Consider the following 44,873-nt stretch of genomic DNA (forward strand, 5'->3'; position numbering starts at 1 on the left):
TCACCCGGAATATGGCTATACGCCAGGCGTGGAAACCACAACCGGCCCGCTGGGTCAGGGCATCGCTAACGCCGTGGGCTTTGCGATCGCCGAGCGCACGCTGGCTGCTCAGTTCAACCGTCCGGGTCATGATATCGTAGACCACCATACCTATGTTTTCATGGGCGACGGCTGCATGATGGAAGGGATTTCGCACGAAGTCTGCTCTATCGCCGGTACGCTGAAGCTGGGCAAACTGGTTGCGTTCTATGACGACAACGGTATCTCCATTGATGGTCACGTTGATGGCTGGTTCTCCGACGACACCGCAGCGCGTTTTGAAGCCTACGGCTGGCATGTTGTGCGCGGTGTGGATGGTCACGATGCAGAAGCGATCAAACAGGCGGTGGAAGAGGCGAAGCGCGTCTCTGACAAGCCGTCACTGCTGATGTGTAAAACCGTTATCGGTTTTGGCTCACCTAACAAAGCGGGCACGCACGATTCACACGGCGCGCCGCTGGGCGACGATGAAATTGCGCTGACGCGCAAGCAGCTGGGCTGGAGCCACGCGCCGTTTGAGATCCCGGCCGATATCTATGCGCAGTGGGATGCCAGAGAGGCGGGCCAGGCGAAAGAGTCAGCATGGAATGAGAAGTTTGCAGCCTATGCGGCAGCTTTCCCGGCGCTGGCTGAAGAGTTTACGCGTCGCGTTAACAATGAGCTGCCGGCTAACTGGCAGGCGGAGTCGCAGCAGTTTATTGAGCAGCTGCAGGCGAACCCGGCTAAAATCGCCAGCCGTAAAGCGTCGCAGAATGCGATTGAAGCCTTTGGCAAGCTGCTGCCGGAATTTCTCGGTGGTTCTGCCGATCTGGCACCCAGCAACCTGACCATGTGGTCCGGTTCTAAACCGATCAACGAAGACGCAGCGGGTAACTACATCCATTATGGCGTGCGTGAGTTTGGTATGACCGCCATTGCCAACGGCCTTGCGCTGCACGGCGGTTTCCTGCCTTATACCGCGACCTTCCTGATGTTTGTTGAATATGCGCGTAACGCAGCACGTATGGCGGCGCTGATGAAGATCCGTCAGATCATGGTTTATACCCACGACTCTATCGGTCTGGGTGAAGATGGCCCGACGCATCAGCCGGTTGAGCAGATGGCCAGCCTGCGTACGACGCCAAACATGAGCCTGTGGCGTCCCTGTGACCAGGTTGAGTCTGCTGTTGCGTGGAAATATGCCATTGAGCGTGTGGATGGCCCGTCAGCGCTGATCTTCTCCCGCCAGAACCTGGCGCAGCAGGATCGTACCGCTGAGCAGCTGGCAAACGTGGTACGCGGTGGCTATGTGCTGAAAGATTGCAACGGCACGCCGGAACTGATCCTGATCGCTACCGGCTCTGAAGTTGAGCTGGCGGTAGCTGCCGCTGACAAACTCAGCAGCGAAGGTCGTAATGTACGTGTGGTTTCTATGCCATCAACGGATGCGTTTGATAAGCAGGATGCCGCCTACCGTGAAGCGGTGCTGCCGAAAGCGGTTAGCGCGCGCGTTGCCATTGAAGCGGGTATTGCCGATTACTGGTTCAAATACACCGGCCTGCACGGTGCGGTCGTTGGCATGACCACCTTTGGTGAATCTGCGCCGGCAGAGCTGCTGTTTAAAGAGTTCGGCTTTACCGTTGAGAATGTGGTAGAAACCGCAAAATCTATTCTGTAATCCGGGGTCGCCTTTAGCGGCGGCTTACCAGACCGGATATCGTGAACCACAGGGTGCGCATTGATGCGCGCCCTGTTTTATTTTCTCCTCCTTCTCCACCTGAAACGTTTCAATTATTCCTGCAGTAATCGATTAATCGCCTCATTTTTGTGACGCAGATCCAATAATCATCACCATCCTTGATCGCAATCATTCCGGTTATTCCTCGCATGCATTATTCTGGCTGAACCGTTTCAGTTGGCAGGTTATCTCGCAGCAGTGCCCCAGGCGCTGCGCAAGAATTTCCTGTACAAAATGGCGTGAAACGCTCAAGGTATCTGGCACATTTCAGAGGTGCAGTTGCAGGAAAAGCGATGACCATTCGTATTGCTATCAATGGCTTTGGTCGTATCGGACGCAATGTGTTGCGTGCGCTCTATGAAACGGGACGCCGGGCGGAAATTACGGTTGTGGCGATTAACGAGCTGGCAGATGCCGCCGGCATGGCGCATCTGCTGAAGTACGATACCAGCCACGGTCGCTTCGCCTTCGACGTGCGGCAGGAGCGCGATCTGCTGTGGGTAGGGGAGGACACTATCCGCATCCTGCATCAGGCTGAGATCGGCACGCTGCCGTGGCAGCAGCTGGACGTTGATGTGGTGCTGGATTGCACCGGCGTTTACGGCAGTCGCGCTGACGGCGAGGCGCATCTGCAGGCGGGCGCCAGAAAAGTCCTGTTTTCGCATCCGGGCGGCAACGATCTGGATGCAACCGTGGTGTTCGGCGTAAATGAACAGGCTCTTAAACAAACTGACCGCATTGTGTCCAACGCATCCTGTACCACCAACTGCATCATTCCGGTGATCAAGCTGCTGGATGATGCCTTTGGGATCGAGTCCGGCACCGTGACCACGATCCACTCCGCGATGCACGATCAGCAGGTGATCGACGCCTATCACAGCGATCTGCGCCGCACCCGTGCAGCGAGCCAGTCGATCATTCCGGTCGATACGCGGCTGGCTGCCGGCATCACCCGCATTTTTCCGAAATTCAACGATCGCTTCGAAGCGATAGCGGTGCGCGTACCCACTATCAACGTGACGGCAATTGATCTGAGCGTCTCGGTACGGGCGGCGGTAAAGGCGTGTGAGGTCAATGCGCTGCTGCAAAACGCATCAGCAGGGGCATTTCGTGGTATAGTTGACTATACGGAATTACCGTTAGTCTCAGTAGATTTTAACCACGATCCGCACAGTGCCATCGTTGATGGTACGCAGACGCGGGTCAGCGGTCATCACCTGATCAAGACGCTGGTCTGGTGTGACAACGAATGGGGCTTTGCTAACCGGATGATCGATACTACGTTAGCAATGGCCGCAAGCGGTTTCAGGTAAGACGCGGATGGCGTCTGGCAAAACTTACGAGAATCAACGAGAGGATTCACCATGTCTGTAATTAAGATGACCGATCTGGACCTTGCTGGTAAGCGTGTTCTGATCCGTGCCGATCTGAACGTGCCAGTGAAAGAAGGAAAAGTGACATCTGACGCACGTATCCGTGCTTCCCTGCCTACCATCGAAGCGGCACTGAAACAGGGCGCGAAAGTGATGGTTACCTCTCACCTTGGTCGCCCGACTGAAGGTGAATATAACGAAGAGTTCTCGCTGCTGCCGGTTGTTAACTACCTGAAAGAAAAACTGAACGGTACCCAGGTTACGCTGGCGAAAGAGTATCTTGACGGCGTGGAAGTGGGTGCTGGCGAGCTGGTCGTGCTGGAAAACGTACGTTTTAACAAAGGCGAAAAGAAAGATGACGAGACGCTGGCGAAGAAGTATGCCGCGCTGTGTGACGTCTTTGTAATGGATGCATTTGGTACCGCGCACCGCGCGCAGGCTTCGACTCACGGCGTGGGCAAGTTTGCGCCAGTCGCCTGCGCAGGCCCGCTGCTTTCTGCTGAGCTGGAAGCGCTGGGTAAAGTCATGAGCAACCCGGAGCGTCCGCTGGTTGCCGTAGTCGGCGGTTCAAAAGTATCGACTAAATTTGATGTGCTGCAGTCGCTGGTCAAAATTGCGGATACCGTGATTGTGGGCGGCGGCATCGCCAACACCTTTGTGGCTATCGACAACAAGGTCGGTAAATCACTCTATGAGCCGGACTTCGTTGAAGCAGCCAAAGGCCTGCGTGACCAGTATGGTATTCCGGTGCCGACCGATTCCCGCGTAGGCACGGAATTCTCTGAAACTGCACCTTCTACCGTGAAAAAGGTTTCAGAAGTGCAGGATAACGAAGAGATTATGGACTTCGGTGATGAAACCGCACAGAACATGGCGAAGATCCTGAAAGAGGCCAAAACCATCCTGTGGAACGGCCCGGTAGGCGTTTTTGAGTTCCCTAACTTCCGTAAAGGCACCGAAATTGTGGCCAATGCGATTGCTGACAGCGATGCGTTCTCTGTAGCAGGCGGCGGCGACACTCTGGCGGCTATCGATCTGTTCGGTATTGAAGAGAAGATCTCTTATATCTCAACCGGTGGCGGCGCATTCCTGGAGTTCGTGGAAGGCAAAAAGTTGCCTGCGGTGGCGATGCTGGAAGAGCGCGCTAAGCAGTAATTCTGGGGGCAGCGCTCTGGCGCTGCCTTAAAACTGGCCCCGACCGGGGCAAATAAATCCCATTCCCTTCGGGAATGAACGGTAACGAAACGGGACACAACCATGTCTAAAATTTTTGATTTCGTAAAACCCGGCGTTGTCACTGGTGATGACGTTCAGAAAGTCTTCAAGGTAGCGAAGGAGCACAAGTTCGCTCTGCCTGCAGTTAACTGCGTCGGCACGGACTCCATCAACGCGGTACTGGAAGCTGCTGCCAAAGTTAAAGCGCCGGTCATCGTTCAGTTCTCTAACGGCGGTGCTGCATTTATCGCCGGTAAAGGTTTCAAAACCGACAAACCACAGGGCGCGGCAATTTTCGGCGCTATCGCCGGTGCACACCATGTGCATCTGATGGCTGAGCAGTATGGTGTGCCGGTCATTCTGCACACTGACCACTGTGCGAAAAAACTGCTGCCGTGGATCGACGGTCTGCTGGATGCCGGTGAAGAGCACTTCAAAAAAACCGGTAAGCCGCTGTTCTCTTCACACATGATCGACCTCTCTGAAGAGTCGCTGGAAGAGAACATCGAAATCTCCAGCAAATATCTGGCGCGCATGGCGAAAATCGATATGACGCTGGAAATCGAACTTGGCTGCACCGGTGGTGAAGAAGATGGCGTGGACAACAGCCATATGGACGCTTCAGCCCTCTACACCCAGCCTGAAGATGTGGATTACGCTTACACCGAGCTGAGCAAAATCAGCCCGCGTTTCACTATCGCCGCCTCTTTCGGCAACGTGCACGGCGTCTACAAGCCAGGCAACGTGAAGCTGACCCCAACCATCCTGCGCGACTCACAGAAATATGTGTGCGAGAAGCATGGTCTGGAACATAACGCGCTGGACTTCGTTTTCCACGGCGGTTCCGGCTCTTCTGCAGCAGAGATTGAAGAGTCAATCAGCTACGGTGTGATCAAAATGAACATCGATACCGATACCCAGTGGGCAACCTGGGACGGTATTCTGCAGTACTACAAATCTAACGAAGCGTACCTGCAGTCGCAGCTGGGCAACCCGAACGGCCCGGACAGCCCGAACAAGAAATATTACGATCCACGCGTCTGGCTGCGTGCGGCACAATCCTCAATGGTTGTGCGCTTAGAGCAGGCGTTTAAAGAGCTGAACGCAGTCGACGTACTGTAAGTTCGCTGCAGTAAAAAGGCCCCATTGGGGCCTTTTTTTATGCGTTTTTCACGGTGTTATAGTGCGCTTCCTGCCCGACAAAACCACATACCAGCCCGCCATACGTTGCCGCTGACGTACCAGCAGCCTGCAGGTCTGTGCTGCGCTAATCTGCATCAATTCCGGTACGTTTTTCCCTCAATACAATGTTAAATCAGCTTAATTTTGGCGCTTCATGCTGTTTTTGTTTAACCTTGAAGCCTGGAGTGCCGGAGTCAATCTGGCCGTTTTTGTAATTTCCTGCGGGAAACTCAACAACAGGGCTGACAAATGGAAGATTTAAATGTCGTAAATGGCATTAACAGTGCAGGTGGATGGCTGGTGCGTAATCAGGCACTGATCCTGAGCTATGCGGTCAATATCGTGGCAGCAATCGCGATTATTATCGTGGGTATGATTATCGCGCGTATTGTTTCAAACGGCGTAAATCGTCTGCTGGTGGCACGCCATATCGATGCGACCGTGGCAGATTTTCTTTCAGCCTTAGTCCGCTATGGCGTTATCGCATTTACTATCATCGCAGCGCTGGGGCGAGTGGGTGTACAGACCGCATCAGTCATCGCCGTACTGGGTGCGGCGGGTCTGGCCGTAGGTCTGGCACTGCAGGGTTCGCTCTCTAACCTTGCCGCAGGGGTACTGCTGGTGACTTTCCGTCCATTCCGCACCGGCGAATTTGTTGACCTCGGTGGCGTGATGGGAACCGTACAGAATGTGCAGATTTTCTCAACCACGCTGAAAAGCGCGGACGGCAAAATGGTGGTAGTGCCTAACGGTAAAATTATCGCCAGCAATATCATTAACTTCTCTCGTGAGCCGATCCGCCGCAACGAATTTATTATCGGCGTGGCCTACGACGCGGATGTCGATCAGGTAATCGATCTGCTGCGTGAGGTGGTGGAAGCGGATGAGCGCGTGCTGAAAGATATGGGTATTCAGATTGGCCTCAACGAGCTGGCGGCTTCGTCGCTGAACTTTGTCGTGCGCTGCTGGAGTAAAAGCGGCGATCTGCAGAACGTTTACTGGGATCTGATGAAAAACTTTAAGCGTACTCTGGATGCGCACGGCATCGGCATCCCTTATCCGCAGATGGATGTGCATCTGCACCAGGTTAAAGGCGAGGCGCAGGAGCAGCCGGTCAACCTGACCAAATAACGTTAGCGTAAGGCACCTGCGGGTGCCTTTCTTATTAACAGCGCTAATGACCGATTAAATCTTTCAATTTCCGCTAATACCCTCCGGCCGATATACTGCGCCCATCCTCTTCTCTTTTCAGGGTATTCAACGTGTTATCAATTTATTTGCAGGGGCTGGCGCTGGGCGCTGCACTGATTCTGCCGCTGGGCCCGCAAAACGCCTTTGTTATGAATCAGGGCATCAAGCGCCACTATCATCTGATGACCGCCACGCTCTGTACCCTGAGCGACATTGCGCTGATCTGCGGCGGCATATTTGGCGGCAGCGCGCTGCTGCATCAGTCACCGCTGCTGCTGACGCTGATCACCTGGGCAGGCGTTGCGTTTCTGCTCTGGTATGGCTGGGGAGCGTTACGCAGCGCATGGCGCGGCGGTATTGCGCTGGAGCAGGACAGCACGCTGAAACAGGGACGCTGGCGCATTATCGCCACGATGCTGGCGGTGACCTGGCTCAATCCGCATGTTTATCTGGATACGTTTGTGGTGCTCGGCAGCCTCGGCGGTCAGCTGCCCTCAGCCGATGCCCGCCGATGGTTCGCGCTGGGCACCGTCAGCGCCTCTGTAATCTGGTTTTATGGTCTGGCGCTGCTGGCGGCCTGGCTGTCGCCCCGGCTGCGCACCGCGCGCGCGCAGCGTATCATCAACCTGCTGGTCGGCAGCGTCATGTGGCTTATCGCTTTCCAGCTGGCGCATCAGGCGCTGACGGATTAAAAAGTAAAACGCGCAGGGGGCATTATTGACGCGACTAGGCTGCTAAGATTGAGTTTTTAGCGCCCGGAGGTGACCGATGTCTTCTCAACCTAACCAGAGCCTGATTGACGGTATCCGCTGCCTGCAGTATCTGGTCTCCAGCGACAGAGCCATTGGCGGGCGTGAGCTGGCGCGTCAGATGGGAATGAACAGCACGCGCGTTAACCGTCTGCTGATGACCATGGCGTCGATCGGCCTCACCGTTCAGGATGAGCAGCGTCGCTACCTGCCAGGGCCGGGGGTTCACGCGCTGGCGGCGCAGGCGATTCGGGGTTCCTCGCTGTTTGCGCAGGCGCTGCCGCAGCTGGAGCTCTATGCACCGCCCGATATCGTGGTGGCGCTGGGCGTGCTGTGGGAAGATCAGGTCATCTATATCTGGCACTCAGAGCCCGATGAACGCACCCGTACCAGTCAGGCGCTGGCCGGATTTCGCATGCTGCCGGCGTGGCAGTCGGTGATTGGCATAGCGCTGCTGGCCGCAGAGCCTGATGTGCAGCTGCAGCCGCGTTTTGCCGCAGCGCAGTGGACGCAGATGGCGCCTCTGCTGGCGCGCAAACGCCAGAGCGATCATCTCATCTGGCAGCGTGATGATGGTGAGATTGGTATGGCACTGCCGATCAATCATAATCGCGCGGCGCTGGCGTTCGCTAAAATCTGGCAGCGGGATGATGAACATCTGGCGCAGCGGGTGGCGCAGCTGAAAGCGCTGGCGCAGAAGATCACCGGGGAACAGTAATCTCGTCGGGGCGGCCAACGATAAACAGATAACTGCCGATCCCCACCAGCGCCAAGGCGGCGATAAACACCAGCGCCGGAGCAAAATCACTGCCGTCGATCAGCGCGCCAATCGCAATCGGCACCACGATTGCGGAGAGGGCACCAGTAAAGTTAAACATGCCGCCTGCCAGCCCGACCAGATGACGCGGTGCCAGCGTGGTGACAAAAACCCAGGTAATGGTTGCCAGCCCGTTGCCAAAAAAAGCCAGCGACATAAATAACACGATCAGCGTGGTGTTATCCGTATAGTTGGCTCCGAGGATAAACAGGGTCATCGTCAGCCCGAGCAGTATCGGCAGCTTGCGCGCTACGCTGGCTGAAACGCCGCGCCGCAGCAGATAATCGGAGATAAATCCCGCCAGCAGTACGCCACAAAATGCCGCCAGATAAGGCAGCGAGGCGACATAGCCGCTTTTAATGAAATCCATATGCCGGTACCGGACCAGATAGGTCGGAAACCACGTCAGAAAGAACCAGAACGTGGCGGAAATAGAAAACTGGCCCAGACAGATGCCCAGCAGTCTGCGGTTGCACAGCATCTGCTGCACGTCACTCAGGCGTAGCGGTGTGCGCCCGGCCGATGCGCTGTCGGGCAGCGCGCCGTTCTCCAGCAGCCAGGCGCGCTCTGCGGCTGATACCCGTTTATGTTCGCCAGGCTCGCGATAGAGCGCAAACCAGACGCCCGCCCACAGAATGCCGGTCAGCCCGGTGATAGCGAACAGCCCGCGCCAGCCAAATGCCGCTTCAATATGAAACAGCAGCGGCGTAACGCAGGCGAGACCTGCGAACTGCGCCGAGGAGTAAATGCCAATGGCGCTGGCGCGCTCATGCAGAGGAAACCAGCCCGAAATAATACGGTTATTCGCCGGCATTACCGGCGCTTCAAATGCGCCGACGCCAAGCCGCAGCCCGACCAGCGCCGCCACGCTGCTGGCGCAGACGTGCAGCAGGGTGATTAGCGACCAGCCGATCATCGCCACGCCATACACCATACGCGCACCGAGTCGATCAATCAGCCAGCCCCCCGGGATCTGCAGTGCGGCGTAGATCCAGCCAAACGCAGAAAAAATCAGCCCCATCTGCAGCGGAGTGAGCTGTAACTCAGCGCTCAGCGCGGGCGCTGCCACGGCCAGATTAGCGCGATCCATATAGTTGATAATGATGTTCACAAACACCAGCGCCAGCATCAGAAAACGCGTGCGCCCGACGCGCACGCCAGCAGCAGGCGCGCCAGGGCTTGAGGGATCGTGCGCCATGGGCAGGACTCCTGGAAACAGAGAGTATCCATCAAGCGAAACGCACAATGCTGTTTTTAGCAACCCTGTAGTGATAAGTTTGCAGCCGGCAGCAGGTTAAAACGCAGCGCGAACGAACTTTTCTGTCTGCGTAAACTCAGAGCATCACGCATAGTAAAGCGGTAGCGGTTTCGCCATAGTGGCAGCCGGTAACCCGATTTCCAAGGAGGAGTTTGTGAAACTGAAAGCACTGGCGCTGGTCGCCGCAATGAGCACTGGCGCACTGTCGGGCATGGTACAGGCCGGAGAAGTGCCTGAGGGACCGCACGTGGTCACTTCCGGCCAGGCGAGCGTTGATGCGCGTCCGGATATGGCGACGCTCTCAATTATGGTCAGCGTCGCCTCCAAAGAAGCTGCCGATGCTAAAAAACAGGCTGACGCGCGCGTGGCGCAATATTTTGATTTTCTGCAAAAGAGCGGTATCGAAAAGAAAGATATCGATGCGGCTAACCTGAGCACCCAGCCAGAATATGACTACACCAAAGAGGGTAAGTCGGTACTGAAAGGCTACCGCGCGGTACGCCAGGTGGAAGTGACGCTGCGTCAGCTGGACAAGCTGAACGATCTGCTGGATGGCGCACTGAAGTCGGGCCTGAACGAAATCCGCACCGTTGAGCTGGGTGTGGCAGACGCAGAAAGCTATAAAGAGCAGGCGCGTAAAGCCGCGATTGCTAACGCGACGCAGCAGGCCAGCGCGCTGGCAGAAGGCTTTAACGCGAAGCTGGGCCCGGTCTACAGCGTTCGCTATCACGTAGCCAACTATCAGCCGATGCCGATGGCGCGCATGTATAAAGCTGCTGCCGCGCCAGCGGATACCACCGCGCAGCAGACGTATGAACAGCAGAGTATTCACTTTGACGATCAGGTCGATGTGGTGTTTGAAATCAAACCGAACGCCACGACGCCCTGATAGCTGACAGCCGCAGCGGCATCTGCCGCTGCGCTATGCTCAGACCGTGACCTCATCCTGACGCAGCACCCGATGCCCGTGAGCAATCAGCGCGTCGGTGACGCTGCGCATCAGGCGACTCTCGGGCGCAAAGCGGTGCCAGTAGAGCATCCGGCGCTGATAGAGTCCCGGCGTCAGATCCACCAGCTCACCCTGCGCCAGTTCGCGCTCAATCTGCAGATGCGGGATCATACAGCAGACCGATCCCTGCCGCGCCAGCTGCACAAACGCCTCTGACGAGTTAACGATATGGCAGGGTACGCTGCCCGGTGACAGATCGAAATTCTGCTGCAAAAACGCCTGATGCATATCATCCAGATGGTCAAAGGCCACCGCCGGCGCCTTCAGCAAAGCTGATCGCGTCACGCCGTTGGGAAAATAGCGGGCGGCAAAATCGGGTGAGGCGCAGAACAGATAGTCGAGCGCTCCCAGCTGATCGACCAGGCAGCTCGGCAGCGGCTGCGGCTGGATACTCACGGCGCCCACCACTTCGCCGCGGCGCAGACGTTCCTGCGTACGCGTTTCATCTTCTACCTGCAGATTCAGCCGCACCGGGGAGTCCGCCAGCACATCTTTCAGCGCCGGCAGCAGCCAGGTAGCAAGACTGTCGGCGTTCACCGCCAGCGAGAGCAGCAGCGGCGTGGTTCCGCTCTGATCGTCACCCAGCCACTCCTCTTCCAGCAGCTCAACCTGGTGCAGTAGCGCCAGCAGCTTCTGCCCCTGCTCAGTCGGGCGGGGCGGAACGGTGCGCACCAGCAGCGGCTGACCAAACAGGTTTTCCAGCTGTTTGATACGCTGCGATACGGCTGACTGGGTAATACAAAGCTTCTGTGCGGCGCGTTCAAAGCCGCGCTCGCGAATCACTGCATCCAGCGCCTGAAGCGTACGGTAATCCGGGCGTTTCATTATTGTTCTCTCTCGTTCAGGGTGGAAAGTACTATGCCACAAAATGGCCGCGCTGTGCGGCGGGTGCATTTTTGCGGACTGGCTTCCAAAGGTAAAAATCGGTGGTGCGTGAGTCGCGCACTTTTACAGCGCGTTGTTTTATACTACGCGCACTTTGATGTCGCACAGGTTTTAAACATACCATGACCCAGGATGAACTGAAAAAAGCGGTAGGGTGGGCGGCGCTGCAGTATGTGCAGCCAGGCACCATTGTTGGCGTAGGCACCGGCTCAACGGCCGCGCATTTTATCGACGCGCTGGCCACCATGAAGCACCAGATTGAGGGGGCGGTCTCCAGCTCTGAAGCCTCCACCCTGAAGCTGAAATCGCTGGGTATACCGGTTTTCGATCTTAACGACGTGGACGATATCGCGGTCTATGTCGATGGTGCCGATGAGATCAACCCGCATATGCAGATGATCAAGGGCGGTGGCGCGGCGCTGACGCGCGAGAAAATTGTGGCGGCGGTCGCACGGAAGTTTATCTGTATCGCGGATGCGTCTAAAGAAGTTGATATCCTTGGCCGTTTCCCGCTTCCGGTTGAGGTGATCCCGATGGCGCGTGCTTATGTCGCGCGCGAGCTGGTTAAGCTTGGTGGCCAGCCGGAGTATCGGCAGCAGGTGGTGACCGATAATGGCAATATCATCCTCGACGTGCACAATCTGCAGATCCTCGATCCTGTCGCGATGGAAAAAAACATCAACGCGCTGGCGGGCGTGGTCACGGTCGGCCTGTTTGCCACGCGCGGCGCTGATGTCGCGCTGATTGGCACACCGGATGGCGTCAAAACCATTCTCAAATGATCTCTCCGGCGCGCCTGACGCGCCGTTTTTCCCCCGGCTAATTCTGCTTTTCTTTATCAGCCTGAATTTGGTGACTTATGTCACAAACAGAGCATGGAGAGCCGATTCCTGCTCTCTGCTCCTGGCTTCCTGCGATTTTGTATGGATTTGTGCTGCCTGAAAGCCGGGGCGTGCTGCCGTGGTCGCAATCGTTTGTATTGCCGCATTGCCAGAATTTGTTATTTTGGCAGAAGGTAATCTTATGGCACTCCACGTTGAATTCTGAATAGGGTCGGGAAATGGCAAAGGTATCACTGGATAAAGACAAAATTAAATTTCTGCTGGTGGAGGGCGTGCATCAGAGCGCGCTGGAGAATCTGCGCGCGGCAGGCTATACCAACATTGAGTTTCACAAAGGGGCGCTGGATGCGGAGTCGCTGAAAGCCTCTGTCCGTGATGCGCACTTTATCGGTATCCGCTCCCGCACCCAGCTCACGGAAGAGATCTTCGCCGCCGCAGAAAAACTGGTCGCGGTAGGCTGCTTCTGTATCGGCACTAATCAGGTCGATCTCAACGCCGCTGCCCGGCGCGGTATTCCGGTCTTTAACGCCCCTTTCTCTAACACCCGCTCCGTTGCTGAGCTGGTGATTGGCGAGATGCTGCTGATGCTGCGCGGCATTCCGGAAGCGAACGCCAAAGCGCATCGCGGTATCTGGAACAAAGTAGCAACCGGCTCCTATGAAGCGCGCGGCAAAAAGCTGGGTATCATTGGTTATGGTCATATCGGCATGCAGCTCGGCGTGCTGGCTGAAGGCCTGGGAATGCACGTTTTCTTTTACGATATTGAAAACAAGCTGCCGCTGGGGAATGCCACGCAGGTGCGCCACCTGTCGGATCTGCTCAATATGAGTGATGTGGTCAGCCTGCATGTGCCGGAGACCGCTTCAACCCAGAACATGATTGGCGCAGAAGAGCTGGCGCTGATGAAGCCAGGTGCGCTGCTGATTAACGCCGCGCGCGGCACCGTTATCGATATTCCGGCGCTGTGCCATGCGCTCTCCAGCAAACATCTGTCGGGTGCGGCTATTGACGTCTTTCCGACCGAACCGGCAACCAACAGCGATCCGTTTAATTCACCGCTGTGCGAGTTTGATAACGTTATTCTGACGCCGCACATTGGCGGTTCAACGCAGGAAGCGCAGGAAAATATTGGTCTGGAAGTTTCGGGCAAGCTGGCAAAATACTCCGACAACGGCTCGACGCTCTCTGCGGTTAATTTTCCGGAAGTGTCACTGCCGATGCACGGTGCCAGCGCCAGCCGTCTGCTGCACATTCACGAAAACCGTCCGGGCATTCTTACTGCCATCAACCAGATTTTCGCTGAGCAGAATATCAATATCGCGGCGCAGTTCCTGCAGACCTCGCCACAGCTTGGTTACGTGGTAATTGATATCGATGCGGAAAAAGATGTGGCGGATAAAGCGCTGCAGCTCATGCGCGCCATCCCGGGCACCATGCGCGCCCGCCTGCTTTACTGACTAGTGACGGGCATATGCCCGTCAGAACGAAGCATCCCACTGCCACAGCTTTGCCGGCGTCAGCACGGCGGGTAGCGGGATGTCCCATGCGGCTGCCGGCAGCGCCTCAACGCGCTGGCAGTCGTGGGCAATGCCAATCGGCAGGCAGCCGTGGCGCTGCCAGTTCTGCAGCGTGCGATCGTAAAAGCCGCCGCCCATCCCCAGCCGTTGTCCACTCTCATCAAACGCCACCAGCGGAACCAGCATGACATCCAGCCGATCCAGCGTCGCTATCTGCGTAATATCCAGCGGCGGCTCCGGAATGCGCAGCTTATTCATGACCAGCTGTGTCTCAGGGGTATAACGCAAAAACAGCAGGTTGCCTGGCGCAAACGGATGCAGTACCGGCAGATAAACCGCTTTTTTTTGCTGCCAAAGACGGGCGATCAGCGGGCGGGTATTGATTTCACCGTCGGTGGAGAGAAACAGCGCAATGTTTTGTGCGGCTGAGACAGGCGCCAGGTTAATCGCGTGCTCAGCCAGCTGTTCGGCCGCTTCACTCTGCTGTTCAGGCGTCAGATGCCGGCGCAGATGGCGGATATGCTGACGCAGCAGCTGGCGTTCGGAATAATCGATAGCTGACACAGGATCTCCCCGACGAGTGGATTAGCTTGCGCTGACTATAACATGCAAAAGAGGGGGAGGGGGACTGGCTTCAGGCAGTATCCGCCGTCGCAGCTGACGCTACTACCTGAAATGATGCCGGGTAAAACAGAAAAGAGATCTCCGAGATGCCGCCGCAGGCTGTAACCCTTGAACCCTTGGTTCAAGGTGAGTATGCCGTCGCAACCATCAGGCTTCTCGGACGAACCGAGCATGCTCACAGGCTACAGAGCGTCACACTCTGTTGGTATGAAATATCGGCTCAGGGGACTGGCCCGCTTGCAAACATCTCAGAGAAACAGGACTTCATCGTTGCTCTGGCATGAGAACCATGAAGTATTATTCGAATTTAGGGCCCTGGCGGTCGGTAATGCGACCCTGCTCAACTAAAGCCTGTTCAATCGTCTGCTGCAGCATGCGGATACGTTGTTCCATGTTTGCTGCATAGTCACGCGTTTTACCTTTCTCTTGCGCCAGCTCGTGACAGATATTTAACGCGGCGATGAACACCAGTTGCTCTGTATTTGTGACTCTAGTGCGAACTTTTAAATCTTGCAACCGTTGATTGAGGTCCTCTGCGGCAAGATTTAGCGCATCCTGCTGTTCAGGCGGACAATTTACTCTCAAAGAACGACCAAAAATTTGTATATCTACCGGTTGTGCAGACATGCCACCATCCTGACTGATTACTTCGTTCGCTCCACCCGGCTCGCCACTGGCCCGGAAGGTGCGCAACTATATAGACGCGGGTAAGAAGATACAACCCCTTTTCTGGAAACCCTGAGGCACCTGGTGGTAGCATATCACGAACTTATTCTGCCAACGACGACCAAAGCTTATGTCTTTACAGAACGCAACACCCACTTACAACGCGCTGGCCGCAGCCCTCTCTCAGCAGGGTGTGGGCATGACGCCTGCCGAAATGCACGGACTGCTGTGTGGCATCCTGTGTGGCGGTAATCAGGACGCCAGCTGGAAGACGCTGGTGCACGATCTGGCCAACGAAGGCATGGCTTTCTCGCAGAGCCTGGCACAGCCGCTGCAGGCGCTGCATGACAGCCTGACCACGACCCTGGAAGAAGATGGTTTTCTGTTTCAGCTGATGCTGCCGGATGAAGAGGATATTACCGTGTTTGATCGGGCTGATGCGCTGGCGGGCTGGGTCAATCATTTCCTGCTTGGCCTGGGCGTTACGCAGCCTAAACTGGATAAAGTCACCGGTGAAACCGGCGAGGCGATTGACGATCTGCGTACGATTGCTCAGCTTGGCTACGAAGAAGATGAAGATCAGGAAGAGCTGGAGCAGTCGCTGGAAGAGGTGATTGAGTATGTGCGCGTCGCAGCGCTGCTGTGTCACGACACCTTCACACGCCCGCATACGCCAACCGCACCGGAAGTGCAGAAACCTACGCTACACTAAGCGCGTCATTGCGGGCAGCGCTGCTGCCCGTTATCAACAGGGAGTGCAACTATGATCACACTGGAACAGTTCCGGCAGCGTCGTCAGGCGCTGATTACGCAGATGGCCCCCGGCAGCGCGGCGCTGATTTTTGCAGCACCTGAAGTCACGCGCAGCAACGACACCGAATATAGCTACCGGCAAAACAGTGACTTCTGGTATTTCACCGGGTTTAACGAGCCGCAGGCGCTGCTGGTGCTGATCAAAAGCGATGAACATCATAATCACAGCGTGCTGTTTAACCGCATACGCGATCTCACTGCCGAGGTGTGGTCTGGCCGTCGCCTCGGGCAGGAGGCTGCGCCAGCGAAGCTGGGGGTTGATCGTGCACTGCCGTGGGATGATATTGGCGAACAGCTGCACTTGCTGCTGAACGGCCTTGACGTGGTGTATCACGCGCAGGGCGAATATGGTTACGCTGATCAGCTGCTGTTTAGCGCACTGGAAAAATTACGTCGCGGTTTCCGGCAGAATCTCAGCGCACCCGCCAGCGTGACCGACTGGCGTCCCTGGGTGCATGAGATGCGGCTGTTTAAAAGCGCAGAAGAGATTGAGATCCTGCGTCAGGCGGGAAAAATCAGCGCGCTGGCGCATACCCGCGCCATGCAGCAGTGCCGCCCCGGCATGTATGAGTATCAGCTTGAAGGGGAGATCCACCACGAATTCTCCCGCCACGGCGCGCGCTTTCCCTCCTATAACACCATTGTCGGAAGTGGCGAAAACGGCTGCATTTTGCACTACACCGAAAATGAAAGCGCAATGCGCGACGGCGATCTGGTGCTAATTGACGCCGGCTGTGAGTTTCACGGTTATGCGGGTGATATTACCCGTACCTTTCCGGTAAACGGCAGGTTCACGCCGCCGCAGCGGGAAATCTACGACATTGTGCTGGCTTCGCTGCATAAAGCGCTGTCGATGTTCCGGCCCGGCGTCAGCATTCATGAAGTGAATGATGAAGTTGTGCACATCATGATCACCGGCCTCGTTGATCTCGGTATTCTTGACGGCAATATCGACGAACTATTTGAAGCGCAGGCGCATCGTCCTTTCTTTATGCATGGCCTCGGCCACTGGCTGGGCCTGGATGTGCATGACGTCGGCGATTACGGTACGCCGAGCCGCGACCGCGTGCTGGAGCCAGGCATGGTGCTTACGGTAGAGCCGGGCCTCTATATTGCACCTGATGCCAGCGTGCCGCCGCAGTACCGCGGCATCGGCGTGCGCATTGAGGATGATATTGTGATCACGGCGACAGGCCATGAGAATCTTACCGATAGCGTGGTGAAAGATCCGGATGCGATTGAAGCCCTGATGGCAGCGGCGCGCGGCGTATGACCATTCTGATTGCAGGCGGGGGCATGACCGGCGCCACGCTGGCGCTGGCGATATCGCATCTGACGCAGGGCAGGTTACCGGTCACGCTTATTGAGCGCAGTGAGCCGGCCAGCCGTGCGCACCCCGGTTTTGATGGCCGGGCGATTGCGCTGGCCGCCGGCACCTGCCAGCAGCTGGCGGCGATCAACCTCTGGCGTTCGCTGGCGGAGTGCGCCACGCCGATCACCCGCATTCACGTCTCCGATCGCGGCCACAGTGGCTTTGTGCAGCTCAGCGCAGAGGCGTATCAGCTGGCTGCGCTGGGGCAGGTGGTGGAACTGTTCGATGTCGGACAGCGCCTGTTTGAGCGTCTCCGGCAGGCGCCCGGCGTTACGCTGCGCTGCCCCGATTACGTCACGCAGGTCACGCGTGATAAAGCGCATGCGCAGGTGACGCTTAACAGCGGCGAAACGCTGGAGGGTACGCTGCTGGTGGCTGCAGATGGGTCGCGCTCATCGCTGGCGGCGTCATGCGGTATTCAGTGGCAGCGCGAGGATTATCAGCAGCTGGCGGTGATTGCCAACGTGTCCACTCAGCTGCCGCATCAGGGGCAGGCGTTTGAGCGTTTTACGCCGCACGGGCCGCTGGCGCTGCTACCGATGTCCGGCAATCGTATGTCGCTGGTGTGGTGCCATCCGGCAGCCGCAGAATCCCGGGTGCGGGCGTGGGATGAAGAGACATTCCGGCGCGAACTGCAGCGCGCATTTGGCTGGCGGCTGGGTCGCTTTACCCATGCCGGTCAGCGTGAAATTTACCCGCTGGCGCTGCAAACCGCCGAGCGTCAGGTGACGCACCGGCTGGCGCTGGTCGGCAATGCTGCCCAGACGCTGCATCCGATCGCCGGACAGGGCTTTAATCTTGGCCTGCGCGATGTCATGTCGCTGGCGGAAACGCTGGCCGGCGCCTGGCGTCAGCAGCAGGATCCCGGCAGTTATGCGGTGCTGCAGCACTTTGCCGCCCGGCGTCAGGCTGACCGCGCGGCGACAATCGGCGTGACTGACGGCCTGGTGCGCCTGTTCGCTAACCGTTATGCACCGCTGGTTGCAGGACGAAATCTCGGGCTGGTGGCTATGGATCACCTTCCCTGGCTGCAACATCCGCTGGCCGCGCGTACGCTCGGCTGGGTAAAGCGTTAATAAAGAGGCAGCAATGCAAACATTTGATGTGGTGATTGCCGGTGGCGGCATGGTCGGTCTGGCAGTGGCCTGCGGTTTGCAGGGAAGTGGTCTGCGCGTTGCAGTACTGGAGAAAGCGGCGGAACCGCAGTTTGATCCGGCAGCAGCAGCGTCGATTCGGGTATCAGCAATTAATGCAGCCAGCGAACGGCTGCTACAGAAACTTGACGTCTGGTCATCTATTCTCGCCCTGCGCGCCAGCGCGTATCACGGTATGGAAGTGTGGGATCAGGATAGCTTTGGCTCTGTCAGCTTCGATGATGAGCAGCAGGGGCTATCGCATCTTGGTTATATTGTTGAAAATGAAGTGATTCACAGTGCGCTGTGGCAGCGTGCCAGCCAGTGCAAAGATGTTACGCTGTTTGCACCGGCCCGTCTGCAGCAGGTCGCGTTTGGTGATAACGAAGCGTTTATCACGCTGGAAGATGGCACCATGATGAGCGCCCGGCTGATGATAGCTGCCGACGGCGCCAGCTCCTGGCTGCGTGAAAAAGCGGATATCCCGCTGACGTTCTGGGATTATGAGCATCATGCGCTGGTCGCGAACGTGCGTACTGACATGCCGCATGATGCCATCGCGCGTCAGGTATTTCACGGCGATGGCATTCTCGCTTTTCTGCCGATGCAGGATCCGCACCTGTGCTCAATCGTCTGGTCGCTGGCTCCACAGGAAGCAGCGCGCATGCAGTCGATGCCCGCAGCGCTGTTTAATCAGCAGCTCTCTGTAGCCTTTGATATGCGGCTGGGATTATGCAGCGTTGAGAGCGAGCGCAAAACGTTCCCGCTGACGGCACGCTATGCGCGCAATTTTGCAGCTCATCGTCTGGCGCTGGTCGGCGATGCGGCGCACACCATTCATCCGCTGGCCGGGCAGGGCGTGAACTTAGGCTTTATGGATGCGGCTGAGTTGATTGGTGAGATCCGCCGCCTGCATCAGGCGGGCCGTGATATCGGCGAGCACCTCTCACTGCGCCGCTATGAACGCAGCCGCAAGCACAGCGCAGCGCTGATGCTGGCCGGCATGCAGGGATTCCGTGAGCTGTTCGCCGGCACGCATCCGGCGAAAAAGCTGCTGCGCGATGTCGGGCTAAAGCTGGCCGATACGCTGCCAGGCGTAAAGCCGCGTCTGCTGAAGCAGGCGATGGGGCTGAACGACCTGCCAGAGTGGATCCGCTAGCTAACCAGGACGCTGTCGTTTCGCACCCGCCTTACCCCGGGCGCCATCATTTCGCTCCCGCCTCACCGTAGGGGGCGCATTAATGCGCCCCGGTTCAAATCCATCCCCGGACGTCACATTTCGCACCCGCCTTACCCCGGGCGCCATCATTTCGCCCCCGCCTTACCGTAGGGAGCGCATTAATGCGCCCCGGTTCAAATCCATCCCCGGACGTCACATTTCGCACCCGCGTTAACCCGGGCGCCATAAATGGCGCCCCTGCGGTGGCCCAACACAGGGCGCCATCATTTCGCTCCCGCCTCACCACAGGGGGCGCATTAATGCGCCCCGGTTCAAATCCATTCCCGGACGTCACATTTCGTACCCGCGTTAACCCGGGCGCCATAAATGGCGCCCCTGCGGTGGCCCAACACAGGGCGTTATCATTTCACCCCCCGCCTTACCGCAGGGGGCGCATTAATGCGCCCCGGTTCAAATCCATCCCCGGACGTCACATTTCGCACCCGCGTTAACCCGGGCGCCATTTATGGCGCCCCTGCGGTGACTCAATACCGGGCGTCATGGTTTCGCCCCCGCCTTACCGTAGGGGGCGCATGAATGCGCCCCGGTTCAAATCCATCCCCGGACGTCACATTTCGNATGGCGCCCCTGCGGTGACTCAATACCGGGCGTCATGGTTTCGCCCCCGCCTTACCGTAGGGGGCGCATGAATGCGCCCCGGTTCAAATCCATCCCCGGACGTCACATTTCGTACCCGCCTTACCCCGGGCGCCATAAATGACGCCCCTGCGGTGGCTCAATACCGGGCGTCATGGTTTCGCCCCCGCCTTACCGTAGGGGGCGCATTAATGCGCCCCGGTTCGAATCTATCCCCGGACGTCACATTTCGCACCCGCCTCACCGCAGGGGGCGCATTAATGCGCCCCGGTTCGAATCCATCCCCGGACGTCACATTTCATACCCGCGTTAACCCGGGCGCCATCATTTCGCTCCCGCCTTACCGTAGGGGGCGCATTAATGCGCCCCGGTTCAAATCTATCCCCGGACGTCACATTTCGCACCCGCGTTAACCCGGGCGCCATAAATGGCGCCCCTGCGGTGACTCAATACCGGGCGTCATGGTTTCGCCCCCGCCTTACCGTAGGGGGCGCATGAATGCGCCCCGGTTCAAATNATGGCGCCCCTGCGGTGACTCAATACCGGGCGTCATGGTTTCGCCCCCGCCTTACCGTAGGGGGCGCATGAATGCGCCCCGGTTCAAATCCATCCCCGGACGTCACATTTCGTACCCGCCTTACCCCGGGCGCCATAAATGGCGCCCCTACGAACACCCAATACCGGGCGTTATTGTTTCGCACCCACCTTACCGTAGGGGGCGCATTAATGCGCCCCGGTTCGAATCCATCCCCGGACGTCACATTTCGTACCCGCGTTAACCCGGGCGCCATAAATGACGCCCCTACGGTGGCCCAACACAGACATTATCATTTCCCCCCGCCTTACCGTAGGGGGCGCATTAATGCGCCCCGGTTCAAATCTATCCCCGGACGTCACATTTCGTACCCGCCTTACCCCGGGCGCCATAAATGACGCCCCTGCGGTGACTCAATACCGGGCGTCATGGTTTCNATCCCCGGACGTCACATTTCGTACCCGCCTTACCCCGGGCGCCATAAATGACGCCCCTGCGGTGACTCAATACCGGGCGTCATGGTTTCGCCCCCGCCTTACCGTAGGGGGCGCATTAATGCGCCCCGGTTTAAACCCGTCCCCGGGTGTTATCGTTTCGTATCCGTATGCACCCCGGCATAAACCTCCCCTTAATCACCGCTCGCACTAAAACAGAGCGCTCTGCATCATAATGATGCCTCGTTTGATTTATTCTAATTTCACTGCCAGATTCGCATTAGTTATTTTCATGCAGGATTAATCGCACAGCTATGCCATTTCTTACGTTACCCGCGGTAGCGTGTTTTATTTACTGAGATATCGCCCCGTAGTTGCATAATCTGCGCGTTTAATCACACAAAGGCAGCGGATTATGCTGCATGCTATGGGAGGCACCGCAAAGATGAGGCCTGACTTCGACCTCGTTTTTCTTATGGTTAAATCTGTTTTTCAGTGGTAACGTCAGCTGAAAGAGAACGTTTGCGTGGACGATTTATCATCGCGCAGACGAGCCCCGCTTATTGGTTTTCACAGGATGGTTATGACTCAGCAAACGCCTCTGTTTAAGCAGCACCAGCAGGATGGTGCACGTATGGTGGACTTCCATGGCTGGATGATGCCGCTGCACTACGGCTCGCAAATCGATGAGCACCACGCAGTGCGTAGCGACGCCGGCATGTTTGATGTATCGCACATGACCATCGTTGATCTGCACGGCGCACGGACTCGCGAGTTTTTGCGCTATCTGCTGGCAAATGATGTCGCAAAACTGACGCAGCCTGGCAAAGCGCTCTACAGCGGCATGCTTAACGCATCGGGCGGCGTGATAGACGATCTGATCGTCTACTTCATGCAGGAGGATTTTTTCCGCCTGGTGGTCAACTCCGCCACGCGAGAGAAAGATCTCGCCTGGATCACGCAGCACGCCGCACCGTTTGGCGTGGCGCTGACCGAACGTCATGATCTGGCGCTGATTGCCGTGCAGGGCCCGAATGCGCAGCAGAAAGCACAGACGCTGTTTGATGAGAGCCAGCGCGCTGCCGTTGCCGGCATGAAACCTTTTTATGGCGTGCAGTCAGGCGACCTGTTCATTGCCACCACCGGCTACACCGGCGAGGCGGGCTATGAAATTGCGCTGCCCGCTGAGCAGGCGGAAACGTTCTGGCAGCAGCTGCTGGCCGCCGGCGTCAAACCCGCAGGCTTAGGCGCCCGCGACACGCTGCGTCTGGAAGCCGGTATGAATCTTTATGGCCAGGAGATGGATGAAGGCGTTTCGCCGCTGGCCGCGAATATGGGCTGGACTATCAGCCTGGAACCAGCCGATCGCGATTTTATCGGACGTGAAGCGCTGGAAGCGCAGCGCGAACAGGGCAGTGAGAAACTGGTGGGGCTGGTCATGACGGAAAAAGGCGTACTGCGCAGTGGCCAGACGGTGCGCTTCACCGATGAGCAGGGCGTACCGCAGCAGGGTATGATTACCAGTGGTTCCTTCTCGCCGACGCTGGGCTGCAGCATCGCCCTGGCGCGCGTGCCTGCCGGTATTGGCGAGCAGGCTTTTGTGGAGATCCGCAATCGCGAAATGCCGGTAAAAGTGACTAAACCCGTTTTTGTACGCGCCGGTAAGCCGGTCGCTCAGTAAATTTTTCAGGAGAAATGGCGATGAGCAATGTGCCAAATACGTTGAAATACCGTGACAGCCACGAGTGGGTGCGTAAAGAAGAAGATGGCTCCTGGACCGTGGGGATCACCGAACATGCCCAGGAGCTGCTCGGTGATATGGTGTTTGTCGATCTGCCAGAGGTCGGCGCTACGTTTAGCGCGGGCGACGACTGCGCCGTCGCGGAGTCGGTTAAAGCGGCTTCCGATATCTATGCACCGCTGAGCGGTGAAATTGTTGCGGTAAATGAAGCGCTGACCGACTCCCCTGAGCTGGTGAACAGCGCGCCTTATGGCGAGGGCTGGTTGTTCCGCCTGAAAGCCAGCGATGAAGCTGAACTCGACAGCATGCTTGATGCTGACGCCTATAAAGCCAGTATCGACGAGTAACCGGTAGCCTCTGACGGTGTCGCAGTGCGGCACCTCTTCTTTATCTGCCTGTTGTAAGTCCTTTGTGTAACCCAGCCCGATGCAGGATTGACTGTAATGACCCAGACTCTCAGCCAGCTTGAACATAACGGTGCATTTATCGAGCGCCATATTGGTCCCACCGCCGCCCAGCAGGCCAGCATGCTGGAAGCGATTGGTGCCGGTTCGCTAAACGAACTCATCAGCACCATCGTACCGGCGGATATTCAGCTGCCCGGGCCGCCGGCCACGGGTGACGCCGCGACCGAGCAGCAGGCGCTGGCAGAGCTGAAAGCGATGGCCAGTCAGAATCAGCGCTACAAATCCTGGATCGGCATGGGCTACAGTGCAGCGATCACTCCGCCGGTGATCCTGCGTAATATGCTGGAAAATCCTGGCTGGTACACCGCCTATACGCCGTATCAGCCCGAGGTGTCGCAGGGGCGTCTGGAGGCGCTGCTGAATTTCCAGACGCTGACGCTGGATCTGACCGGTATGGATATCGCCTCCGCGTCGCTGCTGGATGAAGCCACCGCGGCAGCTGAAGCGATGGCGATGGCGAAACGCGTCAGCAAGCTGAAGAGCGCCACGCGCTTCTTTATCGCCGATGATATTCATCCGCAGACGCTGGATGTCGTACGCACCCGCGCCGAAACGTTTGGCTTTGATCTGATTATCGATCGGGCAGAGAAAGCGCGCGATCATCAGGATCTGTTTGGTGTTCTTCTGCAGCAGGTGGGCACCAGTGGTGAAGTACATGATTATCGCGACCTGATAGCAGAGCTGAACAGCCGCAAAGTTGTCGTGAGCGTGGCCGCTGATTTCATGGCGCTGCTGCTGCTGGAGGCGCCCGGCAAACAGGGCGCTGACATTGTGTTTGGCTCCGCTCAGCGCTTTGGCGTGCCAATGGGCTATGGCGGACCGCACGCGGCCTTTTTTGCCAGCCGCGATGAGCACAAACGCTCAATGCCGGGCCGGATTATCGGCGTCTCACGCGATGCGGCGGGCAACACCGCGCTGCGCATGGCGATGCAGACGCGCGAGCAGCATATCCGTCGTGAAAAGGCGAACTCCAATATCTGTACCTCGCAGGTCCTGCTGGCCAATATCGCCGGCCTCTATGCGGTCTGGCACGGTCCGCAGGGTTTGCAGCGCATCGCCTCGCGCATTCATCGCCTGACCAGCATTCTGGCAACCGGCCTGCAGAAAGGCGGATTGACACTGCGCCACGCCAGCTGGTTTGACACGCTGACCGTTGAGGTTGCTGACAAGGCCGCCGTGCTTAATCGCGCGCTGAGTTTTGGCGTAAACCTGCGCAGCGATATGCCTGACGCCGTGGGTATCACGCTGGATGAAACCACCAGCCGTGAAGATGTACAGGCGCTGTTTGCTATTTTTCTGGGCGACGCGCACGGGCTGGATATCGATACGCTTGATGCCGCCGTATCGGCGGAGAGTGCGGCTATTCCGGCAGGCCAGCAGCGCCGCAGTGATTATCTGACGCATCCGGTATTTAACCGCTACCACAGCGAAACAGAAATGATGCGCTACATGCACAGCCTGGAGAAAAAAGATCTGGCGCTGAATCAGGCAATGATCCCCCTCGGCTCCTGCACCATGAAACTGAATGCCGCCGCAGAGATGATCCCGATCACCTGGCCGGAGTTCTCTGAACTGCACCCATTCTGCCCCGCTGAACAGGCTACCGGCTATCTGCAGATGATTGGGCAGCTGTCGCAGTGGCTGGTACAGCTCACCGGCTATGACGCGCTCTGCATGCAGCCTAACTCCGGGGCGCAGGGAGAGTATGCCGGCCTGCTGGCGATCCGCCGCTATCACGAAAGCCGCAATGAAGGCCGGCGCAACATCTGCCTCATCCCGGGTTCGGCACACGGCACCAATCCAGCCTCGGCGCAAATGGCGGGCATGTCGGTTGTTGTGGTTGCCTGCGATAAACAGGGCAACATCGATCTCGGCGATCTGCGTGAGAAAGCGGCTCAGGCGGGCGATGCGCTCTCCTGTATCATGGTGACCTATCCCTCCACTCACGGCGTCTATGAAGAAACCATCCGCGAGGTGTGCCAGATTGTGCATCAGTATGGCGGTCAGGTGTATCTGGATGGCGCCAACATGAACGCCCAGGTGGGCATTACTACGCCTGGCTATATCGGTGCCGACGTCTCACATCTCAATCTGCATAAAACCTTCTGCATTCCGCACGGCGGCGGCGGACCGGGCATGGGGCCGATTGGCGTAAAAGCGCATCTGTCCCCGTTTGTGCCGGGGCACAGCGTGGTGCAGATTGATGGCGTACTGACGCAGCAGGGCGCCGTTTCGGCTGCGCCGTTTGGCAGCGCCTCCATTCTGCCTATCAGCTGGATGTATATCCGTATGATGGGCGCAGAAGGACTGAAACAGGCGAGCTCGGTGGCGATCCTCAACGCCAACTACATTGCGCGTCGTCTGCAGTCGGCCTATCCGATCCTCTACACCGGACGCGATGGTCGCGTGGCGCACGAATGTATTCTCGATATTCGTCCGCTCAAAGAGCTGAGCGGCATCAGCGAGCTGGATATTGCCAAACGTCTGATCGATTACGGTTTTCACGCTCCGACCATGTCTTTCCCGGTAGCGGGTACGCTGATGGTGGAGCCGACCGAATCAGAGGGCAAAGCAGAGCTGGATCGCTTTATCGACGCGATGCTGGCGATCCGCATGGAGATTGACCGCGTCACCGCCGGTGAGTGGCCTGCTGATGACAATCCGCTGGTCAACGCACCGCATACGCAAATGGAAATCGTGGGCGAGTGGCAGCATCCCTATACCCGAGAGCTGGCGGTATTCCCGGCAGGCAGTGCGAATAAGTACTGGCCAACGGTAAAACGTCTTGATGACGTCTTCGGCGATCGCAACGTTTTCTGCGCCTGCGTGCCGATGAGCGAATATCAGTAAGCGCGGTGAACTGACCCCTTAAGGACCGGCTGCCGGTCCTTTTTCTTTTGGAGGCACATATGGATCTGGCACTGGTTACCGGCGGCAGCCGGGGCATCGGACGCGCCACCTCGCTGCTGCTGGCGCAGGCGGGTTACCGCGTGGTAATCAACTACCGTCAGCGGGCTGCGGATGCGGAACAGCTGGTCGGGGAGATTATCAGCCAGGGCGGCAGCGCCTGCGCGCTGCAGGCGGATATTGCTGATGAGGCGCAGGTCGTGAGGCTGTTTGCGCAGCTGGATGAGCTGCCGGGCGCACTACGGATAGTGGTGAACAACGCCGGAATTCTGTTTACGCAGTGCCGGGTGGAGGCGCTGAGCGCTGAGCGGATCCAGCGCGTGCTGGCGACAAACGTCACCGGGACTTTTATCTGCTGCCGGGAAGCGGTGAAACGCATGAGCAGGGCGCACGGCGGAGAGGGTGGTGTGATCGTGAATGTTTCATCAGGTGCCGTACACAGCGGCGCGCCGGACGAATATGTGGATTATGCGGCGTCAAAAGCGGCGGTGGACACGCTGACCCGCGGGCTGGCGCGCGAAGTGGCCGCCCAGGGGATCCGGGTAACCGGTGTGCGTCCCGGCTCCACGTATACCGACATGCATGCGGATGGCGGCGAGCCGGAGCGGGTGGATCGGGTGGCGCAGCGTATTCCGCTGGGGCGCGGCGCCCAGCCGGAAGAGATCGCCCGCGCGATCCTCTGGCTGAGCAGCGATGCCGCCGCGTATGTCACCGGCAGCATGTTGGACGTGACGGGCGGACTCTGACATCCGCCCGCATCGCCGGTCAAAGCGTGGCGCCGTTGCTGGCGATCACCTGCTGATACCAGCTGAAGCTCTTTTTCTTTGAACGCGCAAAGGTGCCGCTGCCGTCGTCGTTTTTGTCGACGTGAATAAAGCCATAGCGCTTGCTGTACTGACCGGTGGTGAACGAGACGCAGTCGATGCAGCCCCACGGCGTGTAACCCAGCAGCTCAACACCATCCAGCGCCACCGCTTTTTTCATCTCTTCGATATGCGCCCGCAGGTAGTCAATGCGGTAGTCATCGGCGATAAAGCCCTCTGCATCAGGCTTATCGATCGCGCCGAAGCCATTTTCCACAATAAACAGCGGCTTCTGATAGCGCTCATAGAGTGAATTCAGCACATAGCGCAGGCCCACCGGATCGATCTGCCAGCCCCAGTCTGACGCTTTAACGTGCGGATTGGGTACCACGCCGTCAAAGCCGGTGATCGGATCATCCACGCCGCTGGCGCGGGTATCGACCGCGTTGCTCATGTAATAGCTGAAACCGATGTAGTCGCAGCAGCCCTGCTGCAGGGTTTCGGCATCATCTGCTGCCATCTCGATGTGGTAGCCTTTGCGCGCCCACTCTTTCAGCGTGTAAGCGGGGTAAGCGCCGCGCATCTGCACGTCGCTGAAAACGTAACGCTGATGCATCGCCTCCTGCGCCCGCATGACATCATCCGGATGACAGGAGAAGGGATAGACCGGCACCATGGCGATCATGCAGCCAATCTGAAAACCGGGATTGATCTCATGACCGCGCTTCACCACCTTTGCACTGGCGACAAACTGGTGATGCATAACCTGATACATCGTCTGCTCTGGCTTCTCATGCTCAGGAAACACCACGCCGGAACAGCAGTAGCCAAACAGCGGATATTGCCAGTTGCGCTGGTTGTTGATCTCGTTAAAGGTCATCCAGTACTTCACTTTGTGCTGATAGCGCGTCATCACTACGTCGCTGAAGCGCACAAAGAAATCGACTACCCGGCGGTCAGCCCAGCCGCCATACTCTTTTACCAGATGATAAGGCATCTCAAAGTGAGAGAGGGTGATCACCGGTTCGATACCATATTTCAGCAGCTCATCGAACAGGTCATCATAAAACTGCAGGCCCGCTTCGTTGGGCTGCGCTTCATCGCCGTTGGGGAAGATGCGCGTCCAGGCGATAGAGGTGCGGAAGCATTTAAAGCCCATCTCAGCAAACAGCGCGACATCCTGTTTGTAGTGTGAGTAAAACTCTACCGCCTGGTGATTGGGATAGTGTTTGCCCGGCTGTACGCCGTCGGTGATCACGCGGTCAACGCCGTGTGCGCCACCGGTCAGCACGTCAGCAATACTGACGCCTTTGCCGCCCTGATCCCAGCCGCCTTCAACCTGATGCGCGGCTACTGCGCCGCCCCAGAGAAACCCTTGTGGTAACTGCAAATCATCACGCATTGTTCAGCCTCATCATACGTCGGGTGAAAACAGAATTTCCCGCAGTGTAACAAGCAGCCGGTGAATGTCACGCTATAACACCGCGTGCAGAATGTAACCTGTCACAGTTAAAAAACAGGGTGTTTTCAGGGGGATAGCATATGCGCCAGCGTGCGTCCCAGCGTTTCGATAATGTACATGACCGGCACCTGCGTGGTGATGTCGTGCTGCCCGGCCAGCGTGATCTGCGGCACGTGATAGGAGAGGGTAAAATCCGCCATTTTTGCCAGCGAGCTGGTGTCGTGATTGGTGATGGCGATGATTTTGCAGCGGTTAAGGCTGAACTGACTGGCGAAGCGCAGAATCTCTTCAGTCTCGCCGGAAACGGAGAGAATAATCGCCAGCGCGCTTTCACTGACTCCGGGCATAACCGGATAGTAAGGATCATCAATATGGTGGCTGAATTTGCCGACGTTGGAAAAGAAGCGCGCGCCATATTTACCGAGGCTGCCCGACGTGCCGGCACCAATAAAGAAAATATGCCCGGCCTGCAGGATCATCTGCGCGGCCTGCGCAATCTGCTGCTCAAATTCGGCATTGTGAATACTTTTAAAAAAGCTCAGCATTTCGCCAGCGCCCGATGAGGGGATCGCAGGCAGGGTCTGCTCCTGGGCCAGGCGAAAGCGGATGCGAAACTCTGACCAGCCGTCACAGTGCAGCTTGCGGCAAAAGCGCAGTACGGTGGTGGTAGAGACGCCCGCCTGCGCCGCCAGATCGCGAATGGTCATATAGCTGACGCTTTGCGGATGTTTGATGATGAAATGGTAAACCTGCATCTCAAGATCGTTCAGGCTGGAGAGATCGCGGTGTGCAAACATGCGGAGCATCGCTCAGGCAGCAAAAGGAGCCTGCAGTGTACCAGATTGCACCGCGTGCCGGGTGACACACCCCGACACAGAAATAATTGAGCGTACATGTGTACACTGAAAATATTCCTGGTTAGGCTGAAGGGGTTAAAAAAGACGCTCCTTTATCTTCAGGGATCCCGCACCATGGTAAAACCCGTACTCATTACGCCCGGTTATTCGCTGGCCGAAGAGATAGCCAATAGCATCAGCCATGGCGTTGGCTGCCTGTTTGGTATTATCGGTCTGGTGCTGCTGCTGACGCAGGCAGTGGAAACGCAGGCGAGCATCACTGCTATCACCAGCTACAGCCTCTATGGCGGCAGCATGATTCTGCTCTACCTCGCCTCTACGCTCTATCACGCTATTCCGCATCAGCGCGCCCGGCCGTGGCTGAAAAAATTTGATCACTGCGCTATCTATCTGCTGATCGCCGGCACCTATACGCCGTTTTTGCTGGTCGGGCTGAAATCACCGCTGGCACACGGACTGATGGTGGTGATCTGGAGTCTGGCGCTGGCGGGCATTATTTTTAAGCTGACGATAGCGCACCGTTTTAAAGTGCTGTCGCTGGTGACCTATCTCAGCATGGGGTGGCTGTCGCTGGTGGTGATCTATCAGCTGGCGATGCGGCTTTCCGCCGGTGGCGTCTGGCTACTGGCGGCGGGGGGCGTGGTCTACTCCCTGGGTGTGATTTTTTACGTGTCGCGCCGGATACCCTTCAGCCATGCGATCTGGCACGGCTTCGTACTCGGCGGCAGCGTACTGCACTTCTGTGCCATCTACTTTTATGTGAAGTAAACGGCTTTATGCGTATTGCAGCGGGACGCCGGACGGCCTCCCGCTCTGCGCCTCTTACGCGTCCAGCGCGTAAGGCAGTGGCTGAATGGTAAGTTCACCGCCTTCATCGCCTTCAGCACGCAGGATAGCGTCTGGTTCCGGATCGTTATTCATCACCATCTGCACCCAGACGCTGCCATCCTCAAGCTGTACCGCACACAGTACCGTGCCGGTGCGCCGCCAGCGATCGCCCATCTGCAGCTCCATCGAACTCCCCGCTTCCGGTACTTTACCGGCGCTGCCCGCCAGCCAGAACAGGGCGCGCTTGTTGGCACCGCGGAACTTCGCCCGCGCGACCATCTCCTGACCGGTATAGCAACCTTTCTTAAAGCTGATTGCATCCAGCGCCTGCAGGTTGGTTGCCTGCGGGATCAGCTGGGCGCTGGTAGCGCTATCGATAACCGGAATACCCGCTTCGATATCCAGCGCCAGCCACTGCCTGCTGTCGTTGAACTGCGCCTCGCCCTCGAGAGCTGCTTTAATCGCTTCCGCTTTGGCAGGGGTGGTGACCACGACAAAACGCTCAGCGGGCTGATCCAGCCACAGCAGCGTGCTCTCATCCTGCTGCACTACCGCATGCGCGGCATCCGGCAGCGTGGCAAACAGATTCGTCAGTGCCGCACGCGCCTGAAAGCCGGCAACGCCCAGTACGACGGCGTCATCGTCAGCTTCGATGGTCACTTTGGCAAACACCGCATATTTTTTCAGTTCAGCAATCTGCTGGTCACGCAGGCTGCGGCGCACCAGATAAGCGTATCCCTCGCCGCGATGAAACAGACGCAGATTGCTCCACATTTTGCCTTTGGCGTCGCAGTGGGCAGCCTGACGATGCTGCTCACTGGTCAGCGTCGCGACATCCAGCGTCAGCTGTCCCTGCAGGTAGCTGGTGCTGTCTTTGCCCTGTACCGACACCAGCGCCCACTCATCAAGCGACATCAGCGTCAGGGGCAGGCGTGCCGCAGCGACAGGCTGGCGGGGAGGGAGGGTAAAAATCGGCATGTGTCCATCCTGATTAATCAAATTTGTCCGGAGTTGTTTGTTCAATGTTAAAAGAGCGGCCGGGCAATGCAACCTGTTTACGGAACCGGGCGCACAAATCGCGTGATGAGGCGGCAACGCAGCCTGCCACTTTGCGTAATCCTGCGCAGGAAACAGCACTCAGCCTGCAGCAGGCAAAAAAAGCAGGTACACTGACCCTACTGTTTACAGCCGTGGAACACGACACATGGATATTCATGATAAATCACGCGTTAAGTGGGCCTGCCGTCGGGGCATGCTTGAGCTTGATGTCTCCATTATGCCTTTTTTTCACTATGAGTATGATTCGCTGAGTGATGAAGATAAGCGGGTGTTTGTTGCTTTACTGAAGAGTGACGATCCGGATCTGTTTAACTGGATGATGGACCACGGCGAGCCTGCGGATCCCGAGTTTAAGCGCATGGTAAAACTGATCCAGCAGCGCAACCGTGAACGCGGTCCGGTGGCAATGTAGCCTGCGCCCTTCACGCAGCGCCCGGCTGGCGAATCTGGCAGCGGGTTTTAGCTGCGTGACGCTTCTGCTGTGGCTCGTCTGGCCTGCGAAGTGGTATGCGCTGCAGGCGCTGCTTTCCGTGGCGGTGCTGGCGGAAAGCTGGCGCACGGAGTGGCGCTTACGACAACGCTGCGGCGAGCTAACGCGGGATGCGCAGGGAAGCTGGGGCTGGCGGGGAACCCGCTGGCATACCGCCCGGACGGCGCAGTGGCTGCCGTGGGGCGTGCTGCTGACCCTGCAGAATGCGCAGGGAGAGCGCTGGCGTTTCTGGCTGATGCAGGACGCCATGACGACGCGCAGCTGGCGGCAGCTGCGCGCGCAGGACGCGCTCAGCAGCGCTGCAGACCGGCGTTAAAGCCGGTCAGCTGTTTCCGTGAGCACCTGTTCGCACCACTGCTCAATACGCTCGTCGCTCTGCTCAAACTGGTTAACATCATCCAGCGCCAGGCCCACAAATTGTGTGCCGTCAGCGGTCAGCGGCTTGCGGCTGGTAAAGGTGTACCCCTCCAGCGGCCAGTAGCCGACAAACTGCACGCCCATCGGCTGCAGCAGTTCGTGCAGCATGCCCAGCGCATCAAGAAACCACTCGCTGTACTCAATCTGGTCGCCCATACCGTACAGCGCCACAATTTTCCCCTGCAGGTTAAGTCCCGGCAGCTGCGGCCATACCGCTTCCCAGTCCTCCTGCAGCTCGCCAAAATCCCAGGTCGGAATACCGAGGATCAGCAGGTCATACTGCTCCATCAGCGAGGGATCATCATCTTTGAGGTTGTGCAGCGTCACCAGCTCTTCACCAATAAAGTCGCGGATTTTTTCCGCTGCCATCTCGGTGTAACAGGTACTTGAACCGTAAAAAAGTCCGATATTCATGCGGTTAATGCTCTGTATGAAACTCACTCTGGCGCAATTGTACCAGAACCCCTCTGCTTTAAGGCATAATGAGCACGATTTCACACTGGCGAGAGGATAACGTGCAGGATAGCGATCTGATTGAACAGTTTCTTGATGCGCTCTGGCTGGAGCGTAATCTGGCGCAAAATACGCTGGCCTCTTATCGTCAGGATCTGCAAACCCTCACCGCATGGCTGCAGCATCACAATCTGACGCTGCTGACGCTGCAGGCGCTGGATCTGCAGCAGTTTCTTGCCGAGCGTATTGAAGGCGGCTATAAAGCCACCAGTTCAGCCCGCACGCTGAGCGCCATGCGCCGGCTGTTTCAGTATCTCTACCGTGAAAAGCTGCGCAGTGACGATCCCAGCGCGCTGCTCTCCGCCCCTAAGCTGCCGCAGCGGCTGCCGAAAGATCTCAGCGAGAGTCAGGTAGACCGGCTGCTGCAGGCGCCGGCCACAGATATTCCGCTGGAGCTGCGCGATAAAGCGATGCTGGAGGTGCTGTATGCCACCGGTCTGCGCGTCTCAGAGCTGGTCGGGCTGACTATCAGCGATGTCAGCCTGCGACAGGGAGTGGTGCGCGTTATCGGTAAAGGTAACAAAGAGCGGCTGGTGCCATTAGGTGAAGAAGCGATCCACTGGTTAGAGCACTATATGGAATATGGCCGGCCGTGGCTGCTAAACGGACAGACGCTGGACGTTCTGTTTCCCAGCCAGCGCGCGCAGCAGATGACGCGTCAGACCTTCTGGCACCGCATCAAGCACTACGCGACGCTGGCAGGTATCGACAGCGATAAACTGTCACCACACGTGCTGCGGCATGCATTTGCCACACATTTACTGAACCACGGCGCTGATTTGCGCGTCGTACAGATGCTACTGGGACACAGTGACCTGTCGACTACCCAGATTTATACGCATGTTGCCACCGAGCGGCTGCGTCAGTTACATCAACAGCACCATCCGCGCGCCTGAGCAGCGGCAACAAGGACTTATGATGAAAAAACAGTTTACCGTTCTGGCACTGCTGGTCAGCGCCTTTTCCGCTCTGGCACAGGCTGATGACAGCGCCATTCAGCAGACGCTGAAAAAAGTAGGTCTGCAGCAGGCTGAGATCCAGCCTTCGCCGCTGCCGGGCATGAAAACCGTGCTGACAGAAAGCGGCGTGATTTACATTACTGAAGATGGCAAACATATGATTCAGGGGCCGCTGTATGACGTCAGCGGCGCACAGCCGGTTAATGTTACCAACCAGCTGCTGGATAAAAAAGTCGCCGCGCTGGCGCCGGAAATGATTGTCTATAAAGCGCCGAAAGAGCAGCACGTCATTACGGTGTTTACTGATATCACCTGCGGTTACTGCCGTAAGCTGCATGAGCAGATGGCGGACTACAACGCGCTGGGTATCACGGTGCGCTATCTCGCTTTCCCGCGCGAAGGGCTGAACGGTCAGGTTGAGAAAGCGATGAGGGCGATCTGGTGCAGTGCCGATCGCAACAAAGCGTTCGATCAGGCGATGAAAGGCGATACGCCGCAGATGGATGCGCCAGCGACCTGCAGCCTCAATCTCGATAAGCACTACAAACTCGGCATTCTGTTCGGCATTCAGGGTACGCCTGCCATTCTTACCGACAGCGGTATGATGATCCCGGGCTATCAGGGTCCGCAGGAGCTGAAACAGGTGCTTGATGGTCAGAAGCGGGGCGGTTAATTCACAGTGATGCACACTACAGAACTGCGTCGGCGCACGCTGCCGGCTGATGCCAGCCTGCCTGACGACCTGCCGCCTCTGCTGCGCCGTCTCTATCTGCATCGCGGCGTTAAAACCGCAGCAGAGCTGGAGCGCGGGGCAAAATATCTGCTGCCGTGGCAGAGCCTCGGCGGTATAGAGGCTGCGGTTGCGCTGCTGCACCGGATGCTTACGGGCGGCCAGCGCATTATGGTCGTCGGCGATTTTGACGCCGACGGCGCGACCAGCACCGCACTGACCGTGCTGGCGCTGCGCAGCATGGGCGGCAACGTGGATTATCTGGTGCCTAACCGCTTTGACGATGGCTATGGCCTGAGTCCGGAAGTGGTGGAGCAGGCGCGCGCGCGCGGCGCGGAGATGATCCTCACCGTGGATAACGGCATCTCCTCGCACGCGGGCGTCGAAACGGCGTCAGCGCATGGCATCCCGGTCCTGATCACCGATCACCATCTGCCGGGCGAAACGCTGCCGGCCGCCGACGCTATTGTTAACCCCAACCTCAGCGACAGCGCTTTTCCGTCGCGCGCGCTGGCAGGCGTCGGCGTGGCGTTCTACCTGATGCTGGCGCTGCGCGCGCATCTGCGCGAGCAGGGCTGGTTTACTCCCCAGCGCAGCGAACCCAATCTGGCCGCGTGGCTCGATCTGGTCGCGCTCGGCACCGTAGCGGATGTAGTGCCGCTGGATGCGAATAATCGCATTCTGGTGTGGCAGGGGCTGAGCCGCATTCGCGCCGGTAAATGCCGCGCCGGTATCCGGGCGCTGCTGGAGATCGCAAACCGCGATGCGCGTCAGCTGGCCGCCAGCGATCTCGGCTTTGCCGTCGGCCCGCGTCTTAACGCGGCGGGGCGGCTTGACGATATGTCGGTTGGCGTGGCGCTCTTGCTGACCGAGGATATTGCGCAGGCGCGCATGCTGGCCAGCGAGCTGGATGCGCTGAACCAGACGCGCAAAGAAATTGAACAGGGCATGAAAAGCGAAGCGCTGGCGCTGTGCGATGCGCTGGAGCGTCAGCATAGCGACCTGCCGCTGGGCCTGGCATTTTATCACCCCGAATGGCATCAGGGGGTGGTCGGGATCCTCGCATCGCGTCTGAAAGAGCGTTTTCACCGGCCGGTCATCGCGTTTGCGCCCGCGGGCGATGGCACGCTAAAAGGATCGGGTCGCTCAATCGCCGGACTGCACCTGCGTGACGCGCTGGAGCGGCTGGATACGCTCTATCCGGGGCTGATTATCAAGTTCGGCGGCCATGCGATGGCGGCAGGCCTCTCGCTGGAAACGGATAAATATGATGCGTTTCGTGAGCGCTTTGCCGCGCTGATTGATGAGTGGCTGGATGGGGAAGCGCTGCAGGGCGTGGTCTGGTCAGACGGGGAGCTGCACGCGCAGGAGTTCAGCCTGCATACCGCTGAAATGCTGCGCGAGGCGGGGCCGTGGGGACAGGCGTTTCCGGAACCGGTGTTTGACGGCAAATTTAAACTGCTGCAGCAGCGGCTGGTGGGCGAGCGTCACCTGAAGGTGATGGTGGAACCGCTCGGCGGCGGACCGCTGCTGGACGGGATCGCGTTTAATGTTGATACCCGTCTCTGGCCGGATACCAGCGTGCGGCAGGTTGAGCTGGCCTATAAGCTGGATATCAACGAGTATCGCGGTAACCGTTCTGTGCAGCTGATAATCGATCATATCTGGCCGCTCTGACCGCGCGCGCCGCTACAAACCGCGCGCACTTTCGGGTAAACTCATGCGTTACTTTATCTTTTCTCACCGTATCGCCAAAAAAGACTGAAAAGCCATGTTTGAAATTAATCCGGTCAAAAATCGTATCCAGGACCTCAGCGAGCGCAGCGGCGTTCTTAGGGGGTATCTTTGACTACGATGCCAAGAAAGAACGTCTCGAAGAAGTAAACGCCGAGCTGGAGCAGCCGGACGTCTGGAATGAACCTGAACGCGCGCAGGCGCTCGGCAAAGAGCGCGCGTCGCTCGAAGCCGTTGTTGAAACCCTCGATCAGATGCACCAGGGTCTGGAAGATGTGCAGGGCCTGCTGGAGCTGGCGGTTGAAGCGGACGATGAAGAAACCTTCAACGAAGCTGTGGTTGAGCTCGACGCGCTGGAAGTCAAGCTGGGTGAGCTGGAATTCCGCCGCATGTTCTCAGGCGAGTATGACAGCGCCGACTGCTATATGGATATTCAGGCAGGTTCTGGCGGTACGGAAGCGCAGGACTGGGCCAGCATGCTGCTGCGTATGTATCTGCGCTGGGCAGAAGCCAAAGGGTTTAAAACCGAGATCATTGAAGAGTCGGAAGGCGAAGTTGCGGGCACTAAATCCGCCACCATCAAGGTGATTGGTGACTACGCCTACGGCTGGCTGCGTACGGAAACCGGCGTCCATCGCCTGGTGCGCAAGAGTCCGTTTGACTCCGGCGGCCGTCGTCACACCTCATTCAGTTCGGTGTTTATCTATCCGGAAGTGGATGACAATATCGATATCGATATCAACCCGGCCGATCTGCGCATTGACGTCTATCGCGCATCGGGTGCGGGCGGTCAGCACGTTAACAAAACGGAGTCTGCGGTGCGTATTACCCACCTGCCGACCAACATTGTGGTGCAGTGCCAGAACGACCGTTCACAGCACAAGAACAAAGACCAGGCCTTCAAACAGCTGCGCGCCAAGCTCTATGAGTATGAGATGCAGAAGAAAAATGCTGACAAGCAGGCCGCAGAAGAGAACAAATCAGATATCGGCTGGGGCAGCCAGATTCGTTCTTACGTGCTGGATGACTCCCGCATCAAAGATCTGCGTACCAGCGTAGAGACCCGCAATACTCAGGCGGTGCTGGATGGCGATCTGGATCGTTTTATTGAAGCAAGTTTAAAAGCAGGGCTATAAGGAACCGACATGTCTGAACAACAACCGCAGAACGCTGACGCCGCACTTGAGTTAAATAATGAACTGAAAGCGCGTCGCGAAAAACTCAGCGCGCTGCGTGAAAAGGGCGTGGCGTTTCCCAACGATTTCCGTCGTGACACCACCTCCGATCGGCTGCACGCCAGCTATGACGACAAGAGCAACGAAGAGCTGGAAGCGCTGGGCGTGGAAGTGAGCGTTGCCGGTCGTATGATGACGCGCCGCATCATGGGTAAAGCGTCGTTTGCCACGCTGCAGGATGTTGGCGGTCAGATCCAGATCTACGTTTCCCGTGACGATCTGCCGGAAGGCGTCTACAACGAGCAGTTCAAGAAGTGGGATCTGGGCGATATTCTGGGTGCACGCGGTAAGCTGTTCAAAACCAAAACCGGCGAGCTTTCAATCCATATCTCAGAACTGCGCCTGCTGACCAAAGCGCTGCGTCCGCTGCCGGACAAGTTCCACGGCCTGGCTGATCAGGAGACGCGCTATCGTCAGCGCTATCTTGATCTCATCTCCAATGATGAATCGCGCCACACCTTTCAGGTACGCTCGAAAATCATGGCGGGTATTCGCCAGTTCATGGTAAACCGCGACTTTATGGAAGTGGAAACGCCAATGATGCAGGTGATCCCGGGCGGCGCTTCTGCGCGTCCTTTCATCACCCATCACAATGCGCTGGATATCGATATGTATCTGCGTATTGCGCCGGAGCTTTATCTGAAGCGTCTGGTGGTGGGCGGCTTCGATCGCGTGTTTGAGATCAACCGTAACTTCCGTAACGAAGGCATCTCGCCGCGCCATAATCCTGAGTTCACCATGATGGAACTCTATATGGCGTATGCAGATTACAAAGATCTGATTGAGCTGACCGAAAGCCTGTTCCGCACGCTGGCGCAGGACGTACTGGGCACCACTGAAGTGGCCTATGGCGAACATACCTTTGACTTCGGTAAGCCTTTTGAGAAGCTCACAATGCGTGAAGCGATCAAAAAATATCGCCCGGAAACGGACCTGGCTGACCTGGAAGACTTTGATAAAGCGGTAGCGATCGCCAGTGCGCTGCATATCAAAGTGGAAAAAAGCTGGGGTCTGGGCCGCGTGGTAACGGAGATCTTTGAAGAGACGGCGGAAGCCCATCTGATTCAGCCTACCTTCATTACCGAATACCCGGCAGAGGTTTCACCGCTGGCGCGCCGTAATGATGAGAATCCGGAAATCACTGACCGCTTTGAGTTCTTTATTGGTGGTCGCGAGATCGGTAACGGCTTCTCAGAGCTGAACGACGCTGAAGATCAGGCAGAGCGTTTCCTGCAGCAGGTGAATGCAAAAGATGCCGGCGATGATGAAGCGATGTTCTACGATGAAGATTACGTAACCGCGCTGGAGCACGGACTGCCGCCAACGGCTGGCCTCGGTATCGGTATCGACCGTATGGTAATGCTGTTTACCAACAGCCACACCATTCGCGATGTGATCCTGTTCCCGGCGCTGCGCCCGACGGCGAAGTAACGGCAGGCGCTGCCCGTCTCTCTCCCGCAGGGGAGAGTCGGGCAGCAGTTATCACGGCGCAATCGCCTCTGCCAGCCACGTCTGAAAGCGCGCATAGGGTATGTAGAGTGCCACATCGCTATACAGCGTTTTTCCGCTTTGGTTATCATCGATCCGCCGGCTGTATCCGGTGATCACCCCAGCCAGCGTGTCATCACTGGCGTTATAGACTGCGCCGCCCGACATGCCTTTCACTACGCCAGCACTGGCCGCCACCACCACACAGTTTGCTTTGTTCCAGCTGTTTACCAGCGTGGTATTCACCAGGTTCTCTCCGCTGGAGGCGACCGGCAGGGCAGAGATAAAGCTATAGCCATAAAGATTCACGCGATCGCCGATGTGGCCGTTGCGGAACGCCGGCGGCAGGTTGCCCGCCCGGTTTTTATGGTAAACCACGGCGAGATCGCAGTCGGGGTGCCAGGCTTTTACCCGATACAGTGAGTATTTCGCCACGTGTGCCGCCGTCAGGCTGTAGTCGGCGGTCAGCGGGATAGTCGTGCCCAGCGTGCCGACCCCAAGAATAGTGGGAATACCGGTAACGGTCATATCCACCCGGCGCGCAGCTTCTTTACTGTATTCATAGTGTCCGACCGAGCAGCCGCTGAGGCAGCACGCCGCCAGCGCAATTATCCAGCGCATCTCTTTTTTCTCCTGTGGGGCGCTCACCTGCGCGCTGCGTCCTGACCGTTACCCGCTTCCGCCGGCTGAAAACCGGGCAACGCTATCACTATCCGCCACCGCGCCACAAGCCGGACCGGCGCTGATTATTGCCGCGCCGGCAACATAGCCTTGCGGCGCACAGGGTGGTTGCGCTGCCAGGGCTGTGCTTTAATGCAGCGTGACGCAGTTCAAATATTAATAAGCGTTCTGTTTTACCGTGCTGTGTTCGCAGTACGGCCCGCCTGCAAAATTATCTTGGGAGAGTGTGTTATGCCTGTTGCATTACTGGCGCTGGCGCTGAGTGCGTTCGCCATTGGCACCACGGAGTTTGTCATCATGGGGTTACTGCCGGAAGTGGCAGGCGATCTGCAGGTGTCGATTCCTTCAGCCGGCTGGCTGATCAGCGGTTACGCGCTCGGCGTGGCGATTGGCGCGCCGATTATGGCGCTGCTGACCGCCAGCCTGCCGCGCAAGCGTACGCTGAGCCTGCTGATGGTGATCTTTATTATCGGTAACGTGCTCTGCGCGCTGGCCTATAGCTATAACCTGCTGATGCTGGCGCGGGTGGTCACCGCACTTTGCCACGGCGCGTTCTTTGGCATTGGATCGGTAGTGGCCGCAAGCCTGGTGGCGCCCGGCCGTCAGGCGTCAGCGGTGGCGCTGATGTTTACCGGACTGACGCTGGCAAACGTGCTTGGCGTACCGCTTGGCACCTGGTTTGGTCAGCTGTTTGGCTGGCGTGCCACCTTCTGGGGCGTGGCGATTATCGGCATTCTGGCGTTTATCGCCCTGATTGTCAGCCTGCCGGCAAATAAAGAAGAGAAGCCGGTTCATCTGGCCAGTGAGATTGGTGCGCTGGCCAACGGACGACTCTGGCTGTCGCTGCTGATGACGGTCTGCTTTGCCGCCGCGATGTTTGCGCTGTTCAGCTATATTGCGCCGCTGCTGCTTCAGGTCACCGGCATCAGCGACCGCGGCGTGAGCTGGACGCTGTTCCTGATTGGCGCCGGCCTGACGGCAGGTAATATCATTGGCGGCAAGCTGGCGGACTGGAAAGTCTCATTCAGCCTGATCCTCAGCTTCTCACTGATTGCGCTGTTCTCGCTGCTCTTCAGCTGGACCAGCCATGCGCTCTGGCTGGCTGAAATTACGCTGTTCCTGTGGGCCATGGCGACGTTTGCCACCGTACCCGGCCTGCAGATCAACGTGGTGCGCCACGGCAAAGAGGCACCGAATCTGGTTTCCACGCTGAACATCGCTGCTTTTAACGTGGGCAACGCGCTGGGTGCCTGGGTGGGCGGCGCCGTTATCGCGCGCGGCTACGGCCTGACGGCAGTGCCGGTTGCGGCCGCCGCCATCGCCGCTGTCGGTCTGGTGGTGTGTGTCATCACCTTTCGCAACGCTAACGGTCAGGGCGCTACGGTTCGCGTCTGAGCAAGCTGCGCGGCGATAAGCCCCGGAAATGCCGCCACCTGCTGCTGCAGGTGGTGGCAGAAGCGCTCAACCAGCGCAGAGGCGGGCCGGTGCTGCGGGCGGATCAGGCTCACGGTAAACGGCACGCTGATACTGAAACGCCGCATTACCACGCCGCTCGCCGCGTAATCCAGCGCGGTGAGCGGATTTACAATCGATAAACCAACCCCGGCGCGCACCATCGCGCATACCGATGCGGCGCTGTGCGTCTCCAGCACCAGCCGCCGCTCAACCTTCTGTTCCAGAAACAGCGCATCCAGCAGCTGACGATAGCTGTCATGCCGCGACAGGCTGACAAAATTCTGCTGATGAAAATCGGCAGGTGTCAGCACATCGCGCTGACAGAGCGGATGCTGCGGCGGCAAAACGCACACTTCATCGCAGGTCAGCAGAGTGAGGCGTTCCGTGCCGGATGGCGCGTGCTGTGTCTCGGTCAGGCCGAGATCGTAGCGCTGCGCCGACAGCCACTCCTCCAGCAGCGGCGACTCCTGCGGAATGATGTTCAGATTCACCTGCGGATAGCGCTGCATAAAGGGCTGCAGCAGAGGCGGCAGCAGCGACTGGGAAAATACCGGCAGGCAGGCCACCGACAGCTCGCCATGCCGGAACTGCCGTAATCCTTCTGCCGCATCCAGAATCCGGTCCAGTCCGTACCAGGAGCGCTGCACCTCTTCAAACAGGCTCAGCGCCTGCATCGTGGGCTGCAGACGACCGCGCACCCGCTCAAACAGCGTCAGCCCCAGCTGCTGCTCCAGACGCGCCAGCTCACGGCTGACGGTGGGCTGCGAAGTGTGCAGCAGCGCGGCGGCCTGCGTCAGATTGCCGCTGGTCATCACCGCATGAAAAATTTCGATATGTCGCCAGTTGATGTTCGCCATCGCTCCTCCGCCAAAGGCATATCATATTTGCATAGCTGCCGCTAAAACAGATATTTCTGTGAATCGATGTGGTGTGGCTAAATGGGGGCAACAGTACAGGAGAATTGTTATGCCACGTCCGTTAGACACCACTGAATCTGCGCTTAACGCTACCCATCTGCTGCCGCTGGCGCAGCGCTACAGCGGTCCGTTCTGGGCCTATGACGCCGCCATTATTCAGCAGCGTATTGCGCAGCTCAGCCAGTTTGATGTGGTGCGCTTTGCGCAGAAAGCCTGCTCAAACATCCATATTCTGCGCCTGATGCGTCAGGCCGGGGTAAAAGTCGATTCCGTCTCGCTGGGTGAAATTGAACGCGCGCTGGCGGCGGGATTTGAGCCGGGCGGTGAGGACATTGTGTTTACGGCGGACCTGCTGGATCTGCCGACGCTTGAGCGCGTGGCTGAGCTGCAGGTACCGGTAAACGCCGGTTCGGTAGATATGCTGCACCAGCTGGGCGCGCGTTCGCCAGGCCATAAAGTGTGGCTGCGTATCAATCCTGGTTTTGGTCACGGTCACAGCCAGAAAACCAACACCGGTGGCGAAAACAGCAAGCACGGCATCTGGTATGGCGATCTGCCGCTGGCGCTGGCTGCGATTCAGCAGCACGGTCTGCAGCTGGTGGGGCTGCATATGCATATCGGCTCCGGCGTGGATTATGCGCATCTGCAGCAGGTGTGTGACGCCATGGTCGATCAGGTGATTGCGTTTGGTCAGGATCTCAGCGCCATCTCAGCCGGCGGCGGTCTCTCTGTTCCCTATCATTTTGGTGAAGAGGCGATCGATACCGACCACTATTTTGGCCTCTGGAGCCGCGCGCGCGATCGCATTGCCGACCACCTTGGGCATCCGGTAAAGCTGGAAATCGAGCCGGGACGCTTCCTGGTAGCTGAATCGGGCGTACTGGTTTCACAGGTACGAGCGGTTAAAGCGATGGGCAGCCGCCACTTTGTGCTGGTTGATGCAGGCTTTAGCGATCTGATGCGTCCGGCTATGTATGGCAGCTATCACCATATTTCGGTGCTGCCAGCCGATGGCAGCACGCCGGAGGCAGCCACGCAGGAGAGCGTGGTGGCCGGGCCGCTATGTGAATCAGGCGATGTGTTTACCCAGCAGGAGGGCGGCAAGGTGGAGACCCGCGCGCTGCCTGCCGTGCAGCCGGGCGACTATCTGGTCTTTCACGATACCGGTGCTTACGGCGCTTCCATGTCCTCTAACTACAACAGCCGTCCGCTGATCCCGGAAGTGCTGTTTGAAAACGGCAGCGTGCGTGAGATCCGCCGCGCGCAGACGATTCAGGAGCTGCTGGCGCTGGAGCTGAACTGATGCGTATTATGCCGCTCAGCAGCGTGCCGCATCACGCCAGTCAGATAACCGACTGGCTATGGCAGGCGTTTGGCGATGGCACGACGCGTGAGTTCTATCACAGTGTCGTGCGCAGCAGCCTGAACGGTGCCGATCTGCCGGTGACGTTTGTCGCACTGGACGCGCACGATATTCCGCTGGGCACTATCGGTTTCTGGCGCTGCGATCTGATCAGCCGCCAGGATCTCTGGCCGTGGGCGGCAGCGCTCTATGTCGATCCCGCCTCACGCGGTCAGGGCGTGAGTGAGGCGCTGCAGCAGCACGTGATCGATTTCGCCCGCGAGCGCGGCCACGCACGTATCTGGCTCTGGTCAACGTTTGCCGGTTACTACGAGCGACACGGCTGGGAGTATGTCTGCGAAGCGCTGGAGTTTCCCGCCGAGCAGGTGAGGGTGTATAAGCAGGATCTGTGACGGGAGCTGGTTCCGTTCGCCACGGGCGCGGGCGCGGGCGCCGGTTCCGTTCGCTGCGGGGCGCATGTTAAGCGCCGGTTCCGTTCGCCGTCAGCTGCGGGTAATGTTAAGCGCCGGTTCCGTTCGCCGTCAGCTGTGGCAGCAGTCTGTGCTCCGGCACGGCGATGCTGCCCCGGGGCCGGTTCCGTTCGCCGTCAGCTGCGGCAGCAGCCTGTGCTCCGGCACGGCGACCGGGCAGAGGACGCCAGGCCGCGCCCTCTGCACTCCCCGGCCCTGCGCCAGCCCCGTCCGCCGCTGCGCGGTTCCCTCGCTCACGCCCGCTTCCCNCCGGCACGGCGACCGGGCAGAGGACGCCAGGCCGCGCCCTCTGCACTCCCCGGCCCTGCGCCAGCCCCGTCCGCCGCTGCGCGGTTCCCTCGCTCACGCCCGCTTCCCCGGGACCGGCCGCCATTCGCTCCTGCTCACCGCGCCCTTTCGCCGGCGTCCTGCCGGCTCATCCCGGAATCGTGCCCTCCCTCGGCGGACCCGGATGGCGCTTCCCGCCGCTGATTGTCTTTTTTCTCTTCCTTATGTTTTTTATGGCTGAAGGTTTCGTGAAAAGCTTCAGACCACACCGCAACGCTTTTAAAAAACAAAAAGAAGGGTTTGCAGGCGGGGAGAGCGGTGCTTCCCGCCGCTGCCGCTCTTTTTTTCTTTATGATGTTTTTTCGTGGCTGGCAGACCTGCGCCTGAACTTCAGGCTTCGCCACTTTTAAGAATGAAAAAATGAATTTGCAGGCGGGGAGGAGGGCGCCATCCGCAGCGCCGGGCGCAGAGTGACGGCCAGGGCGAGCCGGCAGGACGCCGGCGAGAGCGCGGGGTGAGCAGGAGCGAANTAAGGGGCGCGCCCACCCGCCCCTTAGCCCGTCCGCGTGCGGGAACGCCGCTGAAACTGCCGGAAGCCTGGCGGGCGGAACCCCTCCGGTGCCCCGCGCTGCTTAGCGCACAGCCGCGCGCTGCTGCCCCGGAGCTGGTTCCGTTCGCCGTCAGCTGCGGGGCGCCGATTGAGCGCCGGTTCCGTTCGCCGTCAGCTGCGGCAGCAGCCTGTGCCCCGGCACGTCGACCGGGCAGAGGACGCCTGGCCGCGCCCTCTGCACTCCCCGGCCCTGCGCCAGCCCCGTCCGCCGCTGCGCGGTTCCCTCGCTCACG

General features: G+C 58.3%; 40 protein-coding genes and 1 other RNA gene (1 of these 41 only partly in view). 30 read left to right on the top strand and 11 right to left on the bottom strand.

Going from position 1 to position 44,873, the window contains the following annotated elements:
* The 7 genes from tkt to F3I15_RS15520 form a co-directional block, all read left to right on the top strand.
* A protein-coding gene (gene tkt, locus F3I15_RS15490; RefSeq protein WP_150018523.1) for a transketolase crosses the window boundary here: on the top strand, positions 1–1,696 show its 3' portion. 296 nt of this gene lie to the left of the window's left edge; only the last 1,696 of its 1,992 coding nucleotides appear in the window; its start codon lies off the left edge, out of view; it ends in the stop codon at positions 1,694–1,696.
* Positions 1,697–2,049: 353 nt separating this feature from the next.
* Positions 2,050–3,069 carry an erythrose-4-phosphate dehydrogenase gene (gene epd, locus F3I15_RS15495; RefSeq protein ID WP_039380059.1) on the top strand — a complete coding sequence of 340 codons (1,020 nt, stop codon included), beginning with the start codon at positions 2,050–2,052 and terminating at the stop codon, positions 3,067–3,069.
* Between the two features lie 51 nt (positions 3,070–3,120).
* Complete coding sequence (gene pgk / locus F3I15_RS15500) at positions 3,121–4,284, top strand: phosphoglycerate kinase (RefSeq protein ID WP_094111522.1); 1,164 nt, start codon at positions 3,121–3,123, stop codon at positions 4,282–4,284.
* Positions 4,285–4,386: 102 nt separating this feature from the next.
* Positions 4,387–5,466 carry a class II fructose-bisphosphate aldolase gene (gene fbaA / locus F3I15_RS15505; protein WP_039380055.1) on the top strand — a complete coding sequence of 360 codons (1,080 nt, stop codon included), beginning with the start codon at positions 4,387–4,389 and terminating at the stop codon, positions 5,464–5,466.
* A gap of 309 nt (positions 5,467–5,775) precedes the next feature.
* Positions 5,776–6,657, top strand: a complete 882-nt coding sequence (gene mscS, locus F3I15_RS15510; RefSeq protein ID WP_150018524.1) for a small-conductance mechanosensitive channel MscS — start codon at positions 5,776–5,778, stop codon at positions 6,655–6,657.
* 131 nt (positions 6,658–6,788) lie between these two features.
* The gene (gene argO / locus F3I15_RS15515; protein WP_150018525.1) at positions 6,789–7,409 is read left to right on the top strand and encodes an arginine exporter ArgO; all 621 of its coding nucleotides are present in this window, start codon (positions 6,789–6,791) and stop codon (positions 7,407–7,409) included.
* A gap of 76 nt (positions 7,410–7,485) precedes the next feature.
* On the top strand, positions 7,486–8,184 hold the full coding sequence (locus tag F3I15_RS15520; RefSeq protein ID WP_150018526.1) for an IclR family transcriptional regulator: 699 nt from the start codon (positions 7,486–7,488) through the stop codon (positions 8,182–8,184).
* On the opposite strand, the gene F3I15_RS15525 is transcribed toward F3I15_RS15520, so the two are convergent.
* Entirely contained in the window at positions 8,168–9,481 is a 1,314-nt protein-coding gene (locus F3I15_RS15525; protein ID WP_150018527.1) for an MFS transporter, read from the bottom strand. The two genes, F3I15_RS15520 and F3I15_RS15525, sit on opposite strands and share 17 nt — an antisense overlap.
* A 214-nt stretch (positions 9,482–9,695) precedes the next feature.
* On the opposite strand from F3I15_RS15525, the gene F3I15_RS15530 reads away from it, so the two are divergent.
* Positions 9,696–10,430 (top strand): oxidative stress defense protein, encoded by a 735-nt coding sequence (locus F3I15_RS15530; RefSeq protein ID WP_108570047.1) that lies wholly within the window; start codon positions 9,696–9,698, stop codon positions 10,428–10,430.
* Positions 10,431–10,469: 39 nt separating this feature from the next.
* Here F3I15_RS15530 and F3I15_RS15535 read toward each other — a convergent pair whose 3' ends face one another.
* On the bottom strand, positions 10,470–11,375 hold the full coding sequence (locus F3I15_RS15535; protein ID WP_108570046.1) for a LysR family transcriptional regulator ArgP: 906 nt from the start codon (positions 11,373–11,375) through the stop codon (positions 10,470–10,472).
* Between the two features lie 182 nt (positions 11,376–11,557).
* On the opposite strand from F3I15_RS15535, the gene rpiA reads away from it, so the two are divergent.
* Positions 11,558–12,217 carry a ribose-5-phosphate isomerase RpiA gene (gene rpiA / locus F3I15_RS15540; protein WP_039380041.1) on the top strand — a complete coding sequence of 220 codons (660 nt, stop codon included), beginning with the start codon at positions 11,558–11,560 and terminating at the stop codon, positions 12,215–12,217.
* A gap of 278 nt (positions 12,218–12,495) precedes the next feature.
* Complete coding sequence (gene serA / locus F3I15_RS15545; RefSeq protein WP_150018528.1) at positions 12,496–13,734, top strand: phosphoglycerate dehydrogenase; 1,239 nt, start codon at positions 12,496–12,498, stop codon at positions 13,732–13,734.
* A gap of 21 nt (positions 13,735–13,755) precedes the next feature.
* Here the strand turns inward: serA and F3I15_RS15550 are convergent, their stop codons facing one another.
* The 3 genes from F3I15_RS15550 to zapA form a co-directional block, all read right to left on the bottom strand.
* The gene (locus F3I15_RS15550) at positions 13,756–14,358 is read right to left on the bottom strand and encodes a 5-formyltetrahydrofolate cyclo-ligase (RefSeq protein WP_150018529.1); all 603 of its coding nucleotides are present in this window, start codon (positions 14,356–14,358) and stop codon (positions 13,756–13,758) included.
* 134 nt (positions 14,359–14,492) lie between these two features.
* A non-coding RNA gene (gene ssrS, locus F3I15_RS15555) (6S RNA) lies at positions 14,493–14,676 on the bottom strand.
* A 39-nt stretch (positions 14,677–14,715) separates the two neighbouring features.
* Positions 14,716–15,045, bottom strand: a complete 330-nt coding sequence (zapA, locus tag F3I15_RS15560) for a cell division protein ZapA (RefSeq protein ID WP_034823204.1) — start codon at positions 15,043–15,045, stop codon at positions 14,716–14,718.
* Between the two features lie 169 nt (positions 15,046–15,214).
* Between zapA and F3I15_RS15565 the strand changes: the two genes are divergently transcribed.
* The 8 genes from F3I15_RS15565 (at position 15,215) to F3I15_RS15600 (ending at position 27,048) form a co-directional block, all read left to right on the top strand.
* Positions 15,215–15,796 carry a YecA family protein gene (locus F3I15_RS15565; protein ID WP_150018530.1) on the top strand — a complete coding sequence of 194 codons (582 nt, stop codon included), beginning with the start codon at positions 15,215–15,217 and terminating at the stop codon, positions 15,794–15,796.
* A 51-nt stretch (positions 15,797–15,847) separates the two neighbouring features.
* Complete coding sequence (gene pepP / locus F3I15_RS15570; RefSeq protein WP_082032641.1) at positions 15,848–17,170, top strand: Xaa-Pro aminopeptidase; 1,323 nt, start codon at positions 15,848–15,850, stop codon at positions 17,168–17,170.
* A complete protein-coding gene (gene ubiH, locus F3I15_RS15575) occupies positions 17,167–18,345 on the top strand; it encodes a 2-octaprenyl-6-methoxyphenyl hydroxylase (protein ID WP_150018531.1) in 1,179 nt (392 codons plus the stop codon). The genes pepP and ubiH overlap by 4 nt, the downstream gene beginning before the upstream one ends.
* A gap of 13 nt (positions 18,346–18,358) precedes the next feature.
* The gene (ubiI, locus tag F3I15_RS15580) at positions 18,359–19,561 is read left to right on the top strand and encodes an FAD-dependent 2-octaprenylphenol hydroxylase (RefSeq protein WP_150018532.1); all 1,203 of its coding nucleotides are present in this window, start codon (positions 18,359–18,361) and stop codon (positions 19,559–19,561) included.
* Between the two features lie 2,209 nt (positions 19,562–21,770).
* On the top strand, positions 21,771–22,868 hold the full coding sequence (gcvT, locus tag F3I15_RS15585; protein WP_150018533.1) for a glycine cleavage system aminomethyltransferase GcvT: 1,098 nt from the start codon (positions 21,771–21,773) through the stop codon (positions 22,866–22,868).
* A 20-nt stretch (positions 22,869–22,888) separates the two neighbouring features.
* A complete protein-coding gene (gene gcvH / locus F3I15_RS15590) occupies positions 22,889–23,275 on the top strand; it encodes a glycine cleavage system protein GcvH (RefSeq protein WP_150018534.1) in 387 nt (128 codons plus the stop codon).
* A gap of 96 nt (positions 23,276–23,371) precedes the next feature.
* Positions 23,372–26,245, top strand: coding sequence for an aminomethyl-transferring glycine dehydrogenase (gcvP, locus tag F3I15_RS15595; protein ID WP_150018535.1), 2,874 nt, complete (start codon positions 23,372–23,374; stop codon positions 26,243–26,245).
* A gap of 59 nt (positions 26,246–26,304) precedes the next feature.
* Positions 26,305–27,048: an SDR family oxidoreductase gene (locus F3I15_RS15600; RefSeq protein WP_150018536.1), complete on the top strand. Its 744-nt coding sequence runs from the start codon at positions 26,305–26,307 to the stop codon at positions 27,046–27,048.
* Between the two features lie 19 nt (positions 27,049–27,067).
* On the opposite strand, the gene F3I15_RS15605 is transcribed toward F3I15_RS15600, so the two are convergent.
* Both F3I15_RS15605 and F3I15_RS15610 read right to left on the bottom strand, forming a co-directional pair.
* The gene (locus F3I15_RS15605) at positions 27,068–28,507 is read right to left on the bottom strand and encodes a 6-phospho-beta-glucosidase (protein ID WP_150018537.1); all 1,440 of its coding nucleotides are present in this window, start codon (positions 28,505–28,507) and stop codon (positions 27,068–27,070) included.
* 125 nt (positions 28,508–28,632) lie between these two features.
* Positions 28,633–29,364, bottom strand: coding sequence for a MurR/RpiR family transcriptional regulator (locus F3I15_RS15610; protein ID WP_150018538.1), 732 nt, complete (start codon positions 29,362–29,364; stop codon positions 28,633–28,635).
* A 174-nt stretch (positions 29,365–29,538) separates the two neighbouring features.
* Here F3I15_RS15610 and F3I15_RS15615 point away from each other — a divergent pair, with 174 nt between their 5' ends.
* Positions 29,539–30,192 carry a hemolysin III family protein gene (locus F3I15_RS15615; protein ID WP_150018539.1) on the top strand — a complete coding sequence of 218 codons (654 nt, stop codon included), beginning with the start codon at positions 29,539–29,541 and terminating at the stop codon, positions 30,190–30,192.
* A 54-nt stretch (positions 30,193–30,246) separates the two neighbouring features.
* Here F3I15_RS15615 and ygfZ read toward each other — a convergent pair whose 3' ends face one another.
* Positions 30,247–31,230, bottom strand: a complete 984-nt coding sequence (gene ygfZ / locus F3I15_RS15620) for a tRNA-modifying protein YgfZ (protein WP_150018540.1) — start codon at positions 31,228–31,230, stop codon at positions 30,247–30,249.
* Between the two features lie 226 nt (positions 31,231–31,456).
* Between ygfZ and sdhE the strand changes: the two genes are divergently transcribed.
* Together sdhE and F3I15_RS15630 are read left to right on the top strand one after the other, a co-directional pair.
* A complete protein-coding gene (gene sdhE / locus F3I15_RS15625) occupies positions 31,457–31,723 on the top strand; it encodes an FAD assembly factor SdhE (protein ID WP_039380010.1) in 267 nt (88 codons plus the stop codon).
* A complete protein-coding gene (locus F3I15_RS15630) occupies positions 31,698–32,117 on the top strand; it encodes a protein YgfX (protein WP_150018541.1) in 420 nt (139 codons plus the stop codon). The genes sdhE and F3I15_RS15630 overlap by 26 nt, the downstream gene beginning before the upstream one ends.
* On the opposite strand, the gene fldB is transcribed toward F3I15_RS15630, so the two are convergent.
* Positions 32,114–32,632, bottom strand: a complete 519-nt coding sequence (gene fldB, locus F3I15_RS15635) for a flavodoxin FldB (protein ID WP_150018542.1) — start codon at positions 32,630–32,632, stop codon at positions 32,114–32,116. The genes F3I15_RS15630 and fldB overlap by 4 nt on opposite strands.
* A 68-nt stretch (positions 32,633–32,700) precedes the next feature.
* Here fldB and xerD point away from each other — a divergent pair, with 68 nt between their 5' ends.
* The 5 genes from xerD (at position 32,701) to lysS (ending at position 38,820) form a co-directional block, all read left to right on the top strand.
* Positions 32,701–33,627 (top strand): site-specific tyrosine recombinase XerD, encoded by a 927-nt coding sequence (xerD, locus tag F3I15_RS15640; protein ID WP_104085473.1) that lies wholly within the window; start codon positions 32,701–32,703, stop codon positions 33,625–33,627.
* 22 nt (positions 33,628–33,649) lie between these two features.
* Positions 33,650–34,363, top strand: coding sequence for a bifunctional protein-disulfide isomerase/oxidoreductase DsbC (gene dsbC, locus F3I15_RS15645; RefSeq protein WP_150018550.1), 714 nt, complete (start codon positions 33,650–33,652; stop codon positions 34,361–34,363).
* Positions 34,364–34,372: 9 nt separating this feature from the next.
* Complete coding sequence (gene recJ / locus F3I15_RS15650) at positions 34,373–36,097, top strand: single-stranded-DNA-specific exonuclease RecJ (RefSeq protein ID WP_145339637.1); 1,725 nt, start codon at positions 34,373–34,375, stop codon at positions 36,095–36,097.
* A gap of 94 nt (positions 36,098–36,191) precedes the next feature.
* Positions 36,192–37,290 (top strand): peptide chain release factor 2 gene (prfB, locus tag F3I15_RS15655; protein WP_104085475.1). Its coding sequence is split into 2 segments (ribosomal slippage): positions 36,192–36,266 and positions 36,268–37,290, totalling 1,098 coding nucleotides; the frame shifts between segments, so codons are not numbered across the junction.
* A 9-nt stretch (positions 37,291–37,299) separates the two neighbouring features.
* On the top strand, positions 37,300–38,820 hold the full coding sequence (lysS, locus tag F3I15_RS15660; RefSeq protein ID WP_039380000.1) for a lysine--tRNA ligase: 1,521 nt from the start codon (positions 37,300–37,302) through the stop codon (positions 38,818–38,820).
* A gap of 51 nt (positions 38,821–38,871) precedes the next feature.
* Here lysS and F3I15_RS15665 read toward each other — a convergent pair whose 3' ends face one another.
* Positions 38,872–39,498: a hypothetical protein gene (locus tag F3I15_RS15665; protein WP_104085477.1), complete on the bottom strand. Its 627-nt coding sequence runs from the start codon at positions 39,496–39,498 to the stop codon at positions 38,872–38,874.
* Positions 39,499–39,789: 291 nt separating this feature from the next.
* On the opposite strand from F3I15_RS15665, the gene F3I15_RS15670 reads away from it, so the two are divergent.
* On the top strand, positions 39,790–40,953 hold the full coding sequence (locus F3I15_RS15670) for an MFS transporter (protein WP_150018543.1): 1,164 nt from the start codon (positions 39,790–39,792) through the stop codon (positions 40,951–40,953).
* Here the strand turns inward: F3I15_RS15670 and F3I15_RS15675 are convergent.
* Complete coding sequence (locus F3I15_RS15675) at positions 40,929–41,870, bottom strand: LysR family transcriptional regulator (protein WP_150018544.1); 942 nt, start codon at positions 41,868–41,870, stop codon at positions 40,929–40,931. The two genes, F3I15_RS15670 and F3I15_RS15675, sit on opposite strands and share 25 nt — an antisense overlap.
* Before the next feature lie 109 nt (positions 41,871–41,979).
* Between F3I15_RS15675 and lysA the strand changes: the two genes are divergently transcribed.
* From lysA to F3I15_RS18225, 3 genes are all read left to right on the top strand, one after another.
* The gene (gene lysA / locus F3I15_RS15680) at positions 41,980–43,233 is read left to right on the top strand and encodes a diaminopimelate decarboxylase (RefSeq protein ID WP_150018545.1); all 1,254 of its coding nucleotides are present in this window, start codon (positions 41,980–41,982) and stop codon (positions 43,231–43,233) included.
* Positions 43,233–43,685 (top strand): GNAT family N-acetyltransferase, encoded by a 453-nt coding sequence (locus F3I15_RS15685; protein WP_190315047.1) that lies wholly within the window; start codon positions 43,233–43,235, stop codon positions 43,683–43,685. The genes lysA and F3I15_RS15685 overlap by 1 nt, the downstream gene beginning before the upstream one ends.
* A gap of 506 nt (positions 43,686–44,191) precedes the next feature.
* Complete coding sequence (locus tag F3I15_RS18225; RefSeq protein WP_190315050.1) at positions 44,192–44,440, top strand: hypothetical protein; 249 nt, start codon at positions 44,192–44,194, stop codon at positions 44,438–44,440.
* The last annotated feature ends 433 nt before the right edge of the window (positions 44,441–44,873 follow it).

The sequence above is a fragment of the Pantoea sp. M_9 genome (assembly GCF_008631385.1).
GTDB classification, from domain to species: domain Bacteria; phylum Pseudomonadota; class Gammaproteobacteria; order Enterobacterales; family Enterobacteriaceae; genus Pantoea; species Pantoea eucrina.

What these genes read in the sequence shown, in the direction of transcription:
- pgk (WP_094111522.1), top strand. Translation starts at nt 3,121, where the DNA reads ATGTCTGTAATTAAGATGACCGATCTGGACCTTGCTGGTAAGCGTGTT.
- pepP (WP_082032641.1), top strand. Translation starts at nt 15,848, where the DNA reads ATGATCACACTGGAACAGTTCCGGCAGCGTCGTCAGGCGCTGATTACG.
- F3I15_RS15675 (WP_150018544.1), bottom strand. Translation starts at nt 41,870, where the DNA reads ATGGCGAACATCAACTGGCGACATATCGAAATTTTTCATGCGGTGATG.
- F3I15_RS15605 (WP_150018537.1), bottom strand. Translation starts at nt 28,507, where the DNA reads ATGCGTGATGATTTGCAGTTACCACAAGGGTTTCTCTGGGGCGGCGCA.
- F3I15_RS15525 (WP_150018527.1), bottom strand. Translation starts at nt 9,481, where the DNA reads ATGGCGCACGATCCCTCAAGCCCTGGCGCGCCTGCTGCTGGCGTGCGC.
- fldB (WP_150018542.1), bottom strand. Translation starts at nt 32,632, where the DNA reads ATGAATATCGGACTTTTTTACGGTTCAAGTACCTGTTACACCGAGATG.
- sdhE (WP_039380010.1), top strand. Translation starts at nt 31,457, where the DNA reads ATGGATATTCATGATAAATCACGCGTTAAGTGGGCCTGCCGTCGGGGC.
- ubiH (WP_150018531.1), top strand. Translation starts at nt 17,167, where the DNA reads ATGACCATTCTGATTGCAGGCGGGGGCATGACCGGCGCCACGCTGGCG.
- lysA (WP_150018545.1), top strand. Translation starts at nt 41,980, where the DNA reads ATGCCACGTCCGTTAGACACCACTGAATCTGCGCTTAACGCTACCCAT.
- F3I15_RS15610 (WP_150018538.1), bottom strand. Translation starts at nt 29,364, where the DNA reads ATGTTTGCACACCGCGATCTCTCCAGCCTGAACGATCTTGAGATGCAG.
- xerD (WP_104085473.1), top strand. Translation starts at nt 32,701, where the DNA reads ATGAGCACGATTTCACACTGGCGAGAGGATAACGTGCAGGATAGCGAT.
- F3I15_RS15670 (WP_150018543.1), top strand. Translation starts at nt 39,790, where the DNA reads ATGCCTGTTGCATTACTGGCGCTGGCGCTGAGTGCGTTCGCCATTGGC.
- ygfZ (WP_150018540.1), bottom strand. Translation starts at nt 31,230, where the DNA reads ATGCCGATTTTTACCCTCCCTCCCCGCCAGCCTGTCGCTGCGGCACGC.
- gcvH (WP_150018534.1), top strand. Translation starts at nt 22,889, where the DNA reads ATGAGCAATGTGCCAAATACGTTGAAATACCGTGACAGCCACGAGTGG.
- F3I15_RS15565 (WP_150018530.1), top strand. Translation starts at nt 15,215, where the DNA reads ATGTCTTTACAGAACGCAACACCCACTTACAACGCGCTGGCCGCAGCC.
- F3I15_RS15665 (WP_104085477.1), bottom strand. Translation starts at nt 39,498, where the DNA reads ATGCGCTGGATAATTGCGCTGGCGGCGTGCTGCCTCAGCGGCTGCTCG.
- mscS (WP_150018524.1), top strand. Translation starts at nt 5,776, where the DNA reads ATGGAAGATTTAAATGTCGTAAATGGCATTAACAGTGCAGGTGGATGG.
- F3I15_RS15520 (WP_150018526.1), top strand. Translation starts at nt 7,486, where the DNA reads ATGTCTTCTCAACCTAACCAGAGCCTGATTGACGGTATCCGCTGCCTG.
- F3I15_RS15685 (WP_190315047.1), top strand. Translation starts at nt 43,233, where the DNA reads ATGCGTATTATGCCGCTCAGCAGCGTGCCGCATCACGCCAGTCAGATA.
- gcvP (WP_150018535.1), top strand. Translation starts at nt 23,372, where the DNA reads ATGACCCAGACTCTCAGCCAGCTTGAACATAACGGTGCATTTATCGAG.
- rpiA (WP_039380041.1), top strand. Translation starts at nt 11,558, where the DNA reads ATGACCCAGGATGAACTGAAAAAAGCGGTAGGGTGGGCGGCGCTGCAG.
- F3I15_RS15615 (WP_150018539.1), top strand. Translation starts at nt 29,539, where the DNA reads ATGGTAAAACCCGTACTCATTACGCCCGGTTATTCGCTGGCCGAAGAG.
- serA (WP_150018528.1), top strand. Translation starts at nt 12,496, where the DNA reads ATGGCAAAGGTATCACTGGATAAAGACAAAATTAAATTTCTGCTGGTG.
- dsbC (WP_150018550.1), top strand. Translation starts at nt 33,650, where the DNA reads ATGAAAAAACAGTTTACCGTTCTGGCACTGCTGGTCAGCGCCTTTTCC.
- zapA (WP_034823204.1), bottom strand. Translation starts at nt 15,045, where the DNA reads ATGTCTGCACAACCGGTAGATATACAAATTTTTGGTCGTTCTTTGAGA.
- gcvT (WP_150018533.1), top strand. Translation starts at nt 21,771, where the DNA reads ATGACTCAGCAAACGCCTCTGTTTAAGCAGCACCAGCAGGATGGTGCA.
- F3I15_RS15600 (WP_150018536.1), top strand. Translation starts at nt 26,305, where the DNA reads ATGGATCTGGCACTGGTTACCGGCGGCAGCCGGGGCATCGGACGCGCC.
- fbaA (WP_039380055.1), top strand. Translation starts at nt 4,387, where the DNA reads ATGTCTAAAATTTTTGATTTCGTAAAACCCGGCGTTGTCACTGGTGAT.
- epd (WP_039380059.1), top strand. Translation starts at nt 2,050, where the DNA reads ATGACCATTCGTATTGCTATCAATGGCTTTGGTCGTATCGGACGCAAT.
- F3I15_RS15535 (WP_108570046.1), bottom strand. Translation starts at nt 11,375, where the DNA reads ATGAAACGCCCGGATTACCGTACGCTTCAGGCGCTGGATGCAGTGATT.
- lysS (WP_039380000.1), top strand. Translation starts at nt 37,300, where the DNA reads ATGTCTGAACAACAACCGCAGAACGCTGACGCCGCACTTGAGTTAAAT.
- recJ (WP_145339637.1), top strand. Translation starts at nt 34,373, where the DNA reads ATGCACACTACAGAACTGCGTCGGCGCACGCTGCCGGCTGATGCCAGC.
- ubiI (WP_150018532.1), top strand. Translation starts at nt 18,359, where the DNA reads ATGCAAACATTTGATGTGGTGATTGCCGGTGGCGGCATGGTCGGTCTG.